This window comes from Vibrio sp. CUB2 (assembly GCF_001557945.1).
GTDB lineage: Bacteria > Pseudomonadota > Gammaproteobacteria > Enterobacterales > Vibrionaceae > Vibrio > Vibrio owensii.
This window is the reverse complement of record NZ_LNRB01000006.1, coordinates 115,344-171,320: the sequence shown is the minus strand read 5'-3', so window position 1 is coordinate 171,320 and position 55,977 is coordinate 115,344. Positions and strand designations below refer to the sequence as shown.

61 protein-coding genes and 1 tRNA gene (2 of these 62 running past the window's edge) are annotated in these 55,977 nt (G+C 45.6%); 19 read left to right on the top strand and 43 right to left on the bottom strand.

All coding sequences use genetic code 11. The annotated features are described in order from the left end of the window. The 19 genes from ATB78_RS11905 to ATB78_RS11820 all read right to left on the bottom strand — a co-directional run. On the bottom strand, positions 1–1,833 hold the 5' portion of the coding sequence (locus tag ATB78_RS11905; RefSeq protein WP_061008760.1) for a phage tail protein. Its footprint begins 741 nt before the window's first position; only the first 1,833 of its 2,574 coding nucleotides appear in the window; its start codon is at positions 1,831–1,833; the stop codon falls past the left edge of the window. A gap of 11 nt (positions 1,834–1,844) precedes the next feature. Then, positions 1,845–2,447, bottom strand: coding sequence for a phage tail protein (locus ATB78_RS11900; RefSeq protein WP_061008759.1), 603 nt, complete (start codon positions 2,445–2,447; stop codon positions 1,845–1,847). After that, a complete protein-coding gene (locus ATB78_RS11895) occupies positions 2,434–3,621 on the bottom strand; it encodes a baseplate J/gp47 family protein (RefSeq protein ID WP_061008758.1) in 1,188 nt (395 codons plus the stop codon). Before ATB78_RS11895 ends, ATB78_RS11900 begins: the two co-directional genes overlap by 14 nt. Further along, positions 3,621–3,962, bottom strand: a complete 342-nt coding sequence (locus ATB78_RS11890) for a DUF2590 family protein (protein WP_029559262.1) — start codon at positions 3,960–3,962, stop codon at positions 3,621–3,623. Before ATB78_RS11890 ends, ATB78_RS11895 begins: the two co-directional genes overlap by 1 nt. Next, complete coding sequence (locus ATB78_RS11885) at positions 3,962–5,845, bottom strand: phage tail tape measure protein (protein WP_061008757.1); 1,884 nt, start codon at positions 5,843–5,845, stop codon at positions 3,962–3,964. Before ATB78_RS11885 ends, ATB78_RS11890 begins: the two co-directional genes overlap by 1 nt. A gap of 25 nt (positions 5,846–5,870) precedes the next feature. Further along, positions 5,871–6,038, bottom strand: a complete 168-nt coding sequence (locus tag ATB78_RS29410; RefSeq protein WP_155647801.1) for a hypothetical protein — start codon at positions 6,036–6,038, stop codon at positions 5,871–5,873. Between the two features lie 17 nt (positions 6,039–6,055). Continuing rightward, positions 6,056–6,319: a putative phage tail assembly chaperone gene (locus ATB78_RS11880; RefSeq protein ID WP_061008756.1), complete on the bottom strand. Its 264-nt coding sequence runs from the start codon at positions 6,317–6,319 to the stop codon at positions 6,056–6,058. Next, positions 6,316–6,603, bottom strand: a complete 288-nt coding sequence (locus ATB78_RS11875) for a hypothetical protein (RefSeq protein WP_029559265.1) — start codon at positions 6,601–6,603, stop codon at positions 6,316–6,318. Before ATB78_RS11875 ends, ATB78_RS11880 begins: the two co-directional genes overlap by 4 nt. 2 nt (positions 6,604–6,605) lie before the next feature. Beyond that, positions 6,606–6,836 (bottom strand): hypothetical protein, encoded by a 231-nt coding sequence (locus ATB78_RS11870; RefSeq protein ID WP_061008755.1) that lies wholly within the window; start codon positions 6,834–6,836, stop codon positions 6,606–6,608. Beyond that, positions 6,833–7,330 (bottom strand): hypothetical protein, encoded by a 498-nt coding sequence (locus ATB78_RS11865; protein ID WP_029822503.1) that lies wholly within the window; start codon positions 7,328–7,330, stop codon positions 6,833–6,835. The genes ATB78_RS11870 and ATB78_RS11865 overlap by 4 nt, the downstream gene beginning before the upstream one ends. Further along, positions 7,327–7,545, bottom strand: coding sequence for a TraR/DksA C4-type zinc finger protein (locus ATB78_RS11860; RefSeq protein WP_029559268.1), 219 nt, complete (start codon positions 7,543–7,545; stop codon positions 7,327–7,329). The genes ATB78_RS11865 and ATB78_RS11860 overlap by 4 nt, the downstream gene beginning before the upstream one ends. Before the next feature lie 12 nt (positions 7,546–7,557). Then, a complete protein-coding gene (locus ATB78_RS11855) occupies positions 7,558–8,013 on the bottom strand; it encodes a phage protein (RefSeq protein ID WP_053349582.1) in 456 nt (151 codons plus the stop codon). A 3-nt stretch (positions 8,014–8,016) separates the two neighbouring features. Continuing rightward, a complete protein-coding gene (locus ATB78_RS11850; RefSeq protein WP_061008754.1) occupies positions 8,017–9,147 on the bottom strand; it encodes a DUF2586 domain-containing protein in 1,131 nt (376 codons plus the stop codon). A 3-nt stretch (positions 9,148–9,150) separates the two neighbouring features. Beyond that, on the bottom strand, positions 9,151–9,807 hold the full coding sequence (locus ATB78_RS11845; protein ID WP_046264670.1) for a hypothetical protein: 657 nt from the start codon (positions 9,805–9,807) through the stop codon (positions 9,151–9,153). Then, the gene (locus ATB78_RS11840; protein WP_061008753.1) at positions 9,791–10,282 is read right to left on the bottom strand and encodes a phage tail protein; all 492 of its coding nucleotides are present in this window, start codon (positions 10,280–10,282) and stop codon (positions 9,791–9,793) included. The genes ATB78_RS11845 and ATB78_RS11840 overlap by 17 nt, the downstream gene beginning before the upstream one ends. Next, a complete protein-coding gene (locus ATB78_RS11835; RefSeq protein WP_061008752.1) occupies positions 10,279–10,698 on the bottom strand; it encodes a head completion/stabilization protein in 420 nt (139 codons plus the stop codon). Before ATB78_RS11835 ends, ATB78_RS11840 begins: the two co-directional genes overlap by 4 nt. A gap of 132 nt (positions 10,699–10,830) precedes the next feature. Further along, positions 10,831–11,547, bottom strand: coding sequence for a terminase endonuclease subunit (locus ATB78_RS11830; protein WP_046264668.1), 717 nt, complete (start codon positions 11,545–11,547; stop codon positions 10,831–10,833). 10 nt (positions 11,548–11,557) lie between these two features. Beyond that, positions 11,558–12,571, bottom strand: coding sequence for a phage major capsid protein, P2 family (locus ATB78_RS11825; protein ID WP_061008751.1), 1,014 nt, complete (start codon positions 12,569–12,571; stop codon positions 11,558–11,560). A 39-nt stretch (positions 12,572–12,610) separates the two neighbouring features. Beyond that, entirely contained in the window at positions 12,611–13,489 is an 879-nt protein-coding gene (locus tag ATB78_RS11820; RefSeq protein ID WP_061008750.1) for a GPO family capsid scaffolding protein, read from the bottom strand. A 174-nt stretch (positions 13,490–13,663) separates the two neighbouring features. Between ATB78_RS11820 and ATB78_RS11815 the strand changes: the two genes are divergently transcribed. The 3 genes from ATB78_RS11815 (at position 13,664) to ATB78_RS28395 (ending at position 16,818) form a co-directional block, all read left to right on the top strand. Continuing rightward, on the top strand, positions 13,664–15,460 hold the full coding sequence (locus ATB78_RS11815) for a terminase family protein (protein ID WP_061008749.1): 1,797 nt from the start codon (positions 13,664–13,666) through the stop codon (positions 15,458–15,460). Further along, complete coding sequence (locus ATB78_RS11810; RefSeq protein ID WP_061008748.1) at positions 15,457–16,488, top strand: phage portal protein; 1,032 nt, start codon at positions 15,457–15,459, stop codon at positions 16,486–16,488. Before ATB78_RS11815 ends, ATB78_RS11810 begins: the two co-directional genes overlap by 4 nt. Positions 16,489–16,566: 78 nt before the next feature. Further along, entirely contained in the window at positions 16,567–16,818 is a 252-nt protein-coding gene (locus ATB78_RS28395) for an ogr/Delta-like zinc finger family protein (RefSeq protein WP_081096590.1), read from the top strand. 18 nt (positions 16,819–16,836) lie between these two features. Here ATB78_RS28395 and ATB78_RS11805 read toward each other — a convergent pair whose 3' ends face one another. Then, positions 16,837–17,091: a hypothetical protein gene (locus ATB78_RS11805; RefSeq protein WP_061008747.1), complete on the bottom strand. Its 255-nt coding sequence runs from the start codon at positions 17,089–17,091 to the stop codon at positions 16,837–16,839. A 245-nt stretch (positions 17,092–17,336) separates the two neighbouring features. On the opposite strand from ATB78_RS11805, the gene ATB78_RS11800 reads away from it, so the two are divergent. Next, a complete protein-coding gene (locus tag ATB78_RS11800) occupies positions 17,337–17,669 on the top strand; it encodes a helix-turn-helix transcriptional regulator (RefSeq protein WP_061008746.1) in 333 nt (110 codons plus the stop codon). 50 nt (positions 17,670–17,719) lie between these two features. Here the strand turns inward: ATB78_RS11800 and ATB78_RS11795 are convergent, their stop codons facing one another. The 10 genes from ATB78_RS11795 to ATB78_RS11750 form a co-directional block, all read right to left on the bottom strand. After that, a complete protein-coding gene (locus tag ATB78_RS11795; protein WP_061008745.1) occupies positions 17,720–18,079 on the bottom strand; it encodes a hypothetical protein in 360 nt (119 codons plus the stop codon). Continuing rightward, positions 18,066–18,293, bottom strand: coding sequence for a hypothetical protein (locus tag ATB78_RS11790; protein ID WP_061008744.1), 228 nt, complete (start codon positions 18,291–18,293; stop codon positions 18,066–18,068). The genes ATB78_RS11795 and ATB78_RS11790 overlap by 14 nt, the downstream gene beginning before the upstream one ends. A gap of 10 nt (positions 18,294–18,303) precedes the next feature. Continuing rightward, positions 18,304–20,859 (bottom strand): replication endonuclease, encoded by a 2,556-nt coding sequence (locus ATB78_RS11785; RefSeq protein ID WP_081096593.1) that lies wholly within the window; start codon positions 20,857–20,859, stop codon positions 18,304–18,306. A gap of 121 nt (positions 20,860–20,980) precedes the next feature. Continuing rightward, positions 20,981–21,409 (bottom strand): hypothetical protein, encoded by a 429-nt coding sequence (locus ATB78_RS11780; protein WP_046264659.1) that lies wholly within the window; start codon positions 21,407–21,409, stop codon positions 20,981–20,983. Beyond that, positions 21,406–21,633 carry a hypothetical protein gene (locus ATB78_RS11775; RefSeq protein WP_029822524.1) on the bottom strand — a complete coding sequence of 76 codons (228 nt, stop codon included), beginning with the start codon at positions 21,631–21,633 and terminating at the stop codon, positions 21,406–21,408. Before ATB78_RS11775 ends, ATB78_RS11780 begins: the two co-directional genes overlap by 4 nt. Beyond that, entirely contained in the window at positions 21,634–22,035 is a 402-nt protein-coding gene (locus ATB78_RS11770; RefSeq protein ID WP_061008743.1) for a hypothetical protein, read from the bottom strand. Then, on the bottom strand, positions 22,032–22,538 hold the full coding sequence (locus ATB78_RS11765) for a hypothetical protein (protein WP_061008742.1): 507 nt from the start codon (positions 22,536–22,538) through the stop codon (positions 22,032–22,034). The genes ATB78_RS11770 and ATB78_RS11765 overlap by 4 nt, the downstream gene beginning before the upstream one ends. A gap of 66 nt (positions 22,539–22,604) precedes the next feature. After that, complete coding sequence (locus tag ATB78_RS11760; RefSeq protein ID WP_029822530.1) at positions 22,605–22,940, bottom strand: hypothetical protein; 336 nt, start codon at positions 22,938–22,940, stop codon at positions 22,605–22,607. A 9-nt stretch (positions 22,941–22,949) separates the two neighbouring features. Further along, positions 22,950–23,489, bottom strand: coding sequence for a phage regulatory CII family protein (locus ATB78_RS11755; RefSeq protein WP_046264655.1), 540 nt, complete (start codon positions 23,487–23,489; stop codon positions 22,950–22,952). A gap of 110 nt (positions 23,490–23,599) precedes the next feature. Continuing rightward, on the bottom strand, positions 23,600–23,845 hold the full coding sequence (locus ATB78_RS11750) for a hypothetical protein (protein ID WP_061008741.1): 246 nt from the start codon (positions 23,843–23,845) through the stop codon (positions 23,600–23,602). 148 nt (positions 23,846–23,993) lie between these two features. Between ATB78_RS11750 and ATB78_RS11745 the strand changes: the two genes are divergently transcribed. Genes ATB78_RS11745 through ATB78_RS11735 form a run of 3 tightly spaced genes read left to right on the top strand, consistent with a single transcriptional unit; the run spans position 23,994 to position 26,512 of the window. After that, positions 23,994–24,638 (top strand): phage repressor protein CI, encoded by a 645-nt coding sequence (locus ATB78_RS11745; RefSeq protein ID WP_061008740.1) that lies wholly within the window; start codon positions 23,994–23,996, stop codon positions 24,636–24,638. 23 nt (positions 24,639–24,661) lie between these two features. Beyond that, entirely contained in the window at positions 24,662–25,477 is an 816-nt protein-coding gene (locus ATB78_RS11740) for a hypothetical protein (protein WP_061008739.1), read from the top strand. A 12-nt stretch (positions 25,478–25,489) separates the two neighbouring features. Next, the gene (locus ATB78_RS11735; protein ID WP_061008738.1) at positions 25,490–26,512 is read left to right on the top strand and encodes a tyrosine-type recombinase/integrase; all 1,023 of its coding nucleotides are present in this window, start codon (positions 25,490–25,492) and stop codon (positions 26,510–26,512) included. A 237-nt stretch (positions 26,513–26,749) separates the two neighbouring features. Here the strand turns inward: ATB78_RS11735 and ATB78_RS11730 are convergent, their stop codons facing one another. After that, positions 26,750–27,085, bottom strand: a complete 336-nt coding sequence (locus ATB78_RS11730; protein WP_061008737.1) for a Grx4 family monothiol glutaredoxin — start codon at positions 27,083–27,085, stop codon at positions 26,750–26,752. 242 nt (positions 27,086–27,327) lie between these two features. Between ATB78_RS11730 and sodB the strand changes: the two genes are divergently transcribed. The 3 genes from sodB (at position 27,328) to ATB78_RS11715 (ending at position 29,450) form a co-directional block, all read left to right on the top strand. Then, positions 27,328–27,912, top strand: a complete 585-nt coding sequence (gene sodB / locus ATB78_RS11725) for a superoxide dismutase [Fe] (RefSeq protein WP_005439697.1) — start codon at positions 27,328–27,330, stop codon at positions 27,910–27,912. 156 nt (positions 27,913–28,068) lie between these two features. After that, positions 28,069–28,572 carry a VC2046/SO_2500 family protein gene (locus tag ATB78_RS11720; protein WP_005439698.1) on the top strand — a complete coding sequence of 168 codons (504 nt, stop codon included), beginning with the start codon at positions 28,069–28,071 and terminating at the stop codon, positions 28,570–28,572. Between the two features lie 134 nt (positions 28,573–28,706). Further along, on the top strand, positions 28,707–29,450 hold the full coding sequence (locus tag ATB78_RS11715; RefSeq protein WP_020196362.1) for an SDR family oxidoreductase: 744 nt from the start codon (positions 28,707–28,709) through the stop codon (positions 29,448–29,450). Positions 29,451–29,597: 147 nt separating this feature from the next. Here ATB78_RS11715 and adhE read toward each other — a convergent pair whose 3' ends face one another. Beyond that, entirely contained in the window at positions 29,598–32,297 is a 2,700-nt protein-coding gene (gene adhE, locus ATB78_RS11710; RefSeq protein ID WP_005439701.1) for a bifunctional acetaldehyde-CoA/alcohol dehydrogenase, read from the bottom strand. Between the two features lie 651 nt (positions 32,298–32,948). Here adhE and ATB78_RS11705 point away from each other — a divergent pair. Together ATB78_RS11705 and ATB78_RS11700 are read left to right on the top strand one after the other, a co-directional pair. Next, positions 32,949–33,587 (top strand): YchE family NAAT transporter, encoded by a 639-nt coding sequence (locus ATB78_RS11705; protein ID WP_005439704.1) that lies wholly within the window; start codon positions 32,949–32,951, stop codon positions 33,585–33,587. A gap of 62 nt (positions 33,588–33,649) precedes the next feature. After that, the gene (locus ATB78_RS11700) at positions 33,650–34,498 is read left to right on the top strand and encodes an ion transporter (protein ID WP_005439706.1); all 849 of its coding nucleotides are present in this window, start codon (positions 33,650–33,652) and stop codon (positions 34,496–34,498) included. Positions 34,499–34,735: 237 nt separating this feature from the next. On the opposite strand, the gene ATB78_RS11695 is transcribed toward ATB78_RS11700, so the two are convergent. Both ATB78_RS11695 and asd read right to left on the bottom strand, forming a co-directional pair. Beyond that, a complete protein-coding gene (locus tag ATB78_RS11695) occupies positions 34,736–35,263 on the bottom strand; it encodes a type II secretion system protein (RefSeq protein ID WP_054824460.1) in 528 nt (175 codons plus the stop codon). Between the two features lie 126 nt (positions 35,264–35,389). Beyond that, positions 35,390–36,505, bottom strand: a complete 1,116-nt coding sequence (gene asd, locus ATB78_RS11690) for an aspartate-semialdehyde dehydrogenase (protein ID WP_009707295.1) — start codon at positions 36,503–36,505, stop codon at positions 35,390–35,392. A gap of 437 nt (positions 36,506–36,942) precedes the next feature. On the opposite strand from asd, the gene nhaC reads away from it, so the two are divergent. Continuing rightward, positions 36,943–38,379, top strand: a complete 1,437-nt coding sequence (gene nhaC, locus ATB78_RS11685) for a Na+/H+ antiporter NhaC (protein WP_005439709.1) — start codon at positions 36,943–36,945, stop codon at positions 38,377–38,379. Positions 38,380–38,481: 102 nt separating this feature from the next. On the opposite strand, the gene ATB78_RS11680 is transcribed toward nhaC, so the two are convergent. The 3 genes from ATB78_RS11680 to yejK all read right to left on the bottom strand — a co-directional run bounded on the left by ATB78_RS11680 (position 38,482) and on the right by yejK (position 42,222). Further along, on the bottom strand, positions 38,482–39,645 hold the full coding sequence (locus ATB78_RS11680; RefSeq protein WP_005439710.1) for a hypothetical protein: 1,164 nt from the start codon (positions 39,643–39,645) through the stop codon (positions 38,482–38,484). A 112-nt stretch (positions 39,646–39,757) separates the two neighbouring features. Next, positions 39,758–41,113 (bottom strand): Hpt domain-containing protein, encoded by a 1,356-nt coding sequence (locus ATB78_RS11675; RefSeq protein WP_061008736.1) that lies wholly within the window; start codon positions 41,111–41,113, stop codon positions 39,758–39,760. A 110-nt stretch (positions 41,114–41,223) separates the two neighbouring features. Then, the gene (gene yejK / locus ATB78_RS11670) at positions 41,224–42,222 is read right to left on the bottom strand and encodes a nucleoid-associated protein YejK (RefSeq protein ID WP_005432897.1); all 999 of its coding nucleotides are present in this window, start codon (positions 42,220–42,222) and stop codon (positions 41,224–41,226) included. Between the two features lie 85 nt (positions 42,223–42,307). Between yejK and ATB78_RS11665 the strand changes: the two genes are divergently transcribed. From ATB78_RS11665 to ATB78_RS11655, 3 genes are all read left to right on the top strand, one after another. After that, positions 42,308–42,535, top strand: a complete 228-nt coding sequence (locus tag ATB78_RS11665) for a YejL family protein (protein ID WP_009707299.1) — start codon at positions 42,308–42,310, stop codon at positions 42,533–42,535. A 22-nt stretch (positions 42,536–42,557) separates the two neighbouring features. Further along, positions 42,558–44,366: a DUF3413 domain-containing protein gene (locus ATB78_RS11660; protein WP_005439714.1), complete on the top strand. Its 1,809-nt coding sequence runs from the start codon at positions 42,558–42,560 to the stop codon at positions 44,364–44,366. A gap of 138 nt (positions 44,367–44,504) precedes the next feature. After that, a tRNA-Ser gene (locus ATB78_RS11655) sits at positions 44,505–44,595 on the top strand. Between the two features lie 184 nt (positions 44,596–44,779). On the opposite strand, the gene ATB78_RS11650 is transcribed toward ATB78_RS11655, so the two are convergent. The 3 genes from ATB78_RS11650 to ATB78_RS11640 all read right to left on the bottom strand — a co-directional run bounded on the left by ATB78_RS11650 (position 44,780) and on the right by ATB78_RS11640 (position 48,404). After that, entirely contained in the window at positions 44,780–45,775 is a 996-nt protein-coding gene (locus tag ATB78_RS11650; RefSeq protein WP_061008735.1) for a M48 family metallopeptidase, read from the bottom strand. Beyond that, positions 45,775–46,950 (bottom strand): YjgN family protein, encoded by a 1,176-nt coding sequence (locus ATB78_RS11645; RefSeq protein WP_061008734.1) that lies wholly within the window; start codon positions 46,948–46,950, stop codon positions 45,775–45,777. Before ATB78_RS11645 ends, ATB78_RS11650 begins: the two co-directional genes overlap by 1 nt. Positions 46,951–47,483: 533 nt before the next feature. Further along, positions 47,484–48,404 (bottom strand): histone deacetylase, encoded by a 921-nt coding sequence (locus ATB78_RS11640; protein ID WP_061008733.1) that lies wholly within the window; start codon positions 48,402–48,404, stop codon positions 47,484–47,486. Positions 48,405–48,686: 282 nt separating this feature from the next. On the opposite strand from ATB78_RS11640, the gene ATB78_RS11635 reads away from it, so the two are divergent. Both ATB78_RS11635 and ATB78_RS11630 read left to right on the top strand, forming a co-directional pair. Then, on the top strand, positions 48,687–49,376 hold the full coding sequence (locus ATB78_RS11635) for an SDR family oxidoreductase (RefSeq protein ID WP_061008732.1): 690 nt from the start codon (positions 48,687–48,689) through the stop codon (positions 49,374–49,376). A 150-nt stretch (positions 49,377–49,526) separates the two neighbouring features. Beyond that, positions 49,527–49,733, top strand: coding sequence for a hypothetical protein (locus tag ATB78_RS11630; RefSeq protein WP_009707305.1), 207 nt, complete (start codon positions 49,527–49,529; stop codon positions 49,731–49,733). A gap of 62 nt (positions 49,734–49,795) precedes the next feature. Here ATB78_RS11630 and ATB78_RS11625 read toward each other — a convergent pair whose 3' ends face one another. The 3 genes from ATB78_RS11625 to ATB78_RS11615 all read right to left on the bottom strand — a co-directional run bounded on the left by ATB78_RS11625 (position 49,796) and on the right by ATB78_RS11615 (position 54,599). Continuing rightward, positions 49,796–51,763, bottom strand: a complete 1,968-nt coding sequence (locus ATB78_RS11625) for a DNA topoisomerase III (protein ID WP_061008731.1) — start codon at positions 51,761–51,763, stop codon at positions 49,796–49,798. A 102-nt stretch (positions 51,764–51,865) separates the two neighbouring features. Further along, positions 51,866–52,414: an NAD(P)H nitroreductase gene (locus ATB78_RS11620; RefSeq protein ID WP_038896083.1), complete on the bottom strand. Its 549-nt coding sequence runs from the start codon at positions 52,412–52,414 to the stop codon at positions 51,866–51,868. Positions 52,415–52,586: 172 nt separating this feature from the next. Continuing rightward, positions 52,587–54,599, bottom strand: a complete 2,013-nt coding sequence (locus ATB78_RS11615) for an NADPH-dependent 2,4-dienoyl-CoA reductase (RefSeq protein ID WP_045480694.1) — start codon at positions 54,597–54,599, stop codon at positions 52,587–52,589. 226 nt (positions 54,600–54,825) lie between these two features. Here ATB78_RS11615 and sppA point away from each other — a divergent pair, with 226 nt between their 5' ends. Then, positions 54,826–55,977, top strand: the 5' portion of a protein-coding gene (gene sppA / locus ATB78_RS11610; RefSeq protein WP_009707309.1) for a signal peptide peptidase SppA. 699 nt of this gene lie beyond the right edge of the window; only the first 1,152 of its 1,851 coding nucleotides appear in the window; it begins with the start codon at positions 54,826–54,828; its stop codon lies beyond the right edge, outside the window.

The following is a 55,977-nucleotide window of genomic DNA, read 5'->3' as shown; positions in this document are numbered from 1 at the left end:
CACATCTGTGTAAATGATGTCGCCTGTCCAACTTATATCTGGAAAGCGTAGCAATGATTGCATTACTGCATCTTTATGGTCTTTCGCTTCAATAAAGGTGCCGCCGCTTTTGACTCCTCGTCCACCATTCAATCGACTGAACAACAGTCCTGTTTTGTACCCTTCGGCATCCGACATCGCACCGATGTGTATCCCGCAATCGACTCCGGTCGCCTCAGTGCCAATGTCGTCAGATGAAACAATGTTCCAGCCGACTTTTGCGCCAACTGTGGATCCCTCTCTCATGACTGTATTGACTTCAGCACCAGCAATAAGTCTTATATTTTTTGCATCTGGACCTAAATAGACATACGGGTTCATCGCAAAAAATGAACCAACACCATCAGTGAGAGTTGGTGCAGTGCCTCCCTGCTCAACATTGCATCGAACGTGGCCAACAACACCGATTGCCCTTACATTTGGATTGCCTTGCTTTGAAGCATGATTAACAAGTACTTGACCCACAACAGCTTGGCGCCCTCCATTCCAATCTGCTGACGGATACATCAGTGCCTTATGTCCGTTAACAAATACACCACCAGTCAATGTTGGATCAATTGCGTCATCATAAATTGTCAGCGATGAATATCGATAATCAACTGTATCATTCACAAACGCCGATTTAGATAATGAATTCGAACCATACTTTGCGCCGCCATTGAAATTTACATTGCCTTCAATCTCATTGAAGGTAACTATTTTACTGGACTCGTTTGGCTCACTAGATAGATAAATTGAATTAAACGGAACATCAATAATGCCCCCTGTTTTGACTGCCGTTACTGCATCTTTAAAAGCAAGGTAGTCATCATGAGGAAACCCTTTCGCACCAAAATCTTTTACATTAACACGATCAGAAAATCGCTCAGAAAGAGTTCTGTCATGTGTCGAATTTTTCGCTAATATTCTTGCCTCATTTTTCACCCACTCCCGACTAGCACTTTCACCCTCAGGCCTCAAATCACTCACAGAACCGTCAGCCAACACCTGCGCAATCTTACAAACGAAGTGCTTCACATCCTTACCCGTTGACGAGTCGATGTAGTCGTCTTTTTCTTCTGCGGTCACCACAAAGTTGAATAGGGTCACTTGCTCACCAGTTGGTGTGCCTTCACGATGCGCGTCGATGTAAATAAACGATGGCTTGTTTGGAACCTGAACGCTTCGGTCAAATTCCATAGCAACACGATTACCAGAAACATAACCGGCACCTGCTTTGATGCTGTATGCGCTGCCCGATGGCGTTACTAAGAAACCATCTTCGATAAACCAGTCTTTACCATTCTGGTCGATGATGGATTGCGCGACATCGCTGTCCATCTTCTTCATGCGTTCTGTGGCGTTGTACTGCCAACTTGATGCATCCACGGTGATGTTGGTGATCTCGGCAATGTCCTTGTATTCAAGAACAACCGAACGCACCAGTGTATTACCTGCAACACCTGGTTCATCTGCCGTCTTTGGTGTGAGTGCATGGTGGTCAATGGTCACCAACACGCCATATTCTGAGCAGTATGCGCCTGTCCAGTTGAAATCGAACGGACCAACATCACTGGTCAACGTTGAGCTATAAATTACCGAGTCTGCAGAAAGGCGACCGCGCTGCTCCACTTGTTCTTGGTGAACGATATGGTCAGTGGGTACCACATCATCTGGTTGTGGGTACTCTGGACGATTCGGCACATTAGCGAAAATCATCTTGTCGATGACAAGTGCTTTTTCTTCTGCGTTGAGCTGTGCCAACAGTGCTTTACCTGCGGCGGTTAAAATTGACTTATCGGTACTATTTGCCATTTTAAAATTCCTTACCCTTTCACTGTGGCTTGGTAATATTCGCAATCAACGTTGAGCACATTTGGAAGCATGCCAACGTTTAGTCGAGTCTTGATATGTGATGTTGAATACTGCGCTTCTACATTCTTGCTTCGCGCTGCCAAAGGCATTTCTACATAACTGGTGTATTGATAACGGCGGCATGTTCGCCCGTATTGCCTAATCACTGTATCTAGCAGATTAGGTATATTGGTTAAATCACTATCTTTGATTTTTAGGCTGATAACATCCCAATTGATATCCTCCAAACGTTCATCTTGGACAATATGCGGATAGCCCAATTTGGCGAACATGTCTTCCCAACCTGCAATCGAACCCGCATCACGTGCAAAGCCGTAGGCATGCGCCACACGGATTCGAAATAACTTTTCCGGCTCTTGCCCTAGTCGTTCAATCTCACGTTGCCAAGCAAGGATATTTACTAGTGCCATTGGTGCGGTGAGTGGGTCATGCTGTTGCAGTGGCATTTCGAATGCCGACTTTACATGTCCCCAATAGTTACGCATAGCTCGGGCGAACTTTGCCAGCTCGCCTCTACCCATCCAGTAACGCAGCTTTATCTCAGGAATGTTCAATCGACACCTCCAACGTATTAATGCGCGGCACGGTCAGATTGTTGATGATGTCAGCGTTATCAAATTCGAGTGATTCAATCTCAGAGAACTGGGCATGTAGCTCTTGTCCTAAGCGCGAGAAACTGAATCGAAGCACTGGATTGGTCACTGTTGGTGAGTAGGCCGTGTTTTGTCTGAATGCAGCACCGATGAATTGCTCCACCTTCACTCGTAACGCTTCGCGGTCTTCCATCGTCAAAGAACGCTGCGGCCAAACTCGGCAAGTAATATCGTGAGTGGTTTCTGGCATCGCTAGAACTTGCAGATCATCACCGTGACCGTGTTGCCCTTCAATGCGAATGTACTCATTCAAATCGGCAAGCATGTCGGATGAAGGCTCACCTGTATCGAGAAGAATTAACGCATTGGCAGTGCCTGGACCACGTGGGGCGTTATGCTCAAAATACACGTTGTCGTCATTGATGCCTGCGCGACTGGTAAGCAGCGAACGATAAGCCGCGTCAATATGCCATCGTGCAACCGCGCTCCATTGGTTGCGAACACGTAAACGCAGTTCATCATTGCTTTCTTTATCCGAACCCGCCTCGTTCAACCATTCTGCAGGGTTGGTCACCGCACCAATGCCCGGTATCGCCGTTGGCAAAATGTGGTAATAACCTTCGCCTAGGTTGTAGCCTGCGCCTTCGTTTTCGGCTTCCACCTCTGCCATCACCATGGTTTCGTTTTCTGGCATCGTGGTATCAGAAAGCACTTTCACACGGTAGATGGTGCCGTTAATTGGTTCGGTCTGAATCCAAGTATCTTTAGGGATAACCAGAGCAGGGCCTTTCGACGCAGAGCGCTGAAACGCGATCATGCCTTTGGCTTTTGTCGCGCCTTTGCGAGTGAGTTTGCACTGCCATGCCAACAGGTCGAGCCATTGGTCAACCGCCGTTGCAACAAACATGTTTGGTAGAACATAGCCAACCAACAGAGTGTTAATTAGCCACAGAGTCACACTAACCACTGCTGACTCTATGAGACGCCAAAAAGGAGAAAACGGCGAGTCGTTAGAAATGATGCACTCTTCTTTGTTCATCTCTTCCTTTAGCACTTTCTTCCAGCCGTCTTTATCAGTTGGAATGCCGGATTGCTTCACCAGTTCGGAATAATCTGGTTTTGGAATATCAGTCATTAACGCTCTCCGTTGTTCACTATTTCAAATTGCATGTCACCAAAATCAATGGTGGTTGCGAACACGTAAATCGTGCCTTCGGTTGGTTCTTCCAAACGCACGGTACCTGGTACCAGTCGAACGTCCTCTTCAACGAGCAATTCCAACTTGGTGCGAATATCTGCTTTCTTTGATGGGCTTCGCTCAGCGATCAAATCCACCGCTAAGTTGCTCTCAATAATGGCGTGTTTGATGTCTTGGGCGATCACAGCTCGGTCTTGAATCAAGATAGGGTTTCGACCTGCATCGAGCACCACGTCACCGTTCTCAATCAAAATGTCTTGGTACTTGTATTCCGCCATTAACCTGCCGCCATCTCTAATTCAGTCGCCATGTCTTGTGGGCTACTCATGTAAGTTGGATAAATCGACACACCGCCGTAGTTGGTTGAGCTCGTCTGGTAATTGGCGATGTTCTTCGCCGCGCCACCTGGTTGAACTTGAAGACGTGGCGAAGCGTTAGTCATTGATGATGATTTCACTTGTAGGTCTTCGTCACTGCCAAGACCTGGTATCCAATCAACAAGCCCTTTTACTGACTCCCAAATACCCGCTAGGCTTTCGGTAATCCAGTTGAACACACCTGCAAACATGTCTTTCATTGAGTTCGCCATATCACCGATAAAGGCAAAACCGCTCGTATCGGTAAAACCGCTCATTACCCATTGCCAACCAGCTTTCAGGAACTGGAATAGGGTTTGGAATGGCAGCATGATAAGAGCAAGCGCACTTTCTATGATTTGGAACCATGTTGTGTCGCCGAACGATGCTTTCAGATCATCCCAGTAGTAAATCAGTGCGCCCACTGCGGCGATGGCTGCGACAACGGCACCAACCACTAAACCGATTGGGTTCGCCATCATTGCGATGTTTGCTGCCAACATTGCCACTTTGAACGCTTTCAAAATGCTGTTCACACCTGCGACCGCCAAGCCGTAGCCTTTAGTGACTATCGCGTAAGATGCCATCGCCTGTTTTGCTATACCTACTGCCATAGTCACCAAACCATTGATAGCTACGAAGCTAAGTAGCATCAATCCTGCGTAACCGATCATCTTTGTGATATTCGGGAACAATTGAGTCCACTCAACGATTTCTTGAGCACCATCAGCAAGAGAAGAGAGCAATGGCACTAGCGATGGTAATAACGCACTACCAATTGCGGCACGAATAGCAAACATTCCTTGCTCCATCCGTTGCCATTGGTCGGTCATATCTGACGCCATATCTGTGGCGACTTCCATGCCAGACACATTTTTGAAAGTGTCTAAGCGATCACCAAACTCTCCAGCTTGGCGAACCAGATTGGTTAACATCAACGCACCGTCGCCCAATCCCGCTTCATCAAGTAAAGTTCTTGCTTCTGTGCCAGAAAGCCCTTCCAACAATGGAGAAAGGTTTTCCAAAATTTGTTGCATTGGTAGCAGTTGTCCGTTTGTTCCTACTAAAGAAACACCCAGTTTTTCTTGTGCTGCTACTGCATTTTCAGCAAAGTTAGTGAATTGAGTGACCGCATCACCATCAGACATTTGCCCTTTGAGCATACTGAACACGGCGAACTGTTCTTCCACACTTACCCCAAGAGTGGAACTAAGCGAGTGCATTCCATCGACCATGCCCTCTATGGCATCCATTTCAACGCCATAAAGTTGCTTTGCTGTCGCCGTCATGCCAACCATTTTCTGAGCCCAAACATCAACACCCATCGCATCTGCTTGGGTTTTATAGTTACCGTAAAGGTTTTTGAGGAATCGGGTTGTGGTTTCCGCATCAGATTTCATCGCGACCGCCAGTGTTGCACTGGAACGAGTAACGCTTGCCATCACATCGGCTGGCATTTCGCCCATGGCATTCTTAATGCCCTCTGAATGTCGGATCACTTCAATGGCACTTTGTCCATACTCAGCACTGAAATTTAGCGCGGTTTTAGCAATTGCCTTTAATGCATCATCAGCCACACCGAGTGATTTCACCTCACCAAGTGCGCGGTCCATTTCAATGGCAGGCATCAATGCACTTTGTAGGGCAAAACCTGCACCTGCTACCCCTGCCGCACCTGCAACCATCGTATGGGTGCCATCACGATACGTGTTAGCCACATCGGTCAAGTTGCGTTGAATGTTGCCCAGAGGTTTAGAAATCTGGTCAACAAGTCCAACTGTGAATCTGAGTGCTTCTGGTAGCATTGATGTTTCCTTTTGCCCAATAAAGCTAACCGCTAAATGCTTTTGCTACGCCATTTGCTGTGGCGATTTGCATGCCTTTCCAATACTGCTTTTCTAACCAAATCGCCCTTGCTAGGTTCTCTTCGCTGTCTGTCTCGCTTGGCAACCACTTGCGCCGCCAAGCAAGCATTTGTTCGAGCTCGTTGGAATCCATAGCCCGAACAAGGGCGTCTATTTTTTTACTTTAATTTGCAGCTTCGGCGTGTATTCCTTCAGAACTTCACCAACGATTTGAAGTGCTGCACCTGGGTTACCTTTGGTTAGGTCACGGAACGCGTCTTTGCTTTCGTCCGTTACCGTATTCATCAGGAAGTTGTGGGCAGAGTTAACGATTTCGCCTTTAGCAACTTCGCTCATGTAGTCGCTGTATTCCGCTTCTGTTGGTGCAAAGTTAAGTTCCAGATCATCACCGATGGTTAAAACGATTGTTTTCATGCTGCTTCTCGCTCTTTTTTATCTAACTTGGCTTCTAGACGGTCGAATCGACCGTCCATAGATTCTTTAATGTCGTCTACGGCTTCGCGTAGTTCGTGCTTTGTGGCGTACTTTTCTGCGACATCACCACGCAGTCGCTCAGTGGCTAGCTCATTGGCATGGATACGACGATCATGGTCTTGTGAGGTGCTTTGTCCTTTATCCGTTCTGCCGAAAACCACATTGATGATGGCGATAAAGAGTGCAACGGTTGCCACAATCGCCGATACCCATGATGAATCCATTGCTATTCCTTCTGAGGGATTTCTTTCAAGCGCTTGCCTTGTAGCGCCGCGATGATGTCGTCAACCGTGTCTTGAAGAACATCGTTCGTGCTCAGACCTTTCAAGGTTTCCAAGCCCCACACAACAAGGCGAGTTGCGAAGCGTTCAAGGATGATTGTCCAACTGATTTGGAAGAACAGACCCTTCAATACTTCAAGCAGTGTCTTGCCTACGATTCCGGTTAAGAAGTTCATGCTGCTTCTCCGATCAAGGATTGATATGCCAACAGGTAATCTTGTTCTGTTGCTTTACCTGCACTTGTGTTCCAGTACTTCTTCGCGTACCGCGCTAAACCTTCTAGGTCATCGGCATCCGGTAGCGCTTCTGGGAAGCGAATCAAGTTAAGCCGCGCCGCTGCTACCGCAAACTGAGGTGAGATAACCATGTAACGCGCATCTAAACCGCCAATTGGTGCAAACATCTCCAGTGCATCGAGCAAATGCGGTCGACCTTTTCCGAGCCACTCAATAAGCCAATTGAACGTTGCTGGCTCCATTTGAGTGAAACCTAACGCAGGACCACGGACTTGTTTTGAGTAAGTAAACTTTCCAGACTCGTGAGCAATAATCATCAGGATCAGGTTGATTGCTGCTTGAGTGTTGAGTTTGCCTTTACCACCGGATGCCATATCCAGATGGTCAAGGACTGGTTTGATGATGTGCTCAATAAAGAGCTTTGCTAAGTTCATCGTTTCATTCGCTCCAATTCGCTTTGACACTGGGTGCAGTACTTGCAACCTGGTACTTTTTGGCGGCGTTCTTCTGGGATTGGGTCGCCACATTCGCCGCATTCATGTGCGCTTTCCCGTTGTTCAATTCGCTTCGCCCCTGCCAATTGGTTGGCAAGCGCCATTTCAGTGAATTTGGCTTCAAGACCGCAGGCATGGTCGATAACATCTGCCATCGTTCCCCCTGCTTAGTTCGTTAGGTCTTCGGTTTCGTCTTCTCGTAGGTAAGGAGTACCGTTGATGTTGACAAAATCAGGACTGGTCACGTCAAAAGGCAGTTTGTGAAGCAATGCGCTGCCACCGTTGGTGTCGATATCAAGCAGGTCAGAAATCTTGATGCGACAACCGAACGCTTCCACCTTCAATTCGTCTTTATCAATCTTTCCGTAGAACAGAGCATCAAAGGCAGGAAGACCGCGCCAAGAACCGGCTTGTTTTGCTGCTTTGCTCAACTGGTTGAACTGCTGCGTTGTCAGCTCCATTTCGCCACTGGCTTCTACATCCCCATCGACATAGCCATCAGGCACACCGCCCGTTTTGTTTACCGCTGAGTTGTCAGTGATGGACAACGTCACCTTGTTTGCTTTGAGCTTGTAATCACCCAAAGAGAAATGCATGTTCTTGCCAGAAATACGCATGCTCATGGATTACGCCTCCGTATCTGCTGCGTTGCTTAGGTCTAACGCGATGTTTACGACAATGTGTTTCGGGCAGTTGTGAGGGCGAACCATCAAACCGATCACCACTTTGGTTTTGGTCATCCACTGGATGGTGACGTCTTCGTCTCGTGGCTTCATGATTTCACCAGGGAAGGTGATACCCGCGATCTCTGTACCTTTGGACATTTCACGCATGTCCGTGCGGAAATAGGTGCGGTTTAACTCAATGCTTGCAGGCGTCGAGTTAAGGATTCGGTCAGCGATACGACGAATCGCCTTAATGCGCACACGACGGTTGAGTTTGTGAACTGGGCGAACGTATTCGAGGTATTGATAATCGCCGCCTTTCGCTTCTAGCGTGGTGGCGTCTGTCCAATAAACACCCTCTAGATCGGCATACCATTGCGGCAGTGAGTAACGCGCTTCGGCTAACGTGCCAATGGTGCTCATTTCTAAGGCTTTGCCTGCGCTGTCCGTTGGCATGTCACCCAAATCAAGTACACTGCCAGTCGCAACACGCATTGGGCTATCAGCAACCGTTACGCTGCGGTCACAAAGTCGACCAGCAAGCACTCCAACATTGTTACCGTTAAGTTGAGGAACCGGAGTCACCAAGTTTGCAGCAACATCTTTCACCAATGTGATCATGGTGGTTTCATACTCTGCCCACGTTTGCGCGCCTTCACCTTCTGCAACAATGCCCGGACACGCAGCAAGGAAGAACACCCAACGACCTAGTTTGCTTGTCAGCTCCGTAGCTTTAGATTGCATATCAGTGAACTGAGTTTTTTCGGTGACTGGGTCACAGATGGCAATACCTTCGAACGAATCGGTCAGGTTTGCTAAGTCCACGGCATTTTGCCAAGTATCGTCAGCCGCTAAGCCAACAATCGCACCTGTCCAGTTTTGCTTACCGTTGAGTTGCGCCGCTTTCACGTTTTGACCAAGTGCATCGTCCGCAACGACTTCGTCAAGGTTGGTCATGTTATTGATGCGGGTCACTTTGCCTTGCAGTTCGGCTTTATCAGTGCGCCCGATGAAAAGCACATGGCGTTCAATCTCTGGGATGCCGCCTTGTCCTAAATTGAGGTTGTTAACCTCTACCTTTCCGGTTGCCATTGGTTATGTCCTCTGTTTTGCCTGCTCAAAAATTTTGATGAGCTGACGACTGACTTCACGTTCTTTGCTTCCGAGAATCTGACGTTCTGCCAATGGAATATCCCAACTAGTGATACTTGGCTGATTAGAGAGTTCTCGAATAATTTGCCCCGCTTGACCATGTGTGATGGTTGCCATCAACTCACGTAAACTGGGTTTCTTTCGCCCTTTGCCGCTTTTTCGCTTTACCGTGTATCCAAGTTCTCTCAGCTTTCTTGCTTGCCCTTTGGTACATGGTGCGGAGTAATCCGGCTTTCCCCATCGCTTTTGCATCTGATGACGAGTCATTTTTTGTGACTGCCCTGTGTGATGCCTTGCTGCGAGTTTGGCGGTTAACTTGTTGCTCCAAGTCAAATCAAGCTGATTGGCATTTCGTACATAAGGCGTTAAGCCCTTTGCCATTCGCTTTAAAACTTTGCCGCGCTTTTTGCCTTTTCTCGGTTCTAGCGCTTTGTCGTTGATGTCCTTTTGCGCTCGAATTCTTCGCCTTACGTTGGCAATTTCCCAACGACCGAGCGTTTTCAAAATCCAGAAACGCTTCTTTGGTGGTAGTGCCAACATCGCAAGCTTTTCTTGCATGTTGAGAACATCGCGCTCATTGACGTTAATCTGAGGCTTCATTCACCAACTCCGCTTCTTCTGCGGTATAAATTTCCACTGCTTGGACTCGGTAAACTTCACCGCGCCAAGTAATCATTCCTGCTGGGTCAGGAATCAATTCAATTGGCTCCATCAACTCAAGTTCGATGGACACGTCAGCAATTTCACCACTGATCACATCAACGGACAGTTGCGGATCACCTAACTCTTCTTCATTTCGGTCAGGCTCGTAATCACTCAACCAACAGGCAACCAAAGCCAATAAGCATCGTGGGTCTAGCAAGCTGTGTGGAAACTCTTCAATGTTCAACACTGCGTTGTATTTCCAGTGGCAGGCAACATAACCGCCGTTACCTCGGTCTTCGCCATTTGGAACGATAGTTCCGTTCTCTTGCCAAGCTTCAATCTTGTTATCGAGCACGCTTGAATTGAGGTGACTAACGATGTAATCCGTTAGGTGCTCAAGCTTGGTTTTGTTGTAAGTGGTATCGCTCATAGTGATTCAATCCCGTTAGAACTCAGCCCAAGTAATTCACGTACATCACGAGTGCTTTGTGCGAGAAAACGTGCCTCTTGTTCCGGTTCATCCGTTGCCACGCTTTCGCCTTCTTTGCGGCGGTCTTGCGTGGCGAACTCTTTAATCAACTCAGCGTGTGCACGACCGTAAACTGCTCGCTTGTACAACAGGGCTTTAGCGCCACTGAATGTCGGTATTTCGCCGTTTTCGATCAGGCTATCCAATCGACCTTGGATGTTTAGCGCGGCGATGGATACCGCATAAGCCAGTGAATTGTTATCGAACGTATGAGGAATGCGGCGCAGCTTGCGGAACTCATCGGTGGATAAATCCACCCAACCTTCACCTGGTATGGTGGTATTTGGTGCGCTGTTAACTTTGCCGCCAAAGCTCATAACGTTTCCTTAGCTCTTTCTGAATTAGGGCACCTCTAGCCACTGGGTCGACGGTTTAGAATGAACCACGCAGGTTATTCCAACCTCGCCAGCCGAGGTGCGGTGGCGTAGGAGTCTGTCTATAGACAAACGCTATAAATTTTTGCCTTCTGCGAGTGCGTTAAGACGCATCTCGATTTGCTTGATTTTGGTTTGAACACCAATTTTGTCGTGCTTTTCATGGGCAATTTCGAGCAGCTTTTTCGCCTTCTCTAATTGCTCTGAATCGCCGATTTGGCTTGGTTGTGGATCACCTTTTTCATTAAGCAGCAATCCGTAACCCGCAAACTTGTACCATTTGGCTTCAAGCTTCTCTGGCAACTTCCACTCTTTGTCGATTTTCTCGAACACTTGAGAGAAGTACGGCTCAATCGAGTGTCCATTAGGTAGTTGGCTTTCTGCCCATTCGAGGACAAAGTCACCACATACCACAGCCCAACTCGAACGTTTGAAGTTCTCCGGCGTTGGTAAGTCCAACTCGATGGCTTTGAACAGCCAATCAATCGCGGTTTCAAGGTCTTTGGTATCAAACAACCAAATAATCAAATCCGTGAAAATTGGGTTTTGATAACTTTCCCCTGCAGCCAAGTACTTCTCTGCGACTTCTTTGTATTTCGGGATCAGTACGTCACGCTTGTAGTTGACCTTTTCCGAAATCTGCACGAAGTCTTTCAACTTGAGTTTGTCTTGCTCAAACTCGATTAAGCGCAAGTGCAAACTGTCTGGGCTTGGTACAGTGGCAGCGAGCGCCACTGTGTTTTGCTTTTCAGCCATCGCCAACTTATGGCGCATTGCAGGGGATAAGTTCATGCTTTACCTTTTACGCCTGAGGTTTAGGACCAATGTGGACTTTTTCTGGGTTGTAAGCGGCGAACGCTTCCAACACACCCACTGCGTAACCTTCCATTCGCCAGTATGAGTTCTCATACTGCTTACGGTCTTCTTCGTGCTTCGCTTTACGCTGCGCAGTACCGTGCTGTGTTAGCACTTGTAGGTTTGCAGGAATCGTCACAACCATTGCGTTGTCTGGCATAAATGGTGGAACGTATGCAGGGCGACCAGCGATGGTTTTATCCACTTTTTGCGCCGCGATTTGCTCACTTGGTTTATCAGCAGCGTCATACAGCTTGTATTGCGCAGCAGAAATCAAACCAGAGCCAACGAATACCGTTAGGCGAGGGTCATTGCGATACATTGGGTGGATCTGGTTGTTGATGATGTCAGACGCCATCGCATCCAGTGTTTTGTAATCGCCGTTCGCATCGAAATACACATCAACGTCAACAATTTGAGCAGCTTTGCGATTCTTCACAAAGTGATACCAACCTTCGTTAACATCTTGACCTAGAGGGTTAGTTGCTGGGTTAGTTGTTTCTTCGGCAGACACACCGTTCCAACCAATACGCATAATGTCTAGTGCATACATTTGGTTGGAGAACTGCGATACCAGCTTCATAAACAGATCACGACCGCCTTGGTTTGCCCACTGGCATAACGTTGCCCACGTGATAGCTGCACATGAGTCGGTTTCTGCAAGTTTGTACTTGTGACCACCAACACCGACTTGTTTTTGGAAGCGACCGCCAGCCTTACGACCTGTATACAAACCGCTCACACCCACATCGACCACTTGACCTTCGATTTGGTCAACTGTGGCAACGGTGATCATTTTTAGAAACTCGGCAGACTCGGAAATCGCTGCACGGAGTTTGGTTTCTAGCTGTGGCGAGACGTTGAACAACTGCTCGACGCTAGTAACGCCATAGCTTTTCGCTAATTGCTGAGCGAAGTGGTCCATATTCTCGCGAGCTGATTGAGTAAGAATCTGCGACATTACGCGATGCTCCTGGTTAGTTTTTTCAAGCGCCTGTGATTAAACAGGCATGTAATCGTCACCCGCAGGCGCAGGATCAGGACGTTGGTCTGGTGCTTCTTGGCTCAGTTTGTTGAACTTCTCTTCCAACTCACCTTGCTTAGTCGCAATGCCTTCAAGTTGTTCAGTTAGTGTCGAAAACTGCTCAGGCGTTAAACCTTCCGGTTTTGGATTGTTTTCGTCAGCTTCTGGCGCTGCAGGCGTATTTTTACCAAACGTATTGAACTTCTCTTCAAGTTCATTTTGCTTGCTGCCGATGCCTTCAATTGCCGACATCATTTGGTCGAACTGCTCTTTGTTCATTGGTTCTTCATCCTCTGGTTGAGGTGTTACTGATTGTTCTGGCTCGTGCTCAGAACTAAAGATGTGGTTACAAAACGAGTAGAAACGCTCGAAACGTGTTAAGCACTGAGAAAAATCGACCTCTTCTAATGCGTCAGATTCCAAAGTCGTTTCTTGCCCATTAGTAGAGCGTGAGAATTTGAGTAGCGTTGTACCTGTAGAGGCTGGGGAGTCAGTCACAGCTAGACCTTCAAGATAACAACGCCCCTCGCCCTTGTAGTCGGGATTTGGTTCGATAGAAGTGAATAGCTTCTGACCTTCCTTGTTTGCTTCTAGCAAGAATTGGTTAGGTGTTAGCTTGGCGAACAGGCGAAGTTTGCCGTCTTTCTCTTCTGCTTTTAGCTCTTCAACAATGCCCCAGTTCTTGCCTTTGTATTGCGTCCAATCACTGCGGTAGTGTTCCGGCCAAATTAAAGCTGTGTATTCTTCTTTCGAATACTGCTCCGCCATATCTTTAATCCAAGATGCGGCGATTTTTCTTCCGTCTACTGTGTTGCCTTCTGTGGCAACCACTACCCAATCACTGGTTTTTGGCATGTGGTAACACTCTTACTGGTTAATGCGAAATTGCCTTTAGATGCCGCAACAATACGCCCAAGTTTTTAGGCTTTCAGCAACTTGTGTTCGGGTGAATTCGGATATTTGAAAAACTGGAAAAGGAAGGAATTTTTGTAGGCGAATCAAGGTGTTTTCGGGGCGTATCATTCGCTTATGGCATATTCTCCCGAAATCAGACAAGCCGCCCGAGCCCTCTATTTGAAGGCATGGACGCCACGTGAAATCGCCGACGAACTGAACCTCAATAACGATCGCATCATCTACTATTGGGCGGATAAGTTTGGTTGGCGTGATATGTTGCGTGAACAAACGATTGATGAAGCTATCGCGAATCGTATCCAAACCTTGCTTGAAATTGAAAACCCAAGCAAACCACAATTGGATATGCTCGATCGGCTGATTGACCATCACGTCAAACTTAAGAAACTCCGCGCCTCTGAAACACCAAAACCTGCCGCCAATCCGTCTGAAAAAGGCAACAACGCCAAACAAGCTAAAGACGATTCAAACAGCAATAGCAGCTCTGGTAAGTCGAAGAAGAAAGGTAAGAATGATGTCAGCGAGATCACCGAAGAGTGTTTCAAGCTTTGGCATGACTCTTTGTTTGAATACCAGGTGGTTATGCGTAACAACCTGCATCAGCGTATTCGTAACATCCTTAAATCTCGCCAAGTTGGTGCTACTTACTATTTCAGTGGTGAAGCGCTAGAAAACGCCATCCTTACTGGTGACAACCAAATCTTCTTATCCGCTTCTCGCGCACAAGCAGAGGTATTTCGTCGTTACATCATCTCGCTAGCCAAGGAGTTCTTAAACCTTGAACTGCAAGGCAACCCGATCACCTTATCGAACGGGGCTGAACTTCACTTCCTTTCTACCAACGGCAAAACGGCGCAGAGTTACCACGGTCACGTTTATGTCGATGAGTACTTTTGGATTGGTAAGTTTGACGAGCTGAACAAAGTTGCATCGGCAATGGCGACGCATAAGAAGTGGCGCAAAACTTACTTTTCGACACCATCCACCAAAATGCACCCCGCTTATTCATTCTGGACGGGTGACAAATGGCGTGAAGGCAAAGACACACGCAAGAATATCGAGTTCCCGACATTCGAAGATTACCGCAAGGGCGGTCGTTTATGTCCTGATAAACAATGGCGTTACGTAGTCACCATTGAAGATGCCGCCGCAGGTGGTTGTGACTTGTTTGATATTGACGAACTGCGCGAAGAGTACAGTGAAACCGACTTCAACAACCTCTTCATGTGTGTTTTCGTCGATGGTGCCAGTTCCATCTTTGAATTCAACAAGATTCAAAAGTGCATGGTGGATGCCTCTATTTGGCAAGACTATGACGTCAAGAAAGCACGACCATTTGGTAGCCGCGAGGTATGGCTAGGTTATGACCCATCACGAACCCGAGACAATGCTGTGTTGATGGTCGTCGCTCCACCAATCGTTGCCGTGGAGAAATTCCGCATACTGGAAAAACACAGTTGGCGTGGTTTGAGCTTCCAACATCAAGCCAATGAGATCAGCAAAGTCTTCAAACGCTTCAATGTGACTTACCTTGGGATTGATATCACAGGCATTGGTGCAGGTGTTTACGACCTACTGCACAACAAGCACCCACGCGAAACCGTGGCTATTCATTATTCCAACGAAAACAAAAACCGCTTGGTGATGAAGATGATTGATGTGATTGACGGTAACCGTTTGCAGTTTGACGCAAACAATAAAGAAACCGCCATGTCATTTATGGCAATCAAGCGCACATCGACCAACAGCGGCAACATGATGACGTTCAAAGCAGACCGGAGCGAGTTGGTTGGTCACGCCGATGACTTCTGGGCATTGTCTCACGCACTTATTAACGAACCACTCGATCACAGCACCAAACGCAAATCGCGTTGGTCATTCTCCGCAGAACAAGGGCAATTAGCAGCATGACAGAGCAAATGATTCAAACCGAAACGGCAGATACGCCAACCGAAGCAAAATCGGTATACAGTTTCGACCCGACTCCCGAACCTGTTGATACCAACAGTTGGATGACCCGCTATTGTGAGTTGGTTTACAACGATATGGAAGACTACTGGGAAACGCCAATCTCACTCAAAGGCTTGGCTGATATTGCCAATGCCAATGGCTATCACGGCTCATTGCTCAAAGCACGAGCAAACTATGTTGCCGGACGTTTCTCGCAAGGTGGGGCGATGTCCATGTTCTTAATGAATAACGCAACGTGGGATTACTTCGGTTTAGGGATGGCGGCGTTTGTTAAACTGCGAAATCACTGGAAAAAGGTAATTGGCTTACACCCATTGCCAATGGTACACATGCGAAAGCGCAGAAACGGTGATTTTGTCCAGCTCCTTGGCAATAACAAGCAAAAGGTATTCAAAGCAAAGGATGTGGTTTTCATCCCTCAGTATGACCCACAACAACAGGTGTATGGTTTACCCGATTACTTGGGCAGCATTCAAAGCAGCTTGTTAAACCGCGATGCTACGCTATTTCGCCGCCGTTATTACCTGAACGGTGCACACATGGGTTTCATCTTCTACGCAACGGACCCGAACCTGGATGAAAAAGACGAAGAAGCGTTGCGCCAAAAAATCCAGAGCTCAAAGGGCGTGGGCAACTTCCGCAGCATGTTTGTGAACATTCCAAACGGCAAAGAGAAAGGCATTCAACTGATTCCGGTTGGTGATATCGCCACAAAAGATGAGTTTGAGCGAATCAAAAACATCACCGCGCAGGATGTGTTTGTTGGCCACCGCTTCCCAACTGGTATGGGTGGCATGTTCTCCCAAACAGGCGGCACCATCCCCGACCCAATCAAGGTGAGTAATGTGTACGATAAGTATGAAGTGATTCCGGTATGTAAGCGCTTTATGGATGCGGTGAACAATGACCCAGAGATCCCGCCGAACCTTCACTTGCAGTTTGATTTGACTGTTGGAGATGCGGCGTAAACTTTCGTTTTAGACTGTACAAAAACACAGCTTATTGGCGTATGATTATTAGGTCAGTCAATAAGCTAGGTGTTTACTATGAGAGTGTTGTGCCCAGAGTGCGGTCAAAAGAGCTGTATTCAAAAATCCAACCGTTTATCTAACAGTCATTCAGATTTGTATTGCAGTTGCAGTGACCCAGAGTGTGGGCACAGTTTTGTGATGAACTTATCTTATAGCCATACGTTAAGCCCATCAGCAAAAACAACCAGCCAAATGGCTTTTGAGTTGTGTAAGGCGCTGCCGCCAGAAGCACGACAACACCTTAAACAGCAACTTTCGATGCTTTAAATTACGAGTATTCGTAAATTACTTTGTCATAAACGCAGTACTCTCCGCTTCACAAGCCATCTCGACAATGCTCAAGATGGCTTTTTCTTTTTCTTCGTCCAACGGTTCTTTCATATCAGCGATAATCAAGCCCGCAATGTATGCCCCTGCAAATCTTGTAAGTGCTGTCGCCTCACTGTTCGCAACGCCATCGACCACGATTTCTAATGCAGATAGGGCGATGTCCCTTTGCTCATAAACCTGATCCTTTCCAATTTGTTGTAATACAGCCATTTAGCCTCCTAACTGACGAGCTACTGTATATTAATACAGTGGTTTTTGTCCCACAATTTCAATGTGCGATTTTGTTATCTATATTTATCTTTATATAAGCGACTGCTATTCCATAACAATCGCATTGCATAATAAGAATTAATGAAATATCAAAATTTGATTTGAAGACGCTTTTGTTAACGACTCGTCATAGTTGGCATATCTTTCGCTCCTATAAGTCAAAGGAGACTAGTGAAGGAATCTGCATGACAAGTGAATTCAAAGGTTTAGATCCAATCGTTTCCTTTTTTGTAAAAGAACGATTACGAAAAAGAAAAACTCAGACGCAAATTGCAACTCAAACTGGTATTAAACTTACGACCTATCAGCGTATCGAGCAAGGGAAGCGCTCACCAGATTTGACAGAACTGCGCAAACTGTGTCGGTACCACCAACTCACGTTTGTGGATGTTGCCTTGGGGGAATTGAACAAAAGACCGATTGACGATCAGGAACTGCTTTCCGCGACTCAACTGGTACCCAATCGAATTCGTCACGCATTGATTGAGCTGATTAAGTCCATCACGCAGAAAGAATAAAGCCCACCGGATTGGTGGGCTTGGTTTCTCAGGATATACTCTTTTACTCGTTAAATGCTTAAATCAACAACGCACCAACTCCACCGCTTATGTAACGATATACTAGTCGATAAAATATTGGCGGTTCTCGACGGTTTGCCACTAGTCATCACAATACAGTGACCACTATACCCAGCAATGGTTTGCATCTTAGTAGTGACAAAATAGACTGTCTTGCTATCCAGTTTAATGCCTTTACCGTACCAACATCTAATATTTTTCATCTTACAGAAGGCTTCCTGCAGCGAAGAGTACTCAACCTTCGGTAACTTCTCGTTATCCACGACGATGACTAAGTTTTCACCTTCTTTCATTTCTTTATCAAAGAAATCACTTACGAAGTTCATCGCCCAACGATTAGTTCTTTCCATTATTTGACCCCATACCATTTAAAACTTTGCAAAGTGCGGCTGATTGAGTCTTTACAGCCATTAAGTTTTCCTGTTTTGAGACTACGTTTTTGAGTGCCAACAAAATCTCAAAGTCGTTTGCTTCACTATTTTGTGCTAATTGCTTCAATCGTTTTTCAAGCTCAGTTTCAACAAACATTGATAGCTCTTGGTTTACGCCTAATTCTTTGTACATGTCATAGCTCCTACGCTAGCGGCCAATCGTCTTCCATCTCTGGGAAGAACGATAAGTCCGGTTGTTGATATTCTTTGTTTTCAGGCTGAGCAAACACACTGTCCCAACCTTCGAAATTCATCCAACTGCGGTCTTCCGCAGGTGTGCGAGTCACTTCAACCAGTTGCGCTGGGCGAATATTGCCGTGTTCGTCCAGCTCCGCAGGGCGGATTTGCAAACTTCTTTCACTGTCGACTCGAATTGAGCTGCCTTTTAGCAGCGCCTCCACCGTCGATTCATCGAGAACCGATGGTTTATTGTTCATATGTCTCTCTGGTTCTAACAAACGGGATAGCTGATTGCTGACCTGTTCGTCTCGGGGCTCCGTATAGTTATTGACAGAACTCCGAGAGGTGCCGGAGGCACCAATTGCGGTCGCTACGCTCCCTTGGGTGATCGCTTCAGCTTCTGCTTCTACCTTTGATTTCTTTTGAATTGTCCAAACCTTAGTGCGAGTTTTAACGACCGCTTCCGGTGTTTGGAATCCCTCTATCTTGCGTACGTCCTCACCGTGAGGAGACGCAAAAGGAAGCACTTGATATGAGTTTGTGATCAGCAAATCTTCGCGCTTAACGAATGGACCACCTTGCCCCATGATGTAGCCTTGCCAATTGCCATGGTCTGCCGCTTTCATCGTATCTACGATGCATGCTTCATCAGATTGGATTCGTGCCTGGTAGTTTTTGCCGATCACGTCTACCAACTCTTTATTGGTTAACAGGTGATCAGGTTTAACCGGACCAACCACATAGCGGTGCAGCATGTAGTACATATCCAACAGGTCAGCGCGTTCTTGCATGAACACGTATTCCATAAAGGCTTTTTTGTTTTGGCTTGCGAAGCGGCGCAACTCGCGGTAAGTCGTAACCGGAGCTCCACCAAAGAATTGGAATTGACGAATAGCCCAGCGGCTTTTCCAAGCGCTAACATTCTTCGCCATGTCTTTCACAGATTTACCTGTTTCGTCGGACACTTCATCGTCCATGGCAAAACCGTCGATGTTCTTAGAGATGTATTTTGCGATGTAGCCTGTTGCGGTACCTTTCTCTGGGTCGATGTAACCAAAGTCGCAACGTGGGCGGTAATCCATAGGACCAACATAACTACCCTTACGAAATGGCTTTTGCTTTTCCTTCTCGTATTGCGGGTGCAGTTCGCCACGGTCTTCTAATGTTGCGTAGCTGATAAAGATATCGCGCACTTCCATCACATCTTCTGGTTTAACCCAGATCAGCAAATGCCAGTGTGGTGTGCCATCGTGATGAGGCTCGGCAACACGAACGCCAAACCAACGGATTTCTTCACGACCTAACTTAGCGCGGATACGCTGCCAAACATTGTTAAGGTACGACTGCGCCTCACGTGGGCTTGCGCCGTTCCAATGGTTAATGAATCCGCCTTTCTTGTATGAGTTGTGGTATTTAGATGGCGTGGTTAGCGTTAGGAACAAACCTTGTAAACCAAGCTCGTTACCGATGTTTTCACAACCGCGACAGCGCACCATCAACTCATGACGGCGAATCGCTGGGTTAGATACGCTTTTCAGAACCATTTCAGCAAGATCAGCTTTTTCTTCGTTTTCTTCGTCGAAGAGTTCACATTGCTTGATGTATTCCCAGTTGCGCTTTTGCTGCTCTTGGTGCTCACGAACACAATCCCAAGACGCATAAGCCGATGCTTTTGAAGAGACTTGCCCCATGGCAATCGCTAGGTGCTCACGCATAATTTTTCGCGCTTTCACCAAACGACCAAGCCACCACTTCTCGCTAATCATGCGAGAGATATCTTGCAGAGCAGACAACTCATTTTGCTTTTTGTATTTGCATGGTGGCTTAATGCCAAATTCGGAAGTGAAAGCAGCTAACTGGTGATAGCCCTCAACAACAGGGCAGAACGTTTTGTCCTTTTCCAGTTCAGCTTCCGTAATGCTTGCCAACTTAGAAGAGATAATTTGGAAACGCGCATTCATGATTTTGCCAATCTTGAATGCCATCTCTTTGATTTCATCCAGTTCTAATTCTGCCAAGATGCGGCTTTTCACTGGCTTGCGGTTTTTCTCCGCTTTGTCGAAATCAAAACGAAGTTGAGGTTTTGCGATCGCTGGATGTGCAGAAACAAAGTCGCTTTGGTCAGTGGTTTCAATTTCTTCACTGAGCAAAGCCACCTTTTGAGTGGTTGGTAATTTCTTGTAGCGAGTCATGACCATGCGAACACGTTCCGCTGCCGGACGCATTCTTTCACGCAAGAAGGTATTCGCTTTCTGCTGTGGGTTGCGAATGCCTTTTTTCTTGTCGCTGTCACTTAACTTAGCGTTGCAAGTTTTGATGTAGCGTTTAGCAAAGTACTTAACCAAGTAATCTGGCAAGTTTTCAAACTGCTTTTTGCACCATTCAAAATCACGTGGGTTCGCCTCGAACAGGTTACGTTCGATCACGCTCATGTCGTCAGGTTCTAGAGACTCATCAAAACGTCTTGCCCCAAAGCAAGCATCAGCAATCGTTTTTGGCGGTTGCGGAAAAACGTGCATGCTTCCCCAACTTTGACAAGCCAGAGAAGCCGCACGTTTGTAATCATGGTCAAACCCGAACTTATCTAAGTCCAGTAGCTCGATTTCTGTTGGTTCGATTAGGTGATTCACGCTTAAACTCTTACGCACCAACACTCAACGCCATTTGCCAAAGCGGATTGGTATAAGTTGGCTTCTTAATACCAACCATTTCGATTGGCTTCGCTTTAGATTTAGCGCGAAGCTTGCGAACCTGCTCCGCTCTCGCCTTGCTCTTTTTAATGTTGGTTACGGCTTCATCCAGTGAGCAACCTTCTCTCAAGTGCTTGTAAATGGTGGTGTGCGTGGTACCGATCGCATTGGCGATGTTCTCGATTCCTTTAATGCCTTTCCATTCATGCATTGGTGTACCGCTGTTGTTCTCTCTGCCATCAACAAAATGAACTGCTTCGCGAATCGTTTTGCCGTTACGAAGTCTTGACTTCAAAGTACCTAGAGGAATACCGAACGCTTTTGCGATCGCTGACTGACCTTTGTGACCGTCAAGTTCGTAGATGTAATCTTTTCTCATACCGCTTCTAGCTCCTGTGTTGTAACAAGCATGAAACCACCTTTTCCTTTGCCCTTACTCAAAACCCCTTTCACTAAGTGAGTGCAGTTGAGAGAAGAACACGCTTGTTCGATGGCTTGGTCTAGTGAGTCAAAATCACCAACAAATACGTTGGCGACTTCTTGTGTTTCCTCATGGCGGACAATGCCGCCATCAGGACAAAGCATGATTGCTGCGTATTCCATTTAGATCGCCTCAACCGTTGGGTAGCCATGCAGTGGTTCACAGTCACGCCACCACATTTGCATAGTTGCGTTTTGGCTAGTGCTTTTAGTACTTGCAGAGATAAAGAAAAGTGCGCGGATGGCTCCAAGCGCTTGGTGATGTGTTGGACCGTCGGTTGATTGGTTGAATACAACAACCCAGTAAACCCACCATGCAGTGATGAAGTCTTCAAGACACAAACCTTGTTCTGTGCCGTTTACGTTCACCAACATTGCACGAGTAGAATCAAGCTCTAACATCACGCCTTGGCTTGATTCAACTGAGTTGAAAACACGGATAAATTGCTCGATTTTGCGAGAAGTAAAACCTTCGTGACGAAGACCGAACTCTAAGTCTTTGCGGTAGATAGTTAGGATGCTCATGCTTCCACCTCCGCTTTTGCTTCGGCTTGTTCACGAGCTTCAATGATTAGTTCTGTGAGTTGGCTCTCTGCCGCTAGCAATTCCTGCAGCGCGTCTTCTTCATCTAAATACACACAAACATTCATCAAATAGGTTCTATTGCTAGTGCCGTAATTTGTCGCAACATGGTTAACACGAACATCTAGTCCATTTACATGACCAGCAAACTCGACCATGACATGCAACACATCCGTATTCGCTATCGCCAGCGCATTGATAGCGTTAACAATGTCCAACACTTCACGCTTGGTATTCAGACCGTTAAACAACTTTTGCTTTAATGCCAACGCTTCTGCGGGAGTGTTTGAAACAAACATTCCACCATTAACCTTGCTAAGGCTGTCTTTCAAGTCCTGCTCTTGCTCTGGTGTGAAACAGTCAGCATTCACGTAAACTACTGGCGCTGCCAAAGCTTTTAACTCTCTTAATGAGTCTCTGATTTCTACTAAAATTTGGTCATTCATCTTCTATGCTCCTACGCTAAGACGAAAAAAAGCCCCCTGTTACAGGGGCAAAGGCTGGCTTGCTGTCTAATGGGTACTACTGAATTGGTAATGCTTGAGGCGACGAACATCACCCAAGTCATTGTCGAAGCTGACAATCAAATCTTTTAGATACTGCATTCCGCTTCGAATCTTTTGCAGCTCCAAGTCGTTAAACGACTCAAAAGCGCGTTGGTAATCTTTCGCAGGTAAACCACCTGCAATAAGCACTAGGCCACGGCTTTTATCCGGTAGTGCGTCAAACACCTTTCTCAACTTGCAGCGAGTGGCCTCGCCAGTGAAAAGAGCCTTACAAGCTGCAATGCTTTCTGCGGCATTTGGTGTCTGCAACTGGCGCTCTTGTTTAATAGCTAACTGACTCACGTGGACTCCTTAGGTTAAACCTGGAATAGGTGCACCATTGGCTAGGAAATCTGTGCCCATTTGCATGAGAGGCTGAAAGCCTGTGGTGCGGTTTTCTAAATCATTGACGAACAAAACCAAGTTACCGATGGCAGCTTGTACCTTGGCGATGGTTTTGCGTTTTTGACTGCGAGGTAAACGGTCTGCACTGCACATGTGCATTGCATCGCTAGACAGCTCACCTGAAAAATGGCTATTGAGCAGAGTGCGCTCTAATAGGTTCTTCTCTTCACCTTCTTGTGGCAGTTGGACTGTCACCACACCGAGATCAGCAAAGAGTGTGTTCACAATGGTGTAATCGCCGGATTCTTTACTCAGCAATGCCAAATCAACTGGGTCTAACTTATGAGGCTGTTCTGGGTTCAGCTTGTTACGCAGCATTCTTCCAGTCAGCCCAATACGTGGTGCTAGCTTTTCCATATTGTGATTGACGGCGAAGTCGCTACATGCAGCATTGAAAGATTGCTGTTTGCGTTCGCGCAATCCGCACATGGCGATTTGTTTGTCCATGATCCACACTCTTACATGAAAGGCGGTACGAAAATGACGACCCAAGCAAACACATGTAGCCACAACGGGCAGTATGATTTGGTTGGGATTAGAGAAGAAAAGCGCATGGCCTAAGCCGCCTTACCGATTGCTTTGCCTGATTTTGGCTCTAGAGCTTCCATCGCTTCACGAGCGGCAATTTCATGCATTGCAACCATATTAATCAGCGGTTTATCGCGAGGTTTATCTTTAGGCTTGATGATGACGCGACCTTCACTGATGTACTGACGGATAGTGCCAATCGGCAAACCTGTAACGCGTGAGTACTCTTCTAAAGTCACGTAAGGGCTGATAGGTGGTATCTTGAAACTAAGCATGGTGATATCCTTGCGTTTATGTCTATATTCACCGGTTGTCATTTGCTTTGGTCGGCATGACTCCCGAAACTCAAACAGATTCTAGATCGTCATTCGACAATTGTAAATTACCAAATGACGATCCAAATCAAATTACAGGGATATAAGAATGTCAAATAACAAAATATTGCCATTTGACTATTTGAAAGGTGACGACTTTACTTCAAACCTCAAAAGGGTCACTAACTGCAAAGATTTTCAAGAACTTGGTGAGCTTCTAGATGTTCCTAAGTCAACTTTTAGCACTTGGAACACTCACAATCGCACCTCTCACGAGCTAATGGTTCGTCTATCACTTTCCTTGGGTATTCCATTAGAAGAGTTGGCTCTTCCTGTTACAGAAAGACCAAAACTCAAAGTTGTATCTGAAGGTAATACGGAGAAAGAGTTCTTCCGCGCAGCTTTATCTCAACAAGAAGTAGAAACCATCGATAGCTACTGCCTTAGCAACGGCAAGCTAATTGAAACAGGTTTAGTTCCTTATCCTGTTCGACGGTTCAATAGCTTTGCTCTAAATCCGAAAAACACCATTGAATTAGAAACTAACGAAGCAATTTATTTGGTAGATAAAAACGACCGAGATGCTGTGGCTGGCAATTACTTGATTGATGTTGATGGCCGTTTATCCATAAACCAAATTCAACGTCTACCAGGTAAGAAGCTTGCTATCGCTTTTGGTGACAACACTATGGAAGTAGCAGAGCAAGATATCGGTGTAATTGGTCGCATAGCTGTGACGTTGAAGAAAGATTGATTAGGTTAATTAGGAGATAAACAATGGGTTTCGTTGGTTGGGGTTTAATTGGTTTGATTGCTCTGGCTTTCTACTGGGTTCGTAAAGCAAAGAAAACGATGAACGACCCAGTGAAGTTCCGCGAATATGTTACACAGAAAGGCTACAACGAAGAGCAACAAAGAGACTTTTGCAAGCGGTTAGGTATTGATTACGAAAAGGTCACGGCTAAAACAGAGCCTACTCCTTCATTTGAGCCTACTCATAAAAGCAAGCCCACAGCTCCACTCTATGATGAATCTTTAGAGAAACTAACACCGCGAAGAATGAAAGCGCTATACAAACTTGCCAATCAGATTCTAGAAGATGAGATGGTCGACTTAGCTGAATCGAAAAAGTTATTAGCTTGGTTCAACCGATACCCAGAATCTAAAGAAGACCCTCGAACGCAAAGACTTGCTGTTGTTGTCAAAGAGTACCTATCAGACAAAGTACTCGATCACGATGAAGCATTGCACTTGTTCAGTATGCTCACCGATTTCTGCGACGACTTCGAACAACAAGAACTTAAAAAACCAAAAGTCACCGTCCCCCCAACAGCAAAGCGCATCAATATCGCAAAGGGTTCTGGATTCTCATTTGTAAACGACCTTACTTTGGGCAATGAGTACTTTATGAGCTATCGAGATGCCAGTGGCCAAGTGTCTGACCGTAACATCATTCTGACAAAGGTAGATTCAAACGCTAACGGCGATACTTACATCAAGGCTCATTGTTTGATGCGAGATGCTCTTCGGACATTCAGAGCGGATCGCATTACTGGATTGTGCTGCGTCGAAACTGGCGAAGCATTTGTTTGATAGGTAATACTTTTGACTGTTCGCAATCTTAAAGACGGAAGCAAAAAACCTTGGCTATGCGAGTGTTACCCGCAAGGTCGAAACGGTAAGCGCACCCGTAAACGCTTCGCCACCAAAGGCGAAGCCAATGCCTTTGAACTCCACCTCATGAAAGAGGTGGACGATAAACCTTGGCTTGGAGCAAAGCCCGATCACCGTCGCCTCTCTGACTTGGTTGCGCTTTGGTTTAAGTTACATGGCAAGAATCTAAAATCCGGTGACCATTCTCGCTTGCGTTTAGAAATGATGGTTTCCGATCTCGATAATCCAATCGCTGCTCATCTGAATTCACAACAACTGGCGTTGTACAGAGCTAACCGCTCAAACAAGGGGAGAGGCAAACAACACAAGGAATTGTCGATCGCCTCAAGTAATACGGACTTCGGCTTGCTGAAATCTGTGTTCAACAAGTTGATAAAGCTTGGTGAGTGGAAGCTACCTAATCCAGTGAATGGTATTGATGCCATCAAAAAGCCACAAACTGAATTGGCGTTCTTATCCGATCAGGAAATTCAGCATTTATTCGAGGTAGCAAGGCAAAGCCCAGTTGGTGACGAGATAATTAAGATATACAAGATTTGTTTATCAACAGGTGCGCGTGTCAGGGAAGCGATATTTCTAAAAGGCTCCAACTTAACGAAGTACCGAATCACGTACAGCAACACCAAAGGCAAACGCAACCGAACGGTGCCCATTTCGGAAGACTTGTATAACCAGATTTATAAGCCTACCAATGATCGCCTTTTTACCTGCAGTTACAGAGTTGTGTATAAATGGCTTAGGGTAGCATTGCCACACTTACCAGAAGGGCAAGCAACTCACGTTCTACGCCACACCTTCGCAAGTCACTTTATGTCGAATGGCGGCAACATCCTTGTTCTAAAGGAAATCCTCGGCCATAAGATGATTGACCACACTATGATTTACGCCCACTTCTCACCAAGCCATTTGAGTGATGCGGTGCGCTTCAACCCTCTCGTTAACCTCAATATCTAGCCGCCACAAATGGCGACAAAATGGCGACAGCCGCCATCAAACATCGGTATTTATCGGTAACTATCAGAACGGGATACTTTTCGAACACTAGATATAGCAAGGGATTGCTAGGTTTTGCGAGGGTTATAGAAAGAGTGAAACATAATAAAGCTTCAAGTTCATTCCACTAACCTAAAAAAGAAAAAGGAGCCAATGCGGCTCCTTTGTATTCTATCGCCAAATGTGAGTATTTACGAATTACTCAGCGTCACCTTCAACGCGTGCTGCCGCTTCTTTGATAAGAGGCTGAAGCTCACCTTTCTGGAACATTTCCAAAATGATGTCACAACCACCGATCAGTTCGCCTTCAACCCATAGCTGTGGGAATGTAGGCCATTGAGCGTATTTAGGTAGTTCAGCACGAATGTCTGGGTTTTGTAGAATGTCTATGTAAGCGAACTTCTCGCCACATGCCATTAGCGCTTGTGCTGCTTGAGAAGAGAAACCACAGCTAGGCAGTTTCGGTGATCCTTTCATGTACAGCAAGATTGTGTTTTCAGAGATCTGCTGTTTGATTTTATCGATAGTTTCCATCGCTTCCTCATTCATGGATGTGAACTTTAATTATTGCCACATTTTACTCAATAAACACAGAATAAAAACCATATAATTAGTAAGTCTTTATTGGTTTTATCTTAAAATATTTTCATATCGGGGTTTTAATAAAGTAAAAACTTGCTAAAATACTTTTCAAGTCAGTCGTAAAGACTACATATAAATAAAAACACTGGAAGCAATCGAAAGGTAACCCTTTCATATCTATGGAGAATTGAGCAATGGCATTTGAACTACCAGCTCTACCTTACGCGAAAGACGCACTAGAACCACACATCTCTGCAGAGACTCTAGATTTCCACCACGGTAAGCACCACAACACTTACGTTGTTAAGCTAAACGGTCTTATCCCTGGTACTGAGTTCGAAGGCAAAACACTAGAAGAGATCATCAAGACTTCAACTGGTGGCGTATTCAACAACGCAGCACAGATCTGGAACCACACGTTCTACTGGCACTGTCTAGCGCCAAACGCAGGCGGCGAACCAACAGGTGCAGTTGCTGACGCGATCAACGCAGCGTTCGGTTCTTTCGAAGAATTCAAAGCAAAATTCACTGATTCAGCAATCAACAACTTCGGTTCTTCATGGACTTGGCTAGTTAAGAAAGCTGACGGTTCTCTAGAGATCGTTAACACGTCTAACGCAGCGACTCCTCTAACAGAAGAAGGTACTACTCCACTTCTAACTGTTGACCTATGGGAACACGCTTACTACATCGATTACCGCAACGTACGTCCTGATTACATGAACGGCTTCTGGGCTCTTGTAAACTGGGACTTCGTAGCAGAGAACCTAGCGAAGTAATTTACTTCCCCCTAAGTTCAATTTAGTCATATTTAAAAGCTCGCACTATTGCGAGCTTTTTTATTGCTTCTAAAACCAGTTTATTCAATTAATCCCCTCTTTTTCCTAAAGTTCTTTCCTTTGTTGCCGTTAAAAGTGCATCAAGCGAGGAACATCATGCAAATCCATACTTTAGACAAAGCGGCAATCATCAACGAACTTCAGTTCGGTAATGGTATTAACCATGCCGTACACGAAGGTCGTCGCGCTGATTTCTCGCTGATTCTGTCTATGTTCTCTAATGATGTTCGCGATGTGGTTCCGGTTGAAGAAGTCCAAGAAGTACTCACGAGTGATGACATTCTTCGCCAGCAGTTCGGTTTATCTCAACCTCAAGCGCTTCGATCTGATAGCAGCAGCTACGAACTTGCAGCTGAGCAAGCAAAACAGTTCCATGATGCCGGATTGCCCTCCGCAAAACTGAGCCACTACTTAAAACCAGATGCGCTGACTTACCTTCCTGAAGATACTTTCAATCTACCAGAAGAGGTTTACCACAACCTATCTGGTCATGAACGCCGTAGCTTGGGCGAGCGCAACAAGCAATTGATTCCTGAAGCTGGGTTGTACAATCAACTCGTGACGGCTCAACGTCAGTACCAAATTCAAACGCAAGCTTAGAGATCAGCTTTTTCTCCAACGGCTTACATTCTCGACACGTCAGAAATGTGACGCCTTACAAATTCCAAAACAATTGTTGTTGCTCGAAAGCGTTAGTTTGAAGCTTTTCACACTGAGCTCAAATAAATTCGTCCATGCTATTAGCACAAACCACTGATGTATTCTTTAACACAAGAAATTACAGTGAAGGTGCTATGGATATCAAAGAATCAATCATTCTCGTCACGTCTGCAGGCTCTGTCTTAGGCAGGACTTGCTCTAACCACTTCGCCCACCTTGGCGCGACGCTGGTGCTCTGTGACCAGAACCCTAGTGCCTTAAAGGCAAGCTACGAACAAATCAGTGCCTTCTCCGACAAGGTCTATGCGATGAATGTGTGCAGTGACAACACCACATCCATTAATCTGTTGTTTGACCAAATCGAATCACAGCTAGGGGCTACTCCGGACGTTATCGTAAATTGCTGGACGAGCTCACCAATGCCAAGCTTAATGGCGCCAGAGCCAATGAGCACCTATATCGACCACCTTTCCTCGGCGGCACGATTCCTCTATACCTACGGACAAGTGAGTGCAGAGCGCTTCCGCTCAAGAGAAAAGAAAGGCGTTATCGTTAACGTTATCTCACACGATAATCATGAAGATCTGACAGGCGTAGAAAGCATGGCGGCTTTGGTATCCGGCTTTACTCATAGCTGGGCAAAAGAACTGACACCATTCAATATTCGCGTTGGCGGTGTAATCCCTTCAGTTAATCACACCAGTGAAGATCTAGACGAAAGGCACTGGGCACAGATCCAAGACGAGCTAGTTAGAAACACGGCCTACATTGTTGCTAATGAGTACTTCAGCGGCCGCGTCGTCACTACTGAAGTCTAATCCTCCCTCGCCCTAAGGCCACCTTTCGTCAGTAACGCGGATAAATTAAGAAATAAAAAAAAGCCCCAGTCTCTCGACTGGGGCTTTGCTTTTTCCCGATTGTAGGTTTCGTGCTAGCGAAAACCTATCTCATAACTAACGTGTTACTTATGCGTTAGTTTTTTCTTTCTTTGCTTTCGCTGCTGGCTTAGCTACTTGGTCTGCTTTCTTCTTGATTACAGTAGTACCTTCGAAAGTTTCACCTTCAACGAATGCTTTACCGTAGTAAGAAGCCATTAGCACTTCTTTCAGCTCAGTGATTAGAGGGTAACGTGGGTTAGCACCTGTACACTGGTCATCGAACGCTTCAACAGCTAGCTCGTCTAGTTTCGCTACGAAGTCAGCTTCAGAAACACCTGCAGCTTGGATAGACATTGGGATGTCTAGGTCGCCTTTCAGCTCGTCCAACCATGCTAGTAGACGTTCAATCTTCTGAGCAGTACGGTCACCTTCTTGGCTTAGGCCTAGGTGGTCAGCAACTTCAGCGTAACGACGACGTGCTTGTGGACGGTCGTATTGAGAGAACGCAGTTTGTTTAGTTGGGTTGTCGTTCGCGTTGTAACGTACAACGTTCGAGATTAGTAGTGCGTTCGCTAGACCGTGAGGTAGGTGGAACTCAGCACCAATCTTGTGCGCCATTGAGTGACAAACACCTAGGAATGCGTTAGCAAACGCGATACCAGCGATAGTTGCCGCGTTGTGTACTTTCTCACGAGCGATTGGGTCGTTTGCACCGTTCGCGTAGCTTGAAGGTAGGTACTCTTTAAGCATCTTAAGTGCTTGTAGAGCTTGACCGTCTGAGTACTCGTTCGCAAGAACAGATACGTAAGCTTCTAGAGCGTGAGTTACTGCATCGTAACCACCGAATGCTGTTAGAGACTTAGGCATGTTCATTACTAGGTTAGCATCGACGATAGCCATGTTTGGCGTGATTTCGTAGTCAGCTAGTGGGTACTTAGCACCAGTCTTGTCGTCTGTAACAACCGCGAATGGAGTAACTTCTGAACCAGTACCTGAAGTTGTAGTGATACATACAAGCTCAGCTTTCTTACCCATTTTAGGGAACTTGTAGATACGTTTACGGATGTCCATAAAGCGCATTGCTAGTTCAGCGAAGTGAGTTTCTGGGTGCTCGTACATTACCCACATGATCTTCGCAGCATCCATTGGTGAACCACCACCTAGAGCTAGGATTACGTCAGGTTGGAAGCTCTTCATTGCTTCTGCACCTTTCTCAACAACAGATAGTGTTGGATCCGCTTCTACGTCGAAGAATGTTTGAACTTCGATGCCTTGCTCTTTAAGCAGTTTAACTACTTCGTCAGCGTAACCGTTGTTGAATAGGAAACGGTCAGTTACTAGGAATGCGCGTTTCTTACCTTCTAGGTCGCTCATTGCGATTGGAAGGCTACCACGACGGAAGTAGATAGACTTAGGTAGTTTGTGCCACAACATGTTTTCAGCTCGCTTAGCTACAGTTTTCTTGTTGATAAGGTGCTTAGGACCTACGTTCTCAGAGATAGAGTTACCACCCCAAGAACCACAACCTAGAGTTAGAGAAGGTGCTACGTTGAAGTTGTAAAGGTCACCGATACCACCGTGAGTAGTCGGGATGTTTACAAGGATACGAGCAGTCTTCATCTTGTCACCGAAGTAACGGATGCGGTCTGCGTTAACGTCTTGGTTAGTGTAAAGACCAGATGTGTGACCGATACCACCGATTTCAACCATTGTTACCGCTTGAGCAACTGCGTCTTCGAAGTCGTCAGCACGGAATAGACCTAGAGTTGGAGATAGTTTCTCGTGAGCGAACTCATCATCGTAAGAAACTTTACCTAGACCTTCACCTACAAGTACTTTTGTATCAGCAGGAACTTTAACACCAGCCATTTCAGCGATTGCTGGAGCAGGTTGACCTACGATTTTCGCGTTTAGTGCGCCGTCGATAAGAAGTACTTTACGTACTTTATCAGCGTCAGCTTTAGATAGAACGTGAGCTTTGTGAGAAGCGAAACGCTCTTTCACTTCGTCGTATACTTCGCCAACTACGATTGCAGCTTGCTCAGAAGCACATACTACGCCGTTATCGAAAGTCTTAGACATAAGGATAGAAGCAACAGCACGTTTGATGTCAGCTGTTTCATCGATAACTACAGGAACGTTACCTGCACCTACACCAATTGCTGGCTTACCAGAAGAGTAAGCTGCTTTAACCATGCCTGGACCACCAGTTGCAAGGATAAGAGCGATGCCGTCGTGCTTCATAAGAGCGTTAGAAAGCTCTACAGATGGTTGGTCGATCCAACCGATGATGTCTTTTGGAGCACCCGCTGCTACTGCTGCGTCTAGAACTAGTTTAGCTGCATCGTTAGTAGAGTTCTTCGCACGTGGGTGTGGCGAGAAGATGATGCCGTTACGAGTTTTTAGAGAAATTAGAGATTTGAAGATTGCAGTAGAAGTTGGGTTAGTCGTTGGAACGATACCACAGATGATACCTACAGGCTCAGCGATAGTCATCGTGCCTAGGTTGTCATCTTCTTCCAAGATGCCACATGTTTTTTCGTCTTTGTATTTGTTGTAGATGAATTCTGAAGCGAAGTGGTTTTTGATTACCTTATCTTCAACAATACCCATTCCAGATTCAGCAACTGCTTGTTGTGCTAGTGGAATACGAGCATGGTTAGCTGCAAGAGAAGCTGCGCGGAAGATTGCATCTACTTTCTCTTGAGAAAATGTAGCGAACTCTTCTTGTGCTGCTTTAACGCGTGCTACTAGAGCATCTAGTTCAGCTAAGTTAGTTACAGGCATGGTGGATCTCCTAAAATAATAAATATTAAAAACTTTTTAGTAAGGCTATTGTCTTTCGTTTCTACTGTTTATCAGCGACTTAACTAACAACCATCTTAGTAAATTGCTTTCAGGGCTGAGTATAATATTTCAGAGTGTGAAAAAAATTGACTTGGATCAGTTCTCACAACTGAAATACCCCCAAAGTAGTGGTTTACCACAACAAAACGACTTAAATCATTGATAAACAAATAAATTAAACTTCATTTTTAATTGAGCAAAAAAGAAGCAAACGAACTAAAAACTAAAAGAAACAACAATAATCTGTAAAAAAGTTTCATTTTTAGCCAACAAAATTACATGTGGACCCTAATTTTTGTGCTACTGAGAGTATATCGAATGCGTCATATCTCTCTACAAACCACCTTTCTTTTTGTGAAAAATGTGCGAATGTTAACGTTTGTGTAAAACAGTTCAGGTTACCTCCAATCTTCTACGTAACAATTCTTTTCCAGATTGCATACATTTTCTTCAATAATTAGTTTTTCTCACAAATACTAGGCCAAATACGTTAGTTTTTTTCATTTCTTCCGACCGCACTTTTGCCTTACATTACCGCCTAAAATTACCCCCTCTCTTTTTCACTATTGTGAACGTTTACGAGTAAGCAACATGCAGACTTTAGAGTTAGCTATTTTCCTACAGTTTTTCTTAGGTTTGGTCGCAGCAGTGAACCCTGTTGGTATCATGCCTGTGTTCGTATCACTGACCGGTCATATGACACCAGAAGAGAAAAGCAAAACCGCCACGACAGCCAACGTTGCGGTTGCGGTCATTTTGATCATTTCTCTTTTTGCTGGTCAGTTGTTGCTAGATATGTTCAGCATTTCTCTGGATTCTTTCCGTGTTGCTGGCGGCTTGCTACTTCTTAGTATCGCGTTCTCGATGATGAGCGGTAAGTTGGGTGAAGATAAGCAGAACAAACAAGAGAAATCAGAATACGTCAGCCGTGAACAAATCGGCGTAGTACCACTGGCGATGCCATTAATGGCAGGCCCAGGTGCAATCAGTTCAACCATTGTTTATGGTGCACGTTACCCAAGCGCACTTGATACCGTTGGTATTAGTGTCACCATCATGCTGTTCTGTTTCTGCTCTTGGTTGCTATTCCGTTCTGCGCCTTTGATCGTACGATTCCTTGGCCAGACAGGTATCAACGTGATCACGCGTATTATGGGTCTGATCCTTGGCGCATTGGGTATTGAGTTCATTGCTAACGGCCTAAGAAACCTATTCCCTGGTTTAGCCTAACTTTCCCAACTTCTGGTATGATGTTGCAATCCGTTTCATTTTAACGCTGACAGTGCAACATCATGCCTCGCAAGTCTCTTAAGCATCATTTATACGTCATCATCTTCGGCACGCACACTCGTGCTGGGCGCATTTTCGATATCGCGCTGATTATTGCGATCATCACTTCTCTTGTGGTTCTCATCTTAGAGTCCTTACCATCTGTGATGACAGAATGGTCACGAGAACTGCGTTATATTGAATACACTTTTACTGCCCTATTCACAGTTGAGTACTTATTAAGACTTTACTGTTCTCCTAAACCTAAGTCTTACGCCACCAGCTTTTATGGTGTCGTCGATTTGTTGGCTATTTTGCCAACGTATCTGGCGATCTTCTTCCCTGGCGCATCGTTTATGGGTGTCGTGCGATTGCTGCGCGTCATGCGTATCTTCCGAATCCTAAAACTTGTACGCTACCTGCAAGATTCCAACATTTTGTTGCGCTCTCTGTTAATGGCGCGTCGTAAGATTCTTATCTTCTTTAGTACTGTAGGTATTCTGGTCACCATTTTTGGTGCGCTGATCTTCGTTATTGAAGGCCCACACAATGGCTTTACAAGTATTCCGAAAAGCATCTACTGGGCGATTGTGACGATCACTACCGTGGGCTACGGTGACATGGTGCCGCAAACACATCTCGGGAAAGCGATCGCGTCATTAACCATGTTGCTCGGTTATTCGATACTGGCGGTTCCCACTGGCATTATTACCGCAGAATTGAGTAATGAGATGAATGCTCATAAAGAGCTAGTAAAATGCCCGAACTGTAACCGCTCCGGCCATGATTCTGATGCGATGCACTGTAAGCATTGTGGTAGTGAGTTAGCGGATCCTGATAATCGCGTCGTGAGTGCAGACGAAGAAGATTAAAATCGGGAATCGGCGTTTTTTTGTATTTCTGGGGACAGATTCTGTCAACGCCCTTTAGAACGTAGTTTCTTTCACTTGCCTTCCAACGTAGCGCTTCCGGTTATTGGAGCGCTGCATTCTGAACGCCCTTGTATTCTAACTCCACGATCAAAAAAGCCGATGACTTCACATCGGCTTCTACATAACTTTTGGCCCTCAAGAAACAAACATTTCCTGTGGGTAAGGCCGATTCTCGACTTAACAACCGTCAGTGAACACTTCCACCTTGTATTCATCACCCGGCTCCATTGCCGCGGTGTACTTCACGTAGCATTGCGTATCTTCAATCGCTTTGTTGTACGCGCTTTCGTCATCAGGATCAGCGTCAATATATTCAGATCGAGTCACTATCCAAGTATCAGGATTGCTTACTGATCCATGGTTATGCGCACCCCATACCCACTCTTTTGTAAGATCGTGATATCCAGACTCGATATCTAGGAAGTTTTCCATCCCTTCCCTTTGAACAGCCGGATAACCATATTGGACAGAACCGTAACCTTCAACACTGTAAGACTCTTCATGTTCCATTCCTTCTACAGCAGTTTTGCCAAAAGCCATCTCTGCAGCATTATGAACGGAGCCACCTAGTCCCTTAATGACAGCTTCTCTAGCATCATGTTGAAGATTTAAAAACTTAGGTGCGGCAACAACGGCTAGAATGCCGAGAATTACGATGACAACCACTAACTCTATGAGAGTAAAACCTTTTGTATTCTGTTTCATTACCGCACTCCAATTGATTAAATTCGCGGCAACGTTATGCAACAAAAGTCAGCTTACTGTCATTGAAATATCAAAAAAGCGCCCAATTGGGCGCTTTCAAAATAGACATCTCAGAGTTGAGACAAATTAAGCCTTCTCAGCAAGAATGATGCGTAGAGTACGACGTAGTGGCTCTGCAGCACCCCAAAGAAGCTGATCACCGACAGTGAAAGCGTTTAGGAAGTCATCGCCCATTGCCATCTTACGTAGACGACCTACTGGAATAGAAAGCGTACCCGTTACTTTCGCTGGAGTGAGTTCTTGAGCCGTGATGTCACGATCGTTTGGAATCACTTTAACCCAATCGTTATGCGTTGCGATGATTTCTTCAATCTCATCCATTGGTACATTTTGCTTCAGCTTGATAGTCAATGCTTGAGAGTGACAACGCATCGCACCGATACGTACGCATGTACCATCGATTGGCACTGGTGCATCTTGGAAACCAAGGATCTTGTTCGCTTCTACACCCGCTTTCCACTCTTCTTTACTCTGACCGTTGTCGCGTTTAACGTCGATCCAAGGAATCAAAGAGCCAGCTAGCGGCACACCAAACTTATCTGTTGGGAATGAAGAGCTGCGCATTGTGTCGGCAACTTTCTTGTCAATGTCTAGAATAGAGCTTGCTGGGTTAGCCAATTCAGAGCTTACAGAATCGTTGATCACACCCATCTGAGAAATCAGCTCACGCATGTTTTGTGCACCTGCGCCAGACGCCGCTTGGTACGTCATTGCACTTGTCCACTCAACCAAACCTTTCTCGAACAGGCCACCAAGGCCCATGAGCATCAAGCTAACGGTACAGTTACCACCAACAAAGGTGTTAGTGCCGCCGTGAATGCCTTGTTGAATTTGCGCTAGGTTTACAGGATCTAGAGTGATGATGGAGTCTTCTGCCATACGAAGTGTCGAAGCCGCATCGATCCAGTAACCTTTCCAACCAGCTTGACGAAGTGCTGGATAAACTTTCTCTGTGTAACCGCCACCTTGACACGTAATCACTGCATCAAGTTGTTTTAAACTGTCAATATCGAACGCATCTTGAAGTAGACCAGCTTCTTTACCTAGGTTTGGAGCTGGGATACCTATTTGAGACGTGCTGTAGAAAACTGGCTCGATCAAATCGAAGTCTTTCTCTTCGACCATGCGCTGCATCAGAACTGAACCGACCATGCCGCGCCAACCAACTAAACCTACTCTCATCGCATTAACTCTCCATGTATATTTTTGAAACTTTCTCCATAGTTCAATTTTCGCCACAAAATCTCAAGCCCTAATTTGCAAATAAACACAACTTTTTTAACGTTTGCCGCGAATTTTTATAATCCCAGTTATTTTCTTCTCTTTTCTTATTGATTAACCATCTAATTCCGCCCAGAAAACTGTGAACGTCACGCGATAAGGTCTTACCACTCAGTAAGAAAACAACAATTGCAGCACATATTTTTTACATCACAAAACATTTCAAACTATTAAACTTAAAGTTTTTTAGTTATTAATTTCACAAGCAAACGTTTATGCGGACGAAAGTCAAGATAAAGCACCAAATGTTCGAAATATAATTTTTGTTAATGTATGTTAGGCGCGATTAAAACAGGGAGCGGCCTTCCTCTATTGCTCCATGAACGACAGAGGCACATATGAAGCAAGTTACAACACGTCTTCCTAGTCTGATACAGGTATTTATCTCACTAGGTTTGTTTCTTCTTTTGGCATTTTCATTTACTGCCAAACTAGACCTTCCAATTCAGCTCGCGCTGTACATTGGCTGGTTCATTATCATGCTATTGGGCTTAAGACTCGGCCATCAATACAAAGACCTAGAAAAAGCAGCACTAAACGGTATTTCTAATGGTTTGGGCGCAGTGCTTATTCTTCTTGCTGTAGGTGCCTTAGTAGGTACTTGGATCTCTGGTGGTATCGTACCAACCATCATCTACTACGGTCTGAAAGCCATTCACCCTTCTATCTTCTTACTGGCGACCATGATCATTTGTTCTCTGACTGCATTGGCAACAGGTACATCTTGGGGTGCAGCGGGTACAGCAGGTATTGCGATGATGGGGATCGGTCAAGGTCTTGGTGTTCCAGCGCCAATCACTGCGGGTGCGGTTCTATCGGGTTGTTACTTTGGTGACAAGATGTCTCCACTTTCAGATTCCGTGATCCTTGCTTCTTCTATGTCGAATGTAGAAGTGGTTGAGCACATCAAGGGCATGCTGCCTATCGCACTGATCAGCTACATCATCACAGGTATTATGTTTACCGCATTTGGCTTCCACTTCGCAGGTAAAGTGGATATGAGCCAAGTGGATTCTGTTATTCAGGCAATGGAACAACAATTTTTCATCACGCCTTATTCCTTTGTCCCAGTGATCATCGTATTGGCTCTATTGGCGATGCGCATGCCTTCTTTCCCTGTGATCAGCTTCGGTTCACTACTAGGTATTATCTGGGCAGTGATGATTCAGGATGTAGACTTCCTAACGGCATTTAATACCGCTTGGGCACCATTTGCGATTTCTTCAGGCGTGGATTTCATTGACTCGATTCTAAACCGTGGCGGCATGTCTTCTATGCTGGGCTCTGTTGCGGTGATCGTATTTGGCCTAGGTTTTGGCGGCCTACTAGATAAGGTTGGCGTACTAGAAACAATTGCAAAACTGTTCGAGCGACGTGTACAGAGCGCTGGCTCACTAGCAACCAGCACAATTGGTACCGCCTTCATGGGTAACGTATTCGGTTCTGCGATGTACGTATCACTGATTCTTACTCCTAAGATCTGTGCGAAGAACTACGACCGCCTTGGCTACAAACGCAAAAACCTATCTCGTAACGCAGAGTTTGGTGGCACGCTGACATCCGGTATGGTGCCGTGGAGCGATAATGGTATCTACATGGCAAGCATCTTGGGTGTGGCAACATTGTCGTACGCACCGTTCATGTGGCTGAGCTTCGTATGTATCATCGTGACCATCTTCACTTCTTACATGGGCTGGTTTGTTGATAAATGCGAGCCGACGGCTCCAGCAACAGAAGAACAAACAGAAGCTGAACTAAAGCAACAAACAGCTTAAGGCTTCAGCTTTCTATAGCTAGAAACCTTCCATAAATTAAAAAAGGACCGATGATTCGGTCCTTTTTTGTGTCTGCTATTTCGTGTTGTGACTTCTAAATGATTACGCCGATTTAGTGCTGGCTCTTACCGCAGAGCGCTTACCCAAGGCATAACCAAGTACAAGAGGAGCAAAGAAGATCACTAGGATAAACAGAATAAAGTAGATGATGGTGCTCTTTACAAGCTCAATCAATTTGTCCATCGCCAGATTCACCACCTCTTGTGATACGTGGTCTAGGTCCTGAGCAAACTTCTCACGCTCACTTGTGATGATTTGAGCGATCTCTTGGCGCTCTCTCGCCACCATCAATTCCAAAGCCTGACGCTCATCACTCAACTGAGACAAACGCTCTTCTGTTTTTTGGTCAATGTCTTCCACTAGAGGTTGCAATTGAACGGCCATCTGCTCTGCCAAGTTACGCATGTACTCAGGGTTGTTATCGATAAAATCCTTTAACGACTCAGAAGTCACCTTCAAGCTGTTTAGCGCTGCGTTGACTTGTTCAATACTTGCTGAGCTGTTGAGTGCCAGCAACTGCGCTTTCCAAGTCATGATCTTAGGTGTTTGTTCTGAGACCAAACTTAAACGGTCGGATACATCACCGATTGCTTCAGGCATTGTACCAAGCGTGGTAACGGCTTCTTCCTCGCTGATTTGGTTTGCTTGCAACCATGCTCGGTAAGCCGGCGTTCTGATCATGCTTAAGTCAGCAAAAGGATACTTCTCGACAAAGTCTGCCACGAATACTTGGGTCTTTTCGTACACGTCTTTCTTCAATAGCGATTTCGCTAGCTTATCGACTTCTTTTGCCAAATGTTCAGACACTTTTTTTGCTTCGCCAGTCGCAAATAGGTCTTTGCCCGCCCCTTCACTGTAGAACTGGTTCATCTGGTGAGTGAACACCCACGTATCAATCAACGCAGCCATTGGTGAAACTTGGTAAGCGGCAGCTTGAAGCCCCTCTTCCGCGTTGATTTTCCAAAGCAGAATATAGGATTGGTTTACCTTATCGCTCGGCTCATAGTTTTCTTGGAGCACATCGGCGGCTTGCTCGACTTGAGCAAAGAATTGCTGAGCATATTCACGCGTCATAATACGCATGTTCAGCTCTTGTTTGGTGAGCGGTACAGTTTGGCTGTCGATTTTCACCTCTAACAGAGAACACCCTGAAAGACTTAAAACCAAACAAGCCACCATCAATGAGGACAGTCGACGGATGGACATGAAATTACCTATGGTCAAAATGTGTAGAACAGGAACAGTGACGAACCAAGGCATCAGGTTCGCGAGCGTCCCTTAAATACCTTAATCTTTTCTATTTTAAGTCAGAGGAATATCAATCCGTTAGCACTTCTCGAATGTTTTCACTATTGAGAACTCTTTCAGCAAAAAGTGTCGTTTTCTGTAACGTATCTTCTAACTGATCCAATTTATCGTCTGAGACTTGCTCGCCTTGTTTGATTAAAGATTCGATATCCCCAGAGATATAGTGTAGAGGCATTGCACCTATACTGCCCGATACCCCTTTCAAACTGTGCGCAACACGTTGAGCATGCTCCTTATCCTTCCCTTCAGCAATAAGACCTTTGAGCTTTTCGCTGTCTTCAGCGTGATCTTGGATGAACACTTCCAATAACATGCGCACTGACTCTTCATCACCAGACAGTGAGTCGAGCATTTTCTCTATATCAATATAAGGCTCTTTGATTTCTGAATCTTCGCTCTCGGTCGCCATGTTTTGATAAGGAGGCGTTGCACCATCATCCTCTTTAGGACGAGGTCGTTCTGTTTGAACCACAGATTCAGACAGAACTACCTCATGTTTCGTTTCTGCCAAATGCACTTTTTCCAAAACAGGAGTAGATGGAACGACTGGCGTCTCTTCATTCTTATTTGGCGCTAACGACTCTTTCGTCACAAGCGCTGTTTTAGAGAATAGCGCCCAAGAGATTAGCGCAAGTAAGGAACCACTTACTAACGCAAGAAAAGTGATGTAAAACGTCAGTTTTTGCTCAAGGGTGCTAATCACTGAAGCGAGTTGATTTGGGAACTCGGGGTTGAGCAGTTGATTAGAGAGGTGGCTACCCTGCGCATGCGCGGCTAATACGCTTGAAGTTTGAGCTAATCGACGCTGAAATGAGGCTTGTTCTTTGGATTCAAGGTTTTGTGACTCAGTAAACAGAGAATCCAGCTCTTGGTATGTGTCAGCACTTGTTGCTGCGTCGCTGAACATGGCTTCCAGTACCAAAGCACCCAAACGGTAATACATGGTGCGAAGTTGCTCAGAATTGCTGGCAGACTCGCGACTGTTGTGTAACTGATCTGCGAGAGCAACTAGCTCGCTGTCGCTCCCAATAAAGGTTCTAGCACCTTCAAGAAAGCGGTCTGTGGAATAAAGCAGCTGAGTTAAATCCGGGGAACCCCACCCGGCAGAATGTTCGCTTTCAAGTTGTAAGCGAACAGCGTAAACAAGTTGGAGCTTAAGAGAGACTTGATCGACGTGTTGTGCACGATAAGGCAATTCGAAGTGGAAGATATTGCGCACCTCGTCCACTTTGCTGCTGAGTTCATCAATGGTCGAGATCGTGCGGATAGTTTGTTGCGCTTGCAGCCAAATACCCACGGCAAATGCACACCACACAGCAAACAAAAGCCAGACAGCTCTTCTAATTCCCTCTTTGAATTGCAGCAATGCTTTTCCCTCGACTATTTCTTATTAATAACAAGCATATACCATGAAACACGCGCTGACTGTGCGCACTTCACATAAAAAAAGAGAGCATAATGCTCTCTTATTATCAATTAGTTACGGCTTAACTGATCTTTTAGGTTTGGTGGCGTACCTTTGATCGTTAGCGTGTCTGTCTCTGGATCGTAGAAAATACGCTCGCCAAGTAACAAGCTATCAAAGCTGATATTCAAACCGCCACCAGCGCCAACGTACTTAGTTAGCTTGCGTACGGTAGAACGGTCACCAGGGAAAGATTCTTCCAACTCGTAGCCTTGCTCTTTGGTAAAGTCCATAAAGCTTGTGCCATCTTGGCTTGGTGGCAACTCACCAGACAGTTCAGAAATTTGTACTTCGTCGCCTGATTTGATTTGCTCGTTACAGTAGTTGTAAACCTGCTTTTTGTACTCGTTCGCTTCTTGCTTCTCAAGCTTAGAATCCGCACAAAAGTCTTCTACCGCTTGCATTAACACTTGGTTTTGCTGCTTAGTATCTAGACCAACATCCGCTTGTAGGAAATCGAGGAAAAAGTCTGCAACTTTGCGACCAACGCGACCTTTGATGTAAGAAAGGTAACGGTTTGACTCACGGTCTGTGTCGTAACTTGAAAGATCAATGCGCGCAGCAATGTCCATCTTAGTGATATCTAGGTAATCCGTCGCATCAATATCCAAGCCTTCAGTCACTTTTAGACTTTGGTTCATTGGCAAGATACCAATAAACAAATAGTCAGTTGCTAAGCTTTGGTACTCAGCAAAGACTAAGATACCCTCGTCAGCAAATGGGTACTTAATCAGCTCTTCTTTCAAGCGATTTGCACTAATTTGTGAGAAATCATAGAAATCTCTCTCCCCTTTGCGCATTTCTTGAAGCCAAAATTGAAATTCGCTGTCTGATTGGAAAGAGCCGAAACCTTTGCCTGCTTTCGAGTGGAATACGCGATGCAGTTCCGCGACAAGGTTTTCAGTAGAGGTATCGTTTTCTAACGACGCCGGGCGAAGTTTAACAACCAGTTCGTCCTGATCGTTTTTGCACAATTGATGCAGAATAACGTTTGAAAGATGAAGGCTCATAGTGATTTTATCTTGCTACAAGGTTTAAGTTGTTGGGCATTGTAGGTTATCATAAGCCGCTTTTACTATCATTATTAGAGTCTTTATGCCGATTACATCTAAATATACTGACGAACAAGTAGAGAAAATTCTTGCTGAAGTGGGTGCTGTACTTGATAAACACGCTGCCTCTCCTGAGTTGACGCTAATGATTGCGGGAAATATCGCAACCAATGTCTTAAATCAACAAGTTGCTGCTTCACAACGCAAAGTTATTGCTGAAAAATTTGCTCAGGCACTGATGTCTTCTCTTGAAGCGCCAAAAACACATTAATAACGGATAATAGAACAAGTACATGGTAGACAGCGGAAACTCATACGGCGAACGCGTATCTCGACTAGTAGGTTGGGGTCACTGGTTTGCATTCTTCAACATCGTTGCATCGATGTTGATAGGTACACGCTATATCGTTCAATCGCCTTGGCCAGAAACCCTGATGGGGCAATTTTATCTGGCTGCATCTTGGGTTGGTCATTTTGGCTTCCTTGTTTTCGCCCTGTACTTATTAGTTCTATTTCCGCTGACGTTTGTCCTGCCATCAAGGAAACTTTTCCGCTTGGTGGCAGTGATATTCGCAACGGTTGGTCAAACCGTTTTATTGATTGATACTCAAGCGTATCAATCCATTAATTTGCACCTGAACCCTGTGGTTTGGGAGCTGTTGTTTAGCGAAGACAAAAGCGCGATCAGCTCTGATCTCCAACACCTTTTTGTGGTGATGCCGCTTATTTTCCTGGTGCAACTTGCTCTTTCTGAGTGGGTTTGGCGCAAACAACGCAAACTTTCCCATAAACACGTTGGCCGTCCTTTAGCTGCCGTGTTCTTCTTAAGCTTTATGACCAGCCATTTGGTTTACATTTGGGCTGATGCTTACTTCTATAATCCGATTACTAGCCAACGCTCTAACTTCCCATTGTCATACCCGATGACGGCGAAGAGCTTTATGGAAAAACATGGCCTTCTTGACCGTGAAGAGTACCTAAAACGCTTAGCAGAGAACCAAGGCAACATCGATTTAGTCAGCTACCCGCTAGAGAAGCTTGAATTCAATCGTCGTGGTAACAAGTTAAACGTGCTGATGATCAGCGTGAATAACCTTCGTGCGGATGCACTTAACCAGAACGAAATGCCGAACTTGTACAAGTTTGCGCAAGACAATCAAAACTTTACGAATCATTACAGCTCAAGCAATGACACTTACGGTGCATTTGGCTTGTTCTATGGCTTGCCAAGCAGTTACGCAAGCAGCATCAAAGCGCAAGGCAGTGCGCCAGTATTACTAGACGTACTAAAAGATCAGGATTACAGCTTTGGTCTATTCAGCGGTAATGGTTTTGAAGATGACCTGTATTCAGAAGTTATCTTCCGAGGCTTGAATCTGGCTAATGAGCTAGATGGCACACAAGCTCATACCGACAAGCAGTCGATTGCAGCTTGGAATACATGGCTAACTGAACAAGCGAAAAAGCCTTGGTTTAGCTACATCGAAGTTACCACTGTCGACAACTTTGAATCTGAGCCGATGGCTGCTAACGAAGAGATCCCAGCCAGCGAACGATTTAAGAAAGCTTATGAGCAGTCAGTAAAATCCGCAGATAAAACCGTTGCAGAAATTATTGCTGATTTGGAAGCTAATGAGTTACTGGCGAACACCATTGTGGTTATTACTTCGAATCACGGCAGTGAGTTTAACGAAACCAATACCAACAGCTGGGGAGCAAACAGCAACTACAGCCGTTACCAACTCCAAGTACCTATGGTGATTCACTGGCCGGGAATGCTACCAGCCGAGTTTACGCACAGTACGAGCCACTTAGATTTGTCTGTAACGCTTTTACAAGACATGTTGGGTGTGTCTTCAAACCCCTACGATTACAGCAGTGGCCGTAACTTATTTGATGAGAGCCGTCGCCGCTGGATTCTAGCTGGTGACACGCGTGAAATCGCACTTATCACTAGCTCACAAACAACTGTTATAGACAAATTCGGTAACTATAAGCTCTATGACGACAATTATAAGCGTTTGAGAGAATCTACACCGAAGCTCCCAGTGCTAATGCAAGGGCTGACAGAACTTCAGCGCTTCTATTCAAAAAGCAATTAATTGAACAAAAGCTCTCCACTCGAAGAGCTTTTTCGTTTCTTTTCTCCACAAACAACACAAAATCGTGCAGTAAACATCCAAACGGTTCATTTTGGGGTTTACAAGATTTTCAAAGCCTTATATTATTCGCGTCAACACGGAGAGATGGCTGAGTGGTTGAAAGCACCGGTCTTGAAAACCGGCATACGTTAATAGCGTATCTAGGGTTCAAATCCCTATCTCTCCGCCACATTTAGAAATCTCGTTGAGAAATCAACGGGCTTTCGTCGTTTTAGCGCTTTGGAAATTACGGGATTTCTAAATCCCTAGTTGAACGCAACCCCGAACTAGGCGTCCCCGCACTCAGCCAAGTTTAGAGAAAGCCCGCTAAGCAATTAGTGAGCTCTCTTCGTTAAGGTATTGGAATGAAAGAGTTAGTTTCCTTTCGCTGCCTCAATCCTTTTATCGAGATCTGGATGAGTACTCAACCACTCAGGCAACTCGTCATAACCTTGGTTACGGAACAACTCAAACATTTCAGCCATCGGCTTTGTGTCGCCATAAACCTTGAGCATCGCCTCTCTTGCGAATGCATCGGCTTGTATTTCGGCTTCTCTGGAGTAACCACTGGACAACACAAACACACTTGCGCCGACAAGATTGTCCACGATGCCAGAGCTTTCACCAGTTAACAGGGCGACACCAACAGAAAGGACACTCGAATACACCAACCTCTTTAGCATGTGGCGATGATGAATATGACCGAGCTCGTGAAGAATAATACTGTCCAACTGTTGCTGATTTTTAGACAACGCAACTAATTCATCGAGCAGCACAATCTTTCCACCAGGTAAGGCAAACGCATTCGCTCCTAGCTCAGAAGATCGGAAAACAATCTCTACTTGATAAGGCAACGCCTCTAACTGCGCTAAGTGCTGCTCTACCCTGCTTCGAATGGCTTCTTGTTCGGCTTTACTCAGCTCGCTCGCTTCCCAACGGGAATCCAAGCTTTCGAGTACCTTTTCGCCAAGTACAACTGAGACACTGTCAGGAATCGCGTATGCGACTTTGTCGCTCACCCAAGGTAACGCGTAATAATATCCCCCGAGCACAACCGCAATACATGCCATCGCAGACACGACCCAAGCAAGCCAGTTCGATTCAATTTTATCAACAAAGCTCGACCTTTTATTTGCCTCCAACCACCGAGACACTTCTTCAGTACGCTCGGTAACGAAAACCCAACCATTGGGCAGCTTAAATCTGACGGGTAAATTGCCGACTGGAGCAGTAATGTCCGCGTGCTGCTGATCACAGCTAAAAATATTGTCAGCAACAACCAAACTCAGCGAGTTAGCTTGAGCGACATCCAATCTGGCTTGATGTCGCTCAGAACTTTTTGGTGGAAACGCGGTTCCTTCAAACTGCATTAACCGATTCCAACACCGAGATCGAAGGCTTGTGCAACTTCATCAGAAATCGCTGATTTCACTTTTGAATCTTGGTCTGCAGCTTTCAGTTGGCTCATGTCTCCAACGACGATCGTCTTGTCAGCAACATAGCGAGAAGTACGAACCATTACCCATGGTCTCGCAATACTCAAAGTCACAACTTGTAATAGGAAGTTTGAGATAATCAGCCACATATAGCCATCAACTGTATAGGTAGACTTAAACGTAAAGTTGTTTTCTTCTTGCCCTTCTTTTTCTAGCTTCATTTGAGAGAACAAGTAGTTTCGAGTTCTTGTTGCTGTGTATGCTGTCAAGCCGATGGTTAAGCCAATCATGCCAAGGTACATGACAACCATTGTAATGACAGGGCTAGATTCATTCAGTGAAGCCAAGTCGCCCGTTGCTGCTTCCATTAGCCCTGAGCTCCCAACCATCACAATGACCGCTACAATCGCAATCGCGATAGCTGTGCTAAGACCGATTGCTACGGCTTTCAGATAGGTTTTTACAAAGAAACTGGTTTCAAGTTCGCCACTAAACTGCCAATCACCATAACGGTAGCCATTAACAAAGTAGCGTTGAACGCCAACCACAACCCAACCATAAAGTGCAGCCATAACGACGACTGAGCAAAGCCCTAAAATAACCGACGCAGCTTGTGAAACGCTTGCAACCGCCACACAGATACCAATGAAAACCATGACTGCCAGCGCAGCACCAAAGCCTCGGCCAAGTATGGTGATGTATGCATCTTTCAGTGACGAATTAAAAGAGAAGTGAACATTGCGGTAACTCGTCATTGCAGAATCAAATCGTGCGTTGCTCCATAACAGCCATGGCAGAGCGACATAAAACAGAAGTAAGAGCACAAGCGCCAGCTGGGGAATGAATGAGTTTGCGATACCCCATACCAATACAATCGCCAGCGCAACTAAACGCCCCTTTAAGATTTGCATTGGCTCGGCATGATACTCAAAGTTATCACCGTCGATGTACGTGTTACCGTAGAAGTAGCGCTTTGTTCTTACTTTGGCCCAAGCAGAGTAAATTCCAAGCGTAACGATAGAAAGTAGAACATTGACAATCCAGATGCCAAAAAACTCTCCCCCTCGCCCTTTAAAAGAGATGGTATTGGAAATGCGTTGATGGTTCATATACAGTCCGAATAGTTTATTTAATTTTATGAATTTAAAGGCGTTATCCTATCTCATTCATAAATTGATAAACTTGACTGCCATAAGCAAACTAAACATCAATTATTTATAAAATACATATTAATTATGAATTCAAATTCACCGAAAAAATAATTTAATGGTCATTTCCGCGCAAATGAAAGCATCTAAAGTGATAGAAACCACCCACTCAGTGAATTTAATCGACAATAGCTCATTATCACTAAAAAACTCAAAAGCTTGAGACGTCACCTTACCAATCAAAAGGTTAGTTGCTGATTACATTTTTTATCAGGCGAATTGTAAGGTGTTTATAACTATCTAAATACCGCGAAGCCCCCTAATATTCGCCTCGGCATAAAGCAGGAGCATCTTCTTTCTGCATTAGCTAAATCCATCCATTTGTTGTTTTAGACAACGTCAAAGGCTAGGAAAATAAAATTGGGAAAGGATTCCCAGCCCTAAATGTTCATTCGAGAACTGAGTCCATTACCTCGATTTTCAACATTCTAGATTCAGTCTTTAAAAACGAATTCGGCAGCATTCAACAGCTGCATATGAATAGGCACCAAATCCGCGTGTTCACTTCGATAACCACCACCAACGACAGCCGCAACAGGAATACCTCTGTCTTTCATCAACTGCATTAAGAAACGGTCTCGCTCAAATATGCCCTCCGTCGACACGTTGAAGTAACCCAGTTCGTCGTCGACATGAATATCCACACCAGCGTCATATATCACCATGTCGGGACGATGCAAGTTAATCGCCATCTCGACGACCTCTTTAAACGTCATCAAATACGTTTCATCATTGGTATCACGACTCAAAGGGACGTCAAGATCAGAGTCTGGCTTTCTCGCCGGGAAGTTTTTATCGCAATGGAAAGACAAGGTGACAATGTCGGGTTCACTTTCACAAATCGTCGCTGTGCCATCGCCATGGTGGACATCACTATCGATGATCATCACTTTATCGACGTGTTCATTATCAAGCATGTGCTTAGCAGCAATCGCCAGATCGTTGAATAGACAAAAACCACTGCCAAAGTTTTTGTGCGCATGATGATAACCACCGCTTAGGTGAATCGCGACGCCATGTTCTAATGCCTTTTCTGCGGTCAGTACTGTTCCGGCGGTGGATGTCAGTGTCCGTGTTATCAACGCCTCACTCCAAGGAAACCCAATTCGACGCATTTTGGCCGCAGGCATAGCTCCCGTCACCAACAAGTCAACATACTCCCCATCATGCACGCGTTTAATATCATCCGTACTTAGAGGGCTTGGTTGGAAGAATTCAATTTGCCCTCCCCAATCTTCACTCGCGAGTTTCTCCATCACAGCTTGATAAAGATAGCGATATTTCATGATCGGATAACGGTGACCATTTGGTAGATCGAGTTGCGAGTAAATAGGGTGATAAATCAGTGGCAGCATGAGACATTCTTTTCATAAAACGTTGTGAAATAGTACCAACTCCCAGAGTTGATTAAAAAGAAATTTAATTGATAATGATTTTCAATATCAATTAAATTTCTACCTGTTATGAATAAAACCTTATATACGATACTCGGCGCTTTCTTTGGTTCTTTCTGCGCGATGTCTCTGTTCATGTCGATGATGTTAGGTGCATGGTGGTTAGTTGATTTTATCGCCCTTAGCTAACACAATGGTTCTGTTTCCACTTAACCCCATTGAATCAGACAGATAGGTGTACTCATGAGTCAGACAGTCTTTATTACTGGTGCGAATCGCGGTATCGGTTTGAGTTTAACCGAGCTCTATTTGCAACAAGGCGCTCAAGTTCACGCGACAAGCCGTAACCTAGCAGACAGTAAAGAACTACACGCATTAGCATCGCGTTATAACACCTTGGTGCTACATGAATTGGACGTGACGGATTACCAAGGAGTCGCCCAACTCACAAGCGAACTCCCAGCAATCGATCTACTGATCAACAATGCTGGTTACTACGGGCCTAAAGGCTATGGTTTTGGTAACACCGACATCGAAGAATGGCGACAAGTTTTCGAGATAAATACCATCGCTCCTTTGAAGCTAGTGGAAAGCTTTTATCCGCTGCTACAACAAGGCAAAACGAAGAAAATTGCGTGTATCTCCTCTAAAGTTGGCAGCATGACGGAAAACACCTCTGGTGGTGGTTACATCTATCGCTCTTCCAAAGCAGCGCTCAACTCTATTGTTAAAAGTTTAAGTAATGACCTAACCGATGAGGGCTTCACAGTCTTGGCACTTCATCCGGGCTGGGTACGTACTGAAATGGGTGGGCCTAATGCCCTTATCGACACCCAAACGTCTGCTGATGGTTTAGCAAAAGTGATTGAGCAAAGCACGCAAGAAAATTCGGGGCAGTTTATTAACTATGATGGCACCGAACTTCCTTGGTAATAGTCAACTATCAATAAGTTAATGTCAGGCGACGAAAGGTTCCTGGTTTCGTCGCCCATTCTCCACTTCTCCAGTCTCATTACTTAACTTGAATTTCACCGTTTCCTATCCAGACTTAGTGAGGTATTAACCCCACTAAGGAGAGTAACCATGGCAGCAGATAAAGATCTGGTGAATTTCAGTGAAGATCATGAGCTCAATTACTGCTTAAGAAGTGCAGGTAAACGTCAAACTCAAGCGAATCGCGATACGCTGATCGACTTAGGACGACAAGTAAAACAGGATTTAGGTAAACGAGTATTAACTCAAGATGACGTCAGAGGCGCAATCGACAAGAACGATAACTTGTTCGACTAGCCATGACCTTAATATAAGAAAGCGGCACTGGATGGTGCCGCTTGATTGTAAGTAAACATGAGTTATTTAGAGGATTTACGTTTGGTGGTCGTCGTTTTTGATGCACCAGATTTGTTGTAACTGCGCTTCTTACGCTTGAATGCTGGTCGCTCTACTTTAGGAAGATGACGCAGAGATTCCGGAATCGGACCTGATTTCACCTCGCCCATCAGCCCGTCTATGCGTTGTTCTAACGCTTGCATGAAAGGTTGATATGCTTGGTTTCTTTCTGCCATTCCTTGTAATTGGTGTTCCCAATGCGCAGTCATATCCGGGTACGTCGAGTCCATTGGCAAAGCGTGGATCAAGCCACGTCCTGCTGGTGAGCTCAAAATCGATTTCCCCTGACGAGTCAGCAATTGGCGTTTGAATAAAGTATCAAGAATGCCTGCCCTCGTCGCTTCAGTGCCCAGACCATCGGTTTCACGTAATATCTTTTTTAGTTCTTTATCTGCCACATAACGAGCGATGCCCGTCATGGCTTGAAGCAATGTTGCCTCAGTAAAATGCTTTGGCGGCTCTGTTTTACGATCTTTGATTTCACCCTCACGGCAAGTCAGCACGGTGCCCTCTGCAAGTGGCGGCACAGCATCGATACCATCGTCTTCTTTGTCCGTTTTCCCCATCAACGCTTTCCAGCCCGGAGAAATAAGTTGGCGACCTTTAGCGATAAACGTACCACCAGCAATATCAAAGACGAGCTTCGCTTCCGCGTAAACTGCAGCTGGATAGAATTGCATTAAATATTGACGTGCAATGAGCTGATACACCTTCATCTCATTACCAGACAACGCATTCACATTCGCTTGTTTTGGTGTTGGAATGATTGCGTGGTGAGCATCGACTTTTTTGTCGTTCCACGCTTTAGACTTAATCGATAAGTCCGCACCTTGCACCGCGCTTTGTAGCTCTTTGGCATTGTTGGCAATAGCGGAAGTGACAGAACCCGCTTGTGAATAATGCTCCATCGGTAAGTAACGACAATCAGAACGTGGGTATGTGATCAGTTTGTGCTTCTCATACAACGCCTGACAAGTATCCAAAACCTGTTGGGCACTCATGCCATAGCGTTTGGCAGCATCAATCTGCAAGGCTGATAATGAATAAGGAAGTGGCGCAAACTGCTTAGTTTGCTTTTGCTCGGATTCCGTGACTTTCGCAGGCTGGTTAGCAATGCGATTCGCCACATTCTCGACGAGCTTTCGGTTAAGAACTCGACCTTCTTCATCTTGCCAAGGTTTGCATGCCTCGCTTGGCTTCCAACGAGCGCGAATATCAAACGAACCATTTTGATCTTGATAAGGGATCAATGCATGCAGAGTGAAATAGTCTTTAGGTACAAAGTTTTCGATTTCTTCGTCGCGACGTACCACCAAACCAAGTACAGGAGTTTGGACTCGCCCGACCGATAATACGCCTTGGTAGCCTGCTTTTTGGCCCAGCAAAGTATAGGCGCGAGACATGTTCATTCCGTAAAGCCAATCAGCACGAGAACGCGCCAAAGCTGAAACAGAAAGAGGAATGAAATCGCGATTGCTACGCATCGAGCTCAATGCACGCTTGACCGCGGGTAAGTTCAAGTCTGAAATGAGAAGTCGTTGTGTCGCTTCTTTCTTTGTTTTGGAGAGCTTGCAGTAGTCCAACACCTCGTCCACCAACAATTGACCCTCTCGATCCGGGTCGCCTGCATGGATAACTTCTGTCGCATCTTTAAGGAGTTTACGTATTACCGTGAGCTGTTTACTGGCACTTTTTCTCGGTCTTAGCTGCCATTGCTGAGGAATAATCGGCAAGTCAGCTATATTCCATTTTTTATAGCGTTCATCGTAGGCATCAGGCTCAACTTGCTCTAACAAGTGACCAATACACCAAGTAACGACGTCACCATTACCACAACGGATAAAGCCTTGACCTTTCTTTTGAGGGTTTGGTAATGCAGCCGCAATCGCGCGACCTAGACTTGGTTTTTCAGCAATAAACAGACGAGACATAAGGTTTTGGACATCATAATAATTAGGGCCACATTATCTAATGTAGCCCTAACAAATCAAGGAAAACTGTACAGATGAACAGTTATTGCGTCACTTTCTAGCTTACTGAAACTCAACAAACTGAGACAGGTCACGCTCTGGCACTTTCATTGGAGTGCAACCTGGTGTGCCAAGATATAAGAATCCAACTATTTGATCTTCGCCTTCAAGGCCAAAAGCTTGATGCACTTCAGGATGGAACATCCACTTACCTGAACGCCAGAAACCTTGGAAACCTTGTGCTACCGCTGCCATTTGCATCGCTTGTGCCGCGCAGCCTGCTGACAGGTATTGCTCGAATGCAGGGACTTTTTCATGTTCCGTCACCTTCGCAATCACCGTGATGACCATTGGCGCACGAAACGGAGCATTTTTTACTTTTTCAACCACCGCTTCTTCACTGTTTTCCGCTTCAGCGGCTCTAACAAGAATGTCCGACAGTTTCTTTAAACCATCGCCTTGAGCAATCACAAAACGCCAAGGGGTTAAACCCGCGTGGTCAGGCGCGCGCAGACCTGCACGTATAATATTCTCCAACGCTTTACCTTCTGGCGCAGGCTCAGACAACTTGGCAATAGAACGACGGTTGAGCAAAAGATCGAGAGCTTCCATGAGCAAGTCCTTATTTGATTGAATTATTATTTTTTACGCAGCTCACTTTAGCATAATCCAAACTTTCGAATAACAACCTGTTTTCTAGGGATTTAGAACAAAAAAAGCTGCGCACTTGGCGCAGCGATAAAAGGTTAAGAACGAATGAAAAAACTATTTTTGAGGTTACGTTTTAGAGTTTCACAGCAAGTTTGACACCTTGACGAATGGCACGCACCGCATCAAGTTCACCCGCATGATCTGCGCCACCAATAATGTGTAGCTTCTCTCCCAGCTCATGCCATTTGTCTTCAAATGGACGAACGGACTCTTGCCCTGCACAAATCACCACTTTATCCGCTTCTAGCAGTTCCTCTTTGCCATTTACATGAATGTGTAATCCAGCATCATCAATCTTGTCGTACGACACCCCACCGTAAAGGTGAACACCACGTTTCTCTAGCGTACGTTTATGAATCCAACCCGTGGTTTTGCCCGGCCCTTTACCAACACGCCCTTTACGACGTTGAAGCACCCATACTTCTTTATCGCTCACTGCGTCAGGGTAAGGATACAAACCGCCCGGTTGAGACATTTCTTTATCAATGCCCCACTCATGCAGCCAGTCGTCTAATGTTTGACCTACCGGCTCGGTGATCATGGTCGCTACGTCAACACCGATACCACCAGCCCCAACAATCGCAACTTTCTCACCAACAGGCGTTTTATCTCGAATCAGTGTTTGGTAGTCGATCACTTTCTCTGGGTTATCGATACCATCAATTTTTACCTTGCGAGGTTCAACACCCGATGCCATGACAACTTCATCGTATTCGGTCAGCAAGTCGTAATTGGCTTCTGTCTCTAGGTGAAGATTCACACCCGTCTCTTCAATGCGGTTCGCAAAGTAACGGATGGTTTCGCGAAACTCTTCTTTGCCCGGGATCTGCATCGCTAAACGGAACTGACCACCAATGCGATCGTTCTTCTCAAACAGATCCACTTTGTGCCCACGTTCTGCCAGCGTCGTCGCACAAGCCAAACCAGCAGGACCGGCTCCTACTACCGCAATGTTCTTCTTCTTGAATGCCTCTTCAACAACAATCTCCGTCTCGTAACACGCTAGCGGGTTAACTAAACAACTCGCTCTTTTGCCTTTGAATACATTGTCCAAGCATGCTTGGTTACAGCCAATACACGTGTTGATCAGTTGAGATTTTTCCTGCTCTGCTTTGGCAACAAAGTAAGGGTCAGCGAGGAATGGACGCGCCATCGAAACCATATCGGCATGGCCAGAAGAAAGAATTCGCTCGGCTTCATCTGGGGTATTGATACGGTTACAAGTAATGATTGGCACTGAGACGTGAGGTTTGACTTTTTCTGTCACCCAAGTGAATGCGCCACGAGGAACCTGAGTTGCAATAGTTGGAATGCGCGCTTCGTGCCAGCCGATACCAGTGTTGATAATGGTAACACCAGACTCTTCCAGCGCTTTTGCCAGTTCAATCACATCTTCAAACGTACTGCCCTGCTCGACCAGATCGAGCATGGAAAGACGGAAGATGATAATGAATTTTTCACCGACCGCTTTACGCACCGCTTTAACGATTTCAACCGGGAAGCGCATACGTTTTTTATAACTGCCACCCCAGTCGTCGTAACGCATGTTGGTACGTTTACATAAGAATTGGTTAATCAAATAACCTTCAGAGCCCATCAGCTCGACACCATCATAGCCCGCTAGCTGAGCCAGCTCGGCACTATTAGCGAACGCTTCGATGGTCTTTTTGATTTGACGCTCGCTCATCTCGCTTGGTGCAAATTTAGCGATAGGCGCTTTCATACCAGACGCACTCTGCGCGAATGGGTGCATCGCGTAGCGTCCTGCATGTAGAATTTGTAGGGCTATTTTGCCGCCGTGTTTGTGCACCGCTTCAGTCACAACCTTATGTGCTTTGGCATGTTTTGGCTTACTGAATTCTGCACTCAAAGGATGTAATCGGCCACGTAGGTTTGGAGAGAAACCGCCCGTCACGATTAGACCTACACCGCCTTTGGCACGTTCTTCATAAAACGCCGCAAGCTTTTGTAGTCCTTCTTTGTGCTCTTCTAGACCAGTGTGCATTGATCCCATCAGGACGCGGTTTCGTAGCTGTGTAAAACCTAAGTCCAATGGCTTTAACAAATTTGGGTACATGGCAGACATCACTAAACATCCATTTTTATTGTTGTGGTCTGACCACAGTACGCCGCAAAAACCAAAAAATCAAACAAGCGTTTACATTTTTGCAACACAAGTCAATCTCACGTTAAAGTATGCCAATTGTTGAATTGCCGTGATAAGCTAAAAAAATTGTTATCTTTTGAGATCTTAGAGATAAGAACCCATACTTTGTAAGATTAGGGAATGACTATCTCGTTATGGAGACAAGATGAAAAAACTCTTCAAATTTATTGGTCTGATATTCAAGGGGATATGGAAAGCCATCACCTTTGTCAGACTCGCGCTGATGAATCTGATCTTCTTAGTGATGATTGCCGTCTTCTACTTTGCCTTTACATACACTGGTGAAGGTCAGCCTACCGTCGATAAAGAATCGGCACTTGTGATGAACCTATCTGGTCCTATCGTAGAACAGCGACGTTATGTCAATCCTATGGATTCGGTAGCTGGCTCAATTCTGGGTAACGAAATCCCGAAAGAGAACGTACTGTTCGACATCGTAGATACTATTCGTTATGCGAAAGATGACCCGAAAGTGTCGGGGTTGGTATTAGCTCTTCGCGATATGCCAGAAACTAACCTGACGAAACTTCGTTACATCGCAAAAGCACTGAATGAGTTCAAAACCTCCGGCAAGCCAGTATACGCGGTCGGTGATTTCTACAACCAAAGCCAGTACTACCTTGCAAGTTACGCAGATAAAGTCTTCCTAGCACCAGACGGCGGCGTATTGATTAAGGGCTACAGCTCTTACTCTATGTACTACAAAACCTTGTTAGAGAAGTTAGACGTATCGACTCACGTATTCCGAGTAGGTACTTACAAATCAGCAATTGAGCCATTCATTCGTGACGACATGTCGGATGCAGCAAAAGAGTCAGCAACGCGCTGGATCACTCAACTTTGGAGTGCGTTCGTTGATGACGTCGCAACCAACCGCAAAATCGACGCCAAAGTGTTAAATCCAACTATGGATGAATTGCTTGCAGAGATGAAGTCTGTAGATGGTGACCTAGCACAGCTGGCCGTAAAAATGGGCTTAGTCGACGAACTGGCTACTCGCCAAGACGTACGTAAGCTGTTTGCGAAAGAGTTTGGTAGCGATGGTAAAGACAGCTACAACGCGATTGGTTACTACGACTACCTAGCGACCATGCGTCCTAATCTCGCACCGTCAGAGAACGACATTGCAGTAGTCGTCGCAAGCGGCACAATCATGGATGGGCAACAACCACGCGGCACTGTGGGCGGCGACACGGTAGCAAGCCTACTTCGTCAAGCGCGCAATGACGACAAAGTGAAAGCGGTTGTACTTCGTGTTGATAGCCCTGGTGGTAGCGCGTTTGCCTCTGAAGTCATT

What these genes read in the sequence shown, in the direction of transcription:
- ATB78_RS11895 (WP_061008758.1), bottom strand. Translation starts at nt 3,621, where the DNA reads ATGACTGATATTCCAAAACCAGATTATTCCGAACTGGTGAAGCAATCC.
- ATB78_RS11890 (WP_029559262.1), bottom strand. Translation starts at nt 3,962, where the DNA reads ATGGCGGAATACAAGTACCAAGACATTTTGATTGAGAACGGTGACGTG.
- ATB78_RS11885 (WP_061008757.1), bottom strand. Translation starts at nt 5,845, where the DNA reads ATGCTACCAGAAGCACTCAGATTCACAGTTGGACTTGTTGACCAGATT.
- ATB78_RS29410 (WP_155647801.1), bottom strand. Translation starts at nt 6,038, where the DNA reads ATGGATTCCAACGAGCTCGAACAAATGCTTGCTTGGCGGCGCAAGTGG.
- ATB78_RS11880 (WP_061008756.1), bottom strand. Translation starts at nt 6,319, where the DNA reads ATGAAAACAATCGTTTTAACCATCGGTGATGATCTGGAACTTAACTTT.
- ATB78_RS11875 (WP_029559265.1), bottom strand. Translation starts at nt 6,603, where the DNA reads ATGGATTCATCATGGGTATCGGCGATTGTGGCAACCGTTGCACTCTTT.
- ATB78_RS11870 (WP_061008755.1), bottom strand. Translation starts at nt 6,836, where the DNA reads ATGAACTTCTTAACCGGAATCGTAGGCAAGACACTGCTTGAAGTATTG.
- ATB78_RS11865 (WP_029822503.1), bottom strand. Translation starts at nt 7,330, where the DNA reads ATGAACTTAGCAAAGCTCTTTATTGAGCACATCATCAAACCAGTCCTT.
- ATB78_RS11860 (WP_029559268.1), bottom strand. Translation starts at nt 7,545, where the DNA reads ATGGCAGATGTTATCGACCATGCCTGCGGTCTTGAAGCCAAATTCACT.
- ATB78_RS11855 (WP_053349582.1), bottom strand. Translation starts at nt 8,013, where the DNA reads ATGAGCATGCGTATTTCTGGCAAGAACATGCATTTCTCTTTGGGTGAT.
- ATB78_RS11850 (WP_061008754.1), bottom strand. Translation starts at nt 9,147, where the DNA reads ATGGCAACCGGAAAGGTAGAGGTTAACAACCTCAATTTAGGACAAGGC.
- ATB78_RS11845 (WP_046264670.1), bottom strand. Translation starts at nt 9,807, where the DNA reads ATGAAGCCTCAGATTAACGTCAATGAGCGCGATGTTCTCAACATGCAA.
- ATB78_RS11840 (WP_061008753.1), bottom strand. Translation starts at nt 10,282, where the DNA reads ATGAGCGATACCACTTACAACAAAACCAAGCTTGAGCACCTAACGGAT.
- ATB78_RS11835 (WP_061008752.1), bottom strand. Translation starts at nt 10,698, where the DNA reads ATGAGCTTTGGCGGCAAAGTTAACAGCGCACCAAATACCACCATACCA.
- ATB78_RS11830 (WP_046264668.1), bottom strand. Translation starts at nt 11,547, where the DNA reads ATGAACTTATCCCCTGCAATGCGCCATAAGTTGGCGATGGCTGAAAAG.
- ATB78_RS11825 (WP_061008751.1), bottom strand. Translation starts at nt 12,571, where the DNA reads ATGTCGCAGATTCTTACTCAATCAGCTCGCGAGAATATGGACCACTTC.
- ATB78_RS11820 (WP_061008750.1), bottom strand. Translation starts at nt 13,489, where the DNA reads ATGCCAAAAACCAGTGATTGGGTAGTGGTTGCCACAGAAGGCAACACA.
- ATB78_RS11815 (WP_061008749.1), top strand. Translation starts at nt 13,664, where the DNA reads ATGGCATATTCTCCCGAAATCAGACAAGCCGCCCGAGCCCTCTATTTG.
- ATB78_RS11810 (WP_061008748.1), top strand. Translation starts at nt 15,457, where the DNA reads ATGACAGAGCAAATGATTCAAACCGAAACGGCAGATACGCCAACCGAA.
- ATB78_RS28395 (WP_081096590.1), top strand. Translation starts at nt 16,567, where the DNA reads ATGAGAGTGTTGTGCCCAGAGTGCGGTCAAAAGAGCTGTATTCAAAAA.
- ATB78_RS11805 (WP_061008747.1), bottom strand. Translation starts at nt 17,091, where the DNA reads ATGGCTGTATTACAACAAATTGGAAAGGATCAGGTTTATGAGCAAAGG.
- ATB78_RS11800 (WP_061008746.1), top strand. Translation starts at nt 17,337, where the DNA reads ATGACAAGTGAATTCAAAGGTTTAGATCCAATCGTTTCCTTTTTTGTA.
- ATB78_RS11795 (WP_061008745.1), bottom strand. Translation starts at nt 18,079, where the DNA reads ATGGAAAGAACTAATCGTTGGGCGATGAACTTCGTAAGTGATTTCTTT.
- ATB78_RS11790 (WP_061008744.1), bottom strand. Translation starts at nt 18,293, where the DNA reads ATGTACAAAGAATTAGGCGTAAACCAAGAGCTATCAATGTTTGTTGAA.
- ATB78_RS11785 (WP_081096593.1), bottom strand. Translation starts at nt 20,859, where the DNA reads ATGCACGTTTTTCCGCAACCGCCAAAAACGATTGCTGATGCTTGCTTT.
- ATB78_RS11780 (WP_046264659.1), bottom strand. Translation starts at nt 21,409, where the DNA reads ATGAGAAAAGATTACATCTACGAACTTGACGGTCACAAAGGTCAGTCA.
- ATB78_RS11775 (WP_029822524.1), bottom strand. Translation starts at nt 21,633, where the DNA reads ATGGAATACGCAGCAATCATGCTTTGTCCTGATGGCGGCATTGTCCGC.
- ATB78_RS11770 (WP_061008743.1), bottom strand. Translation starts at nt 22,035, where the DNA reads ATGAGCATCCTAACTATCTACCGCAAAGACTTAGAGTTCGGTCTTCGT.
- ATB78_RS11765 (WP_061008742.1), bottom strand. Translation starts at nt 22,538, where the DNA reads ATGAATGACCAAATTTTAGTAGAAATCAGAGACTCATTAAGAGAGTTA.
- ATB78_RS11755 (WP_046264655.1), bottom strand. Translation starts at nt 23,489, where the DNA reads ATGGACAAACAAATCGCCATGTGCGGATTGCGCGAACGCAAACAGCAA.
- ATB78_RS11750 (WP_061008741.1), bottom strand. Translation starts at nt 23,845, where the DNA reads ATGCTTAGTTTCAAGATACCACCTATCAGCCCTTACGTGACTTTAGAA.
- ATB78_RS11745 (WP_061008740.1), top strand. Translation starts at nt 23,994, where the DNA reads ATGTCAAATAACAAAATATTGCCATTTGACTATTTGAAAGGTGACGAC.
- ATB78_RS11740 (WP_061008739.1), top strand. Translation starts at nt 24,662, where the DNA reads ATGGGTTTCGTTGGTTGGGGTTTAATTGGTTTGATTGCTCTGGCTTTC.
- ATB78_RS11730 (WP_061008737.1), bottom strand. Translation starts at nt 27,085, where the DNA reads ATGGAAACTATCGATAAAATCAAACAGCAGATCTCTGAAAACACAATC.
- sodB (WP_005439697.1), top strand. Translation starts at nt 27,328, where the DNA reads ATGGCATTTGAACTACCAGCTCTACCTTACGCGAAAGACGCACTAGAA.
- ATB78_RS11720 (WP_005439698.1), top strand. Translation starts at nt 28,069, where the DNA reads ATGCAAATCCATACTTTAGACAAAGCGGCAATCATCAACGAACTTCAG.
- ATB78_RS11715 (WP_020196362.1), top strand. Translation starts at nt 28,707, where the DNA reads ATGCTATTAGCACAAACCACTGATGTATTCTTTAACACAAGAAATTAC.
- adhE (WP_005439701.1), bottom strand. Translation starts at nt 32,297, where the DNA reads ATGCCTGTAACTAACTTAGCTGAACTAGATGCTCTAGTAGCACGCGTT.
- ATB78_RS11705 (WP_005439704.1), top strand. Translation starts at nt 32,949, where the DNA reads ATGCAGACTTTAGAGTTAGCTATTTTCCTACAGTTTTTCTTAGGTTTG.
- ATB78_RS11700 (WP_005439706.1), top strand. Translation starts at nt 33,650, where the DNA reads ATGCCTCGCAAGTCTCTTAAGCATCATTTATACGTCATCATCTTCGGC.
- ATB78_RS11695 (WP_054824460.1), bottom strand. Translation starts at nt 35,263, where the DNA reads ATGAAACAGAATACAAAAGGTTTTACTCTCATAGAGTTAGTGGTTGTC.
- asd (WP_009707295.1), bottom strand. Translation starts at nt 36,505, where the DNA reads ATGAGAGTAGGTTTAGTTGGTTGGCGCGGCATGGTCGGTTCAGTTCTG.
- nhaC (WP_005439709.1), top strand. Translation starts at nt 36,943, where the DNA reads ATGAAGCAAGTTACAACACGTCTTCCTAGTCTGATACAGGTATTTATC.
- ATB78_RS11680 (WP_005439710.1), bottom strand. Translation starts at nt 39,645, where the DNA reads ATGTCCATCCGTCGACTGTCCTCATTGATGGTGGCTTGTTTGGTTTTA.
- yejK (WP_005432897.1), bottom strand. Translation starts at nt 42,222, where the DNA reads ATGAGCCTTCATCTTTCAAACGTTATTCTGCATCAATTGTGCAAAAAC.
- ATB78_RS11665 (WP_009707299.1), top strand. Translation starts at nt 42,308, where the DNA reads ATGCCGATTACATCTAAATATACTGACGAACAAGTAGAGAAAATTCTT.
- ATB78_RS11660 (WP_005439714.1), top strand. Translation starts at nt 42,558, where the DNA reads ATGGTAGACAGCGGAAACTCATACGGCGAACGCGTATCTCGACTAGTA.
- ATB78_RS11650 (WP_061008735.1), bottom strand. Translation starts at nt 45,775, where the DNA reads ATGCAGTTTGAAGGAACCGCGTTTCCACCAAAAAGTTCTGAGCGACAT.
- ATB78_RS11645 (WP_061008734.1), bottom strand. Translation starts at nt 46,950, where the DNA reads ATGAACCATCAACGCATTTCCAATACCATCTCTTTTAAAGGGCGAGGG.
- ATB78_RS11640 (WP_061008733.1), bottom strand. Translation starts at nt 48,404, where the DNA reads ATGCTGCCACTGATTTATCACCCTATTTACTCGCAACTCGATCTACCA.
- ATB78_RS11635 (WP_061008732.1), top strand. Translation starts at nt 48,687, where the DNA reads ATGAGTCAGACAGTCTTTATTACTGGTGCGAATCGCGGTATCGGTTTG.
- ATB78_RS11630 (WP_009707305.1), top strand. Translation starts at nt 49,527, where the DNA reads ATGGCAGCAGATAAAGATCTGGTGAATTTCAGTGAAGATCATGAGCTC.
- ATB78_RS11625 (WP_061008731.1), bottom strand. Translation starts at nt 51,763, where the DNA reads ATGTCTCGTCTGTTTATTGCTGAAAAACCAAGTCTAGGTCGCGCGATT.
- ATB78_RS11620 (WP_038896083.1), bottom strand. Translation starts at nt 52,414, where the DNA reads ATGGAAGCTCTCGATCTTTTGCTCAACCGTCGTTCTATTGCCAAGTTG.
- ATB78_RS11615 (WP_045480694.1), bottom strand. Translation starts at nt 54,599, where the DNA reads ATGTCTGCCATGTACCCAAATTTGTTAAAGCCATTGGACTTAGGTTTT.